The organism is Streptomyces axinellae (genome assembly GCF_039532135.1).
GTDB classification, from domain to species: Bacteria; Actinomycetota; Actinomycetes; order Streptomycetales; family Streptomycetaceae; genus Streptomyces; species Streptomyces axinellae.
Genome location: NZ_BAAARJ010000020.1, coordinates 1 through 56,082, shown reverse-complemented (window position 1 = coordinate 56,082; position 56,082 = coordinate 1). Strand labels below are relative to the sequence as shown.

Below are 56,082 nucleotides of genomic sequence, written 5' to 3'. Positions count from 1 at the left end.
TCACGTCCTGCGGAAGGACGGCTTCCAGGACCTTCAGGCCCTGGGCGACGACCTCGGGGCCGATACCGTCGCCGGGGATCACTGCGAGATTGAGGGTGCGGTCCGTGCTGGAGGCCGTTCCTGAAGACATGCGCAGACCCTACTCCTCGTCCCACGCCCTGACATCACGGGTCCACATGGCGGACAGCCTCCCTGCCCCTTCCGCTGCCGGCCGCACTGTCGTCCGACCGGGCGGACGGAGGGGGAGCCGCGCGGATAACAGCGCGCCCGGGCGGACGACAGCGCGTTCGGGCGCACGGAAGCCCGGTCGGGCGCCGTTCACCGGGTGTACTCCCGCCTGTCCCCCCTGAGTTGTCCGCCACGGGGAATCCGCTCCCCATGACAGCCAACGATCTGCCCCGGGTCGGCATCCCCGCCCGTCTCGCCGCGCGCATGAGCATGCCCGAGCAGCACGCCTATCTGCGCGAGAAGCTCTCCCGGAGGCCGTCACGGCGCGGGGTGCTGCGCGGCGGAGGGCTCATCGTCGCGGGAGCCACCGGGGCGACCGGGCTGATCAGCGCTTCGCAGGCCACGCTCGACGGCGGGCCCGGCGCCGCCACCGGTCCCGGACCGGTGACCTCGCCGGTGCGGGTGGACGGTTCGCGGGTGGCACCGTTCGGCCGCCATCTGGCCTTCGGCGCCGACCCGAAGACCCAGATGCGGGTCTCCTGGCAGGTGCCGTTCGCGGTGAAACGGCCCTACGTACGCGTCGGACTCAAGCCCTGGGACCTGGGAGGCCGCACCGAGGCCGAGATCCGGCCACTGCACACCCCCGCGCTCTCCCGCGAGATCCCCGCCGTCGAGCAGCTGTATCTGCATGCGGGGCTCGACGGGCTGCGCCCCGGCACGACGTACTACTACGGCGTGGGTCACGAGGGCTTCGACCCGGCCTCGGCCGAACGCCTGAGCACCGTCGGATCGTTCACCACCGCGCCGGCCGGCACCGGGGAGCGGTTCGTCTTCACCGCCTTCGGCGACCAGGGCGTGAGCTACCACGCGCTCGCCAACGACCAGCTCCTGCTGGGCCAGAACCCCGCCTTCCACCTCCACGCCGGCGACCTGTGCTACGCCGACGACTCGGGGCACGGCAAGGAGTCGGACGTCTACGACGCGCGCGTGTGGGACCAGTTCCTCGCCCAGACCGAGTCGGTCGCCGCACGCGTGCCCTGGATGGTGACCACGGGCAACCACGACATGGAGGCGTGGTACTCCCCCCACGGCTACGCCGGGCAGTCGGCGCGCTGGTCCCTCCCGGACAACGGGCCCGACCCGGAAAAGGCGCCCGGCGTCTACGCGTTCCGCTACGGGAACGTCGGCGTGGTCGCGCTCGACGCCAACGACGTCTCCCACGAGATCCCCGCCAACCGCGGCTACACCGACGGCGCCCAGACGCGCTGGCTCACGCGCGAGCTGAAGCGGCTGCGGGCCGCCGAGGGGATCGACTTCATCGTCGTCTTCTTCCACCACTGCGCGTACTCCACCAGCACACACGCCTCGGACGGCGGGGTGCGGGAGGAGTGGGTCACGCTGTTCGACGCGCACCGGGTGGACCTCGTGATCAACGGCCACAACCACGTCTACGAGCGGACCGATCCGCTGCGCGGCGGAAGGCCCACGCGGAAGCTGGAGACCGGCGGGGCGACCGAGCCCGGCCGGGACGGCACCGTGTACGTGACCGCCGGGGGCGGAGGGCGGAAGCTGTACGACTTTCCGGTGCCGGACAGCTACGAGGGGCATTCCGACGAGCGCGAGAGCGTGCCCGCCTTCCACTGGGGCGAGGGCCGGACGCGCAGCCGCGACCACGTCGAGTGGTCGAGGGTCCGCTACACCGGCTTCTCGTTCCTGGCGGTCCAGTCCCGGCCGGGGGCGCGGCCGTCACTCGTGGTGACGGCCCTGGCCGAGTCGGGGCGCCGTATCGACCACTTCGTGGTCCGGCCCGCGTAAGCCGGGCCCAGGCCCCGTGCCCGGGCTCCGGCCGTGGCGGTCGAGGTCAGCCCCGGCGGTCGAAAGCGCGCTGGAGCGCCTCGGCGGCGGCGCGGCGCTCTTCTTCGCGGCGGCGGGCCGCAGCACGCGAGCGGCGGAGCCGGGAGGCGGGGGCGTGGGTGTGGGTGGCTGTGGGCGTGGCCATGGGAAGCAACTCCTTCTGCGCGAGCGAGGGGAGATGTGCCTGACAGCCGGAGGCGGAGACAGCCGGTGCGGCAGGGGTCACCTGCGCCTGGCACACGGCGTCACGTCCGCGATGCGCTCGATCGAGCGAGACGTTCGGCTCCTACAAAGATAGGAGCCCGGAGCCGTGATGTCTCGCCAACTAGTTGGCCTTCCTACTATCTGAGACGAGTCCCACACAAACAGCCGGGCCCGGCCCCCTCGGACACCTCCCGGCCGGAGGCCGGAAAGGCGGAGGAAGGGGCCGGGCCCTCATCGCACAGGGGCGCGGCGGGGTCAGCCCATGTGCGGGTACCGGTAGTCCGTCGGGGCGACCTGGGTCTCCTTGATCGCCCGCGGCGAGGACCAGCGGATCAGGTTGAACTTCGAGCCGGCCTTGTCGTTGGTGCCCGAGGCCCGCGCACCGCCGAAGGGCTGCTGGCCGACGATGGAGCCGGTGGGCCGGTCGTTCAGGTAGAAGTTGCCCGCGGCGAAGCGCAGCTTCTCCGAGGCGGCGGCCAGCACGGCGCGGTCCTGGGCCAGCACGGCGCCGGTCAGCGCGTAGGCGGAGGCGGACTCCATCTGGTCCAGCATCGGCTCCCAGTTGGCGTCCTCGTAGACGTGGACGGCGATGACCGGGCCGAAGTACTCGGTCTTGAAGACCTCGTTCTCCGGGTCGGAGCAGGCGATGACCGTCGGCGTGATGAAGTAGCCGACGCTGTCGTCGTAGGTGCCGCCCGCGACGATCTCGCAGCTCGGGTCGGACTTCGCCCGGTCGATGGCGGCCTTGTTCTTGGCGAAGGCGCGGTCGTCGATGACGGCGCCGATGAAGTTCGACAAGTCGGTGACATCACCCATGGCCAGGCCCTCGACCTCGGTGACCAGCTCGTCCTTGAAGCCGCTCTCCCAGATGGAGCGCGGCACGTAGGCGCGGGAGGCGGCCGAGCACTTCTGGCCCTGGTACTCGAAGGCGCCACGGGTGATGGCGGTCTTGAGGATCTTCGGGTCGGCGCTGGAGTGCGCGACGATGAAGTCCTTGCCGCCGGTCTCGCCGACGATGCGCGGGTAGGACTTGTAGCCGGAGATGTTCTCCCCGACGGACTTCCACAGGTGCTGGAAGGTGGCCGTCGAGCCGGTGAAGTGGATGCCGGCCAGGTCCGGGTGCGGGATCGCGACCTCGGAGACCTCCTTGCCGTCGCCCGTCACCAGGTTGATGACGCCCTTGGGCAGGCCCGCCTCCTCCAGCAGCTCCATGAGGAGGATCGCGGAGTGGGTCTGCGTCGGGGACGGCTTCCAGACCACGACGTTGCCCATGAGGGCGGGCGCGGTGGGGAGGTTGCCCGCGATGGCGGTGAAGTTGAACGGGGTGATCGCGTAGACGAAGCCCTCCAGCGGGCGGTGGTCCATGCGGTTCCACACGCCGTGCGGCTGCACCAGCGGCTGCTCGGTGATCAGCTCGCGCGCGAAGTGCACGTTGAAGCGCCAGAAGTCGACCAGCTCACAGGGCGCGTCGATCTCGGCCTGCTGCGCGGTCTTGGACTGGCCCAGCATGGTCGAGGCGGCGATGGTCTCGCGCCAGGGGCCGGACAGCAGCTCGGCGGCCTTGAGGATGATGGCGGCGCGGTCGTCGAAGGACAGCGCACGCCAGGCCGGTGCCGCGGCGAGCGCCGCGTCGATGGCGTCCTGCGCGTCCTGGCGGGTGGCATCGGCGTAGGTACCGAGGACGGCCTTGTGGTTGTGCGGCTGTACGACGTCGTGGCGCGCGCCGCCGCCCATGCGCTTGACGCCGTCGATCGTCATCGGCAGCTCGACGGGGTTGCCTGCCAGCTCCTTGAGCTTGGCCTCCAGGCGCGCACGCTCGGCGCTGCCGGGCGCGTAGGTGTGCACCGGCTCGTTGTACGGGGCGGGGACCTGGGTCACAGCGTCCACGGGTTGCTCCTTGTGTCGTGACGTTCATCTTCCCGGGGCGGCGGTTCCTCATCGGTCCCGCCGCGGGCCCCGGACCCCCGGCCGGGGGCAGCGGTCTGTGCGAGGCCGGTCAGCCGCGGCTGACGAGTGACCTCAAGAAGAAGGCCAGGTTCGCGGGGCGCTCCGCGAGGCGCCGCATGAAGTAGCCGTACCATTCGGTGCCGTACGGGACGTAGACGCGCATCCGGTTGCCTTCGGCCACCAGCCGCTCCTGCTCGGCGGCGCGGATGCCGTAGAGCATCTGGAACTCGTACTCGTCCTGCTTACGACCGTAACGCGTGGCCAGATCCTGGGCGATGGCCACCATGCGGGGGTCGTGCGAGCCGACCATCGGGTATCCCTTGCCCGCCATGAGGATCTTCAGACAGCGCACATACGCCTTGTCGACCTCGCGCTTGTCCTGGAAGGCGACCGCGGCGGGCTCGTTGTAGGCACCCTTGACCAGCCGGACCCGGGAGCCCTCGCCGGCCAGCGCGTGGCAGTCCCCCTCGGTCCTGAACAGGTAGGACTGGACGACGGCGCCGGTGGCGGGGAAGCGCTCGCGCAGCTCGCCGAGTATCGCGAGCGTGGAGTCCACGGTGGTGTGGTCCTCCATGTCGAGGGTCACGGTCGTCCCGGCAGCGGCGGCGGCCTCCACCACGGGCAGCACGTTCGCGTGGGCCAGCTCGTGACCGCCGGGCAGCGCCTGGCCGAAGGCGGACAGCTTCACCGACATCTCGGCCCGGTCCGCCAGCCCGGCGGCGGCCAGTGCCTCGGTCAGCGCGAGGTAGGCATCGCGGTTGCGCAGGGCCTCGGAGCGGTCGGTGATGTCCTCGCCCAGATGGTCAATGGTGACCTCCATACCGCGCGAGGTGAGCGACGTGATGCCCTCCAGCGCCTGATCGAGCTGCTCGCCCGCCACGAACCGGTCCACCATCGGGCGGGTGACCGGCGCGGCGGAGACGAGGCGGCGGATGCTGTCGCTGCGCGCGGCGGCGAGAAGCACGGGTCCCAGCACTGGGCACCTCCACTGATTGTTCTTGTGCCGGGCTCGACGGCGCGGGAGCGCGGGAGCCACCCAGAACGTAAGGTTCCCGTCACCTCGCGGCCATCGACACCTGTCACGCGTCCGTGCCCTGCATCTCAGACAGATGTATGAGAATGGACGGACGGCCCCGCACAGCTGCCCGGGGAGCACTTCCCGCGCAGCGGCCGACAAGCGCGGACAGCGCAGGGCGGCAGGGCAGGGAACGAGCGACGACGGAGGCCCGGGCGGCATGCGCGAGGACTATCAGGCGCTGATCGACGAGGTCTCCCAGCTGGTGGGCACGCCCGCCACGCTGGAGGGCCGCGACTTCGCGCTGATCGCCTTCGGCGCACACGAGAGTGGGGGCGACGAGGACGAGGCAGGCATCCCCCCGCTCGATTCGGTGCGCACCCGCACCATCCTCCAGCGCCGCTCCACGCCCGCCGTCCGCGCCTTCTTCGAGAGCTTCGGCATCACCCGGGCCACCGGCCCCGTCCGCGTCCCGCCGCAGGCCGCCAACGGTGCGTCGCCCCCGGACCAGGGGACCGGGATGGTGCACGGCCGCATCTGCCTGCCGGTGCGCGAGCGGGGCGTGGTCTACGGCTACATCTGGCTGCTGGACGACGGGGCCCTGGAGCTGACCGATCCCCGGCTGACCGCCGCGATGGCGGTGGCCGACCGCGCGGGCGCCCTGTTGGCGGCCCGGACCCGCGACGAGACCCGCACCGGGGAGCTGCTGCGTGCCGCGCTCGCCCCTCTCGGCGACGGCGCGCGGGACGAGGCGCTGGCCGGACTGCGGACCGCGCTGGGCTCCGCCACCGCCTCGGGGCCGCTGGCGCTGGTCGCCGTCACGCCCTGGCCCGAGGACGAGTCCCCCGGCCCCGGTCGCGGCCCGGTGCCCGCCGCGATCCCCCGGCTGGCCGCGCAGTGCGCGCGGGACGGCGCACTGGCGGTGCTCGTACGGCTGCGCGGCCCGCACGGCCTGGAGCCCGCGCGCACGGCGGCCGAGCGACTGCTGCGCTCCCCCGTCTCCGTCTCCCCCTCCGGTGGCGGAGGCGGCGGCACGGACACGGGCGGATCAGGGCCGGGGCCGGGGCCTGCGCAGGGGCCTGGACCCGGGCCGGACGCGCGGTCGGAAGCGGGACCGGACACGGCCGCAGGGCCGACCGCCGGGCTGAGCGCGCCGCGCACCGGGGTCGCCGGGCTGCCCGAGGCGTGGGCCGAGGCCCTGGCGGCGGCGCGTGCCGCACGGGCCGAGTCGCTGCCCGGCGCGCTCGCCGAGTGGGACGCCATCGGCCCCTACCGCATGCTGGCCCGCCTCCGGGGTGCGCCGGGCACGCATGCGGCGGCGGCCCCCGACCCTGTGGTACGGGAGCTGCTGCGGCCGGCACACCGCGAACTGGCCCGCACCGCCGAGGTGTTCCTCGACTGCGCGGGGCAGGCGGGCCGCACGGCGGCGGCCCTCGGCGTCCACCGGCAGACCCTCTACTACCGCCTCTCCCGGGTGGAGCGCCTCACCGGCCTGGACCTCGACGAGGGCGAGGACCGCCTCCTGCTGCACATGGCCCTCAAGGCGGCCCGACTGTGAGGGGCTGACGGACGCTGACGGACGCTGACGGCCGCTGAGGGACGCTGAGGGACAGGGCCGCGCCAGTGGTCCGGAGCCCGGGGCCGGGGCCCGGACGCGACGGGACCGCGCGGAGAGGTCTCCGCGCGGTCCCGTTCCGTCTGTCCCTGGTGTCAGGGGATCGGATCGTCCGGTCCCTGCTTCCGGGCCCGGCCTCAGTCCGTCAGGTTGACGCCCTGGGCGCGGGTGGCGCCGATCTCGCCGGCGATCTCCGCGAGCACCGGGGTGTCGATCGTGCCGTCGACGGTCAGCGCGACGAGCGCCTCGCCGCCCTCCTCCGCACGGGAGACCTGCATCCCGGCGATGTTGATGCCCGCCTCGCCCAGGATGCGTCCGACGGTGCCTACGACGCCGGGGCGGTCGCTGTAGCGCAGGAAGGCCATGTGGTCGGCGAGCGCGAGGTCCACCCCGTGGTCGTTGATGGCCACGATCTTCTGGAGGTGCTTGGGGCCCGCCAGGGTGCCGGAGGCTGAGATCTCCTCGCCGTTGGCCAGGGTGCCGCGCACGGTGACCACGTTGCGGTGCTCGGCCGACTCGCTGGAGGTGGTCAGCCGCACCTCGACGCCGCGCTCCTGCGCGAACAGCGGCGCGTTGACGTAGGAGACGGTCTCGGCCACCACGTCCTCGAACACGCCCTTGAGCGCGGACAGTTCCAGCACCTTGACGTCGTGCTGGGTGACCTCGCCGTAGACCTCGACATCCAGCCGGACGGCGACCTCGCCCGCGAGCGCGGTGAAGATCCGGCCCAGCTTCTCGGCCAGCGGCAACGCGGGGCGCACATCCTCGGCGATCACGCCGCCTTGGACGTTGACCGCGTCCGGGACCAGTTCGCCCGCCAGCGCCAGCCGTACCGACTTGGCGACGGCGATGCCCGCCTTCTCCTGCGCCTCGCCCGTCGAAGCGCCCAGGTGCGGGGTGGCCACGACCTGGTCGAAGGCGAACAGCGGGGAGTCGGTGCACGGCTCGGAGGCGTAGACGTCCAGGCCGGCGCCCGCGACCCGGCCCTCCTTGATCGCGGCGGCCAGCGCCTCCTCGTCCACGATGCCGCCGCGCGCCGCATTGACGATCCGCACGTCCGGCTTGACCTTGCGCAGCGCCTCCTCACCGATGAGCCCGAGGGTCTCGGGGGTCTTGGGGAGGTGGACGGTGATGAAGTCGGAGACCTCCAGCAGCTCGTCCAGCGAGAGCAGCTTCACCCCCATCTGCGCGGCCCGCGCGGGCTGCACGAACGGGTCGTAGGCGACGACCTTCATGCCGAAGGCCGACATGCGCTGGGCGACCAGCACGCCGATGCGGCCGAGACCGACGACGCCGAGGGTCTTCTCGCTCAGCTCGACACCGGTGTACTTGCTGCGCTTCCACTCGCCGTTCTTGAGCGCGGCGTTGGCCTGCGGGATGTTGCGGGCCGTCGCGATCAGCAGTCCGCAGGCCAGTTCGGCGGCGGTGACAATGTTGGACGTCGGCGCGTTGACGACCATCACGCCGGCCTTGGTGGCGGCGGGGACATCGACGTTGTCCAGGCCCACGCCCGCACGGGCCACGACCTTCAGCTTGCCCGCAGCCGCGACGGCCTCGGCGTCGATCTTGGTGGCGGAGCGGACGAGGACGGCATCGACATCGGCGAGAGCGGGGAGAAGTTCGGACCGGTCGGCGCCGTTGCACTGCCGGATCTCGAAATCCGGACCGAGCGCGTCGACGGTGGCGGGCGACAGCTCTTCGGCGATGAGTACTACGGGCTTGCTCACGTGGTCTCCAAGTCCTGGCGGATCATCCCCGCGCGGCAGCGGGGCAGGTGGCCGGCCGAGTCCCGACGGCCGTGCACGGAGGAGGGGGGTGTCATCCCCGCGGGCGCAGGGCAGACGCACGACGCTGTGAGCCTGTGTGCTACGCAGTCTAGCCGCGCGCAGGTCGCGGCAGCAGACGTTCCGGGGGTTCCCCGGGGGCAGCCGCACCGCCGCCGCACCCGGCGGCCACGGGGCGGCGCCCGTGGGGGCCGGATCCCGTCGTCGCCGGGTGCGGGGGCCGGCCGGACCGCGTCCGGGGAGGGCCTGCGGAACCCTCCCGGAGGCCCTCCGGAACCTTCCGGACGAGGGACCTACTTGTCCTCGTCCACCCAGCTCATCAGGGAGCGCAGCTTCTTGCCCGTGGTCTCCAGGAGGTGGTCCTGGTCGGCCTTCTTGTACTCGTTGTACTTGGGCAGGCCCGCGTTGTACTCGGCCATCCAGTTGTTGGCGAAGGTGCCGTCCTGGATCTCGGCGAGCAGCTTCTTCATCTCGGCCTTGGTCTGGTCGTTGACCACGCGCGGGCCGCTGACGTAGTCGCCCCACTCGGCGGTCTCCGAGACCGACCAGCGCATCTTCTCCAGGCCGCCCTCGTACATGAGGTCCACGATCAGCTTCAGCTCGTGGAGGCACTCGAAGTAGGCGATCTCCGGCTGGTAGCCGGCCTCGACCAGGGTCTCGAAACCGGCCTTGACCAGCGCCGAGGTGCCGCCGCAGAGCACGGCCTGCTCGCCGAACAGGTCGGTCTCGGTCTCCTCGGTGAAGGTGGTCTTGATCACACCGGCCCGGGTGCCGCCGATGCCCTTGGCGTAGGAGAGGGCGAGCGCCAGCCCGTTGCCGCTCGGGTCCTGCTCGACGGCCACGATGCACGGGACGCCGCGGCCCTCCTCGTACTGCCGGCGCACGAGGTGGCCCGGGCCCTTGGGGGCGACCATGCACACATCGACCGTGGCCGGGGGCTTGATGAAGTCGTAGCGGATGTTGAGTCCGTGCCCGAAGAACAGCGCGTCGCCGTCCTTCAGGTTCGGGGCGATGGACTCCTCGTAGATCCTGGCCTGGAGCGGGTCCGGGACCAGCACCATGATCACGCTGGCTTCCTTGACGGCCTCGGCCGGCGAGGTCACCCGCAGGCCCTGCTCCTCGGCCTTGGCGCGGGACTTGGAGCCCTCGTGCAGGCCGACCCGGACATCGACGCCCGAGTCGCGCAGGGACAGCGCGTGGGCGTGGCCCTGGCTGCCGTATCCCAGAACCGCGACCTTGCGGCCCTGGATGATGGACAGGTCGGCGTCGTCGTCGTAGAACAGCTCGGCCACTGGGGAATTCTCCTTGTGCGTGAAAGGGGTGACGGGGGACGACGGAAAACGCGGCCCCCCGTTTCTGCTCCGCCGCCGCGGCGAAAGCCGCGGCGGCGAGGGGTACTCAAGCTGTACCAGCAAGTGCGCCGTCAAGCAGAGCGTTCGAGTGCGCGCAGGCTCCGGTCGGTGATGGAGCGGGCGCCGCGCCCTATGGCGATCGTGCCGGACTGCACCAGTTCCTTGATGCCGTACGGCTCCAGCATCTTCAGCATCGCCTCCAGCTTGTCGGCGCCGCCGGTGGCCTCGATGGTGACGGCCTCCGGCGAGACATCGACGGTCTTGGCGCGGAAGAGCTGGACGATCTCCACGATCTGGGAGCGGGTGTCGTTGTCGGCGCGGACCTTCACGAGGACGAGTTCACGCTGGACGGCGGACGCCGGCTCCAGTTCAACGATCTTGAGAACGTTGACCAGCTTGTTGAGCTGCTTGGTGACCTGCTCCAGTGGCAGGTCCTCGACGTTCACCACAATGGTGATCCGCGAGATGTCGGGGTGCTCGGTCACGCCGACGGCGAGCGAGTCGATGTTGAAGCCCCGGCGGGAGAAGAGCGAGGCGATCCGGGCGAGGATGCCGGGGGTGTTCTCGACCAGGACGGAGAGGGTGTGCTTGGTGGACATCTGCTCGTGCCTTCCGTTCCGGATCAGTCGTCGCCGTCGCCGAAGTCGGGGCGCACGCCGCGCGCCGCCATGACCTCGTCGTTGGAGGTGCCTGCCGCGACCATCGGCCAGACCATGGCGTCCTCGCTGACGATGAAGTCGACGACGACGGGGCGGTCGTTGATGGAGTTGGCCTTCTCGATCACCGCGTCGAGCTGTGCGGGGTCCTCGCAGCGGATGCCGACGCAGCCCATGGCCTCGGCCAGCTTGACGAAGTCGGGGAGGCGGGTGCCCCGGTTGGGCTCGCCCTCCTCGCCGTTGTGCAGCACCGTGTTCGAGTAGCGCTGGTTGTAGAAGAGGGTCTGCCACTGGCGGACCATGCCCAGGGCGCCGTTGTTGATGATGGCGACCTTGACGGGCGCCCCGTTGAGGGCCGCGGTGACCAACTCCTGGTTGGTCATCTGGAAGCAGCCGTCCCCGTCGATGGCCCACACGGTGCGATCCGGCATGCCGATCTTGGCGCCGAGCGCGGCGGGCACGGCGTAGCCCATGGTGCCCAGGCCGCCGGAGTTGAGCCAGGTGGCGGGCTGCTCGTAGTCCACGAAATGCGCGGCCCACATCTGGTGCTGGCCCACGCCGGCCGCGAAGATCGTGCCCTCGGGGGCCAGTTGGCCGATGCGCTCGATGACCTGCTGCGGGGCGAGGGAGCCGTCCTCGGGCAGGTCGTAGCCCAGCGGGTAGGCGTCACGCCAGCGGTTCAGCTGGACCCACCAGTCGGCGTAGCGGTCGCCGGAGCCGGCGCCGGGCCTCTCGGCCGCCTCGGACTGGAGGGCGACCACCAGGTCGGCCAGCACCTCGCGGGCGTCCCCGACGATCGGCACGTCGGCGACGCGGTTCTTGCCGATCTCGGCGGGGTCGATGTCGGCGTGGACGACCTTGGCGTGCGGCGCGAAGGAGTCCAGCTTGCCGGTGACGCGGTCATCGAAGCGGGCGCCCAGGGCGACGATCAGGTCGGCCTTCTGGAGCGCGGTGACGGCGGCGACGGTGCCGTGCATGCCGGGCATGCCCAGGTGCTGGGGGTGGCTGTCGGGGAAGGCGCCGATGCCCATGAGGGTGGTGGTCACCGGGGCGCCGGTCAGCTCGGCGAGCACCTTCAGCTCCGCGGTGGCGCCGGAGCGGTGCACGCCGCCGCCGACGTAGAGCACCGGGCGCCGGGATTCGGCGATCAGCTTGGCCGCCTCGCGGATCTGCTTGCCGTGCGGCTTGGTGACCGGGCGGTAGCCGGGCAGGTCGGTGGCGGGCGGCCACTGGAAGGTGGTCCGGCCCTGGAGCGCGTCCTTGGCGATATCGACGACGACGGGCCCCGGGCGCCCCGTGGAGGCGATGTGGAATGCCTCCGCGATCGTCTTGGGGATGTCGTCGGGGTCCCTGACCAGGAAGTTGTGCTTGGTGACCGGCATGGAGATGCCGCAGATGTCGGCTTCCTGGAAGGCGTCCGTGCCGATCGCGCCGGAGGCCACCTGTCCGGTGATGGCGACCACCGGCACCGAGTCCATGTGCGCGTCGGCGAGGGGGGTGACCAGGTTGGTGGCGCCGGGGCCCGAGGTGGCCATGCAGACGCCGACCTTGCCGGTGGCCTGCGCGTAGCCGGTGGCCGCGTGGCCCGCGCCCTGCTCGTGGCGGACCAGGACGTGGCGGACCTTGGCGGAGTCCATCATCGGGTCGTAGGCGGGCAGGATGGCGCCGCCGGGGAGACCGAATACCGTGTCGGCGCCGACTTCCTCAAGGGAGCGGATGAGGGACTGGGCGCCCGTGATGCTGGGGGCGGCCTGGGCCGGCACGGAAGTCTGCTGCTGTCCGCCGTTTCGGGCCCGCGGCTGCGGCTTGGGGGCCCCGGTGGCCTGCTCGGTCATCGGCTTATCTCTTCTCGAAGAGTGAGGGGTGACGCTCGTTTTGGGCTGTTTTGGGGAGGTGCTGCCGGTGTGTGCTCAGGTGCTGGTGCAACAAAAAACCCCTCGTGCCGGGAGGCAAGCGAGGGGAGCGCGCCGCTGTGGTCGCGGGGTGGTGGGAACCCCGGTCAGCCGACGCGCTTTCCAAGTACGAGAATTCGGGTGCGCATGTTGACGACCCTCTCCCCGTAGGCCCCAGGTGTCAAGCGGGTGGGACAGGCGTCTCAGTATTCGAGCGCCGCGGGGGACGGGTCACAGCCTCGGACCCAGCCGTACCCCCCTGCCGTACGGGCAGCACGCCCGCGACCGCGACAGCCCGGCCCCCGGGGGCCCCGGGCCCCGCAGGCCCACCCGGACGCGTCCCCGGATGGCTGCCGGGGTGCTCCTCACCGTGTCCCGAGGCACCCCCGCTGCGGCTGGACTCGGGCACCGCGTAGACGCCGTGCGCCAGTGCCCGGCGCAGCCGGTGCTCGTCCAGCGGACCGGAGAAGACGGCGCCCTGTCCGTGGGTGCAGCCCATCTCGCGCAGCAGTGTGGCCTGCTCGGGCAGATCCACCCCTTCCGCGACGGTGGTCAGCCCCAGGTCCCCGGCGATCCTGAGCAGCCCGGCGGTGATCTTGCGCTGCCGCGACGACTCCACGATGCCGTCCGTCAGCCCCCGGTCCAGACGCAGTATGTCCACCGGCAGCCGGCGCAGCGCGGAGATCGAGGCGCCGCCCGAGGCCCCGCTGCCGAAGCCGTCCAGCGCGATGAGCACGCCCAGCCGCCGCAGCGCGGTCAGCCGCCGCTCCAGCTCGTCCAACGGGATCCGGGGGTCGCTGTCGGACAGCTCCAGAATCAGCGCACCCGGCGCCCCGGGAAGCCCGGCGGACCCGGCGGGCACCCCGAGCGCCGCGGCGCCGCCGGTCGGGCCCGGTGCGGCTGCCAGCCCGTGCCTGGCCAGCAGCGCGCCCACGCTGCGCGGCTCCATCCCCGGCTCGGTCAGCCGCCGCGCGGACAGCCGTACCGTCACGGGTGCCCCGTATCCGGCGCGCTGGCGGGCCGCGGCCTGCTGTACGGCCTCCTCCAGCAGCCAGCGGCTCACCTCGGCGGCACGCTCGCCGCCGGTGCCGCGCGCCTCACGCGCCGAGGCGCCCTCGGTGCGCAGGAACTCCGCGGGGGTGAACAAGATGCCCTGGGCCGAGCGCCAGCGGGCCTCGGCGGCCACCGCGGTGATCTTGCCGCTGGCCAGCTCCACGATCGGCTGGTGCAGCAGCGCGAACTCACCGTCGTGCAGCGCGCTGCGCAGCCGGGCCGCCAGCTCGGCACGCTTGACGACCTCGGCCTGCATCTGCGGCGCGTACAGCTCGACGCGCGCCTTGCCCGCCTGCTTGGCGCGGTACATGGCCAGGTCGGCGTTGCGCATCAGGGCGCTGGGGGTGATCCCGGGCTCGGCGAAGGCGATGCCGATGGAGGCAGCGACCCGCACCTCCGTGCCCTCGACCCGGTAGGGGTCGGAGAGAGTGAGCCGGAGCCGGTCGGCGATGTCGTGGATGCGCAGCTCGCGCTCGGCGTCGGGCGCCTGGCCCGGCTCTCCGTCGCCCCGGATGAGCACGGCGAACTCGTCGCCGCCCAGCCGGGCCGCCGTGTCGCCCGAGCGCACGGACTCGTGCAGCCGCCGGGCGGCCTGTACCAGCAGTTCGTCCCCGGCCTGGTGGCCGACGGTGTCGTTGACGGCCTTGAAGCCGTCCAGGTCGATGAAGAGCACCGCGGTGCCGCAGTCCCCGCCGCGCCGCCCGCCGATGGCCTGGCGCACCCGCTCGGTGAACAGGGCCCTGTTGGGCAGGTCGGTGAGCGCGTCGTGGGAGGCGTTGTGCTGCAACTGCGCCTGGAGCCGCACCCGTTCGGTCACATCGCGGCTGTTGAAGATGAGGCCGCCCTGGTAGCGGTTGACCGTGGACTCCACGTTCAGCCAGTGGCCGTCACCGTGCCGGAAGCGGCACTCGATCCTCGTGCAGGACTCGTGCTCGGAGGAGGAGGCAAGGAAGCGGCGCAGCTCGTGCAGCACCTGACCGAGGTCCTCCGGGTGTACCAGCGAGGCCAGTTCGGAGCCGACGAGCTGGTCGGCCTCGCGGCCGTATACCCCGGCCGCCGCGGGTGAGACGTAGCGCAGTATGCCGGTGGAGGCGGCGATCATGATGACGTCGCTGGAGCCCTGCACCAGGGAGCGGAAGTGGTTCTCCTTCTGCGCCAGTTCCTGGGTGAGGGTGATGTTGTCCAGCAGCATGATGCCCTGGCGCAGGACGAGCGCGAGGACGACGGTGCAGCCGGTGAACAGCACGACCCGGTCGATCTCGCGGCCGTCCAGGGAGTTGTAGAGGATGCCCAGGGTGCACACGGCGGCGGCCAGGTACGGCGCCAGCGCCGCCAGCGAGCCCGCGAGGGGTCGGCTGGGGTGGGTGGCGCGCGCCTCGGCCTCCCGCGCGGTGGCCAGCGGCTCCGGCTCGGTCTGCTGCTGCCCGCTGTGCGGGGTGTGCCGGGCGACCCAGGGCGCGTAGGCGAGCAGCAGGGAGCCTGCGAACCAGCCCGCGTCCAGCAGCTGCCCGGAGGCGTAGTGCTCGCGCAGCATCGGTGAGGTGAACAGCGCGTCGCACAGCACGGTGAGCGCGAGCGCCCCGATGGCGGTGTTGATGGCGCTGCGGTGTGCCGAGGCCCGCCGGAAGTGCAGCACGAGCACCATGCTGACCAGCACGATGTCCAGCAGCGGGTAGGCCAGGTTGAGTGCCGCCCGGGCCACCGAGTCCCCCTGCCAGTAGTCGGTGTGGGCGAGCGCGAGGGACCAGGACAAGGTGAGCAGCGAGCCGCCGATCAGCCAGGCGTCGAGGCCGAGGCAGGCCCAGCCGGCCCGGGTGACGGGGCGCTTGGCCAGCACCAGCAGGCCGACGATGGCCGGGGGTGCGAACAGCAGGAAGCAGAAGTCGGCCATCGAGGGCCGGGGCATCAGCTCCCCGAGCACCGGTTCGTACCAGCCCCATACGCCGTTGCCGAGCCCGGCCATCAGTGAGGAGATGCCGAACAGGAGCCAGGCCGGCCAGCTGTCGTCGCGCTGCCCCGCCCCTCCTCGCCCGCCGTCCGTACGGCTCTGGCCCGCCCGGCCCGCGTGGCCCACCGGGCCGTTGGCCGTCCGGTCCGCCGCGCTCATCGCGCCGTCACGGTCCTTCGGGTCCTTCCTCGCCTTCTCCGCCGCCCCGTCCTCTGCGGACCCCCCGCACCGCTGACGCGCGCTCGCACGCAGGGTGCGCGCATACCACAGGCAGGAGCCACCGGCGAGGAACGCGCCCGCGCTGAGCCCGAAGTCGCCCATGAACAAGGAGAGGGTCCGCGATCCCCAGCCGAGGGCCGCGCCGAGCGCGTAGGCGGCGCAGACGGCCGCGAGTGCCAGCTGTGGTACGAGGCCCGTCCGTCCCGCGGCGCCGGAGCCTCCTCCGCGCGGCTCCGGCGTCACGGTGCGGCTCCGGCCGGAGCCCACGGAACCCATGGGGTTCGCGGTCGCGGTGGTCATCCAGTACCGGCCCCGCCCCGGGGCCGCTTCGTGGGTGGTCATGGCGTCACCACCCGCGGGGACGGCGGCTTCTTGACGGTGCCCGGCCGCCCGGTCCAGCGGTCCGCCGCGGACGCGGAACGCGGGGGCCGCGTACGGCGGTTGAGATGTTGGCTTGCGCAGCCCCTGTGCCGTGCGCGGCAGTTCGTCCGTTGATCGTGCATTCGCCCGTCGCCCCCCTCGTGTCCGGGTTTCGCCCCCCGATCGGGACGATACACCAGGTTCGTTACTCAGGGACATAGTGCCAATACAGACGGTAACTACAAGAGGGAGTTCCGGTACAGGGTGCAGTCGTACGCCTCCGTAGCGTGGCTTCTGACGGCCGCGGAGGGTTTACGGGGGCTACGCCACGGCCACCGTGTTCTCCAACTCCTCACCGGCCTCCCAGCGCCTCAACTGCTCACCGAGCAGCCTCCTGGCACGCGGGTAGAAAGCGGAGGTGATCCCTCCGAGGTGCGGGGTGATCAGCACGCCGGGGGCCCGCCACAGCGGGTGGTCCCGGGGCAGGGGTTCGGGGTCCGTCACATCGAGTGCCGCGCGCAGCCGCCCCGGAACGCCGTCCTCCGCACCGGGGACGGATGCCGGAGTGCCGACTTCCGCCAGCAGCGCCTTGGTGTCCACCACTCCCCCGCGCGCGACGTTGACCAGCAGCGCTCCGTCCTTCATCCGGGCCAGGAACCGCGCGTCGGCGAGCCCGCGGGTCTCCTCGGTGAGCGGGGTCGTGAGGATCACCACGTCGGCGAGCGGCAGGAGTTGGGCGAGATCGCCGAGGGGATGCACGGGCCCCAGCGGCGCGGCCCTGCCCGAGCGTGCGACCCGGTGCACCGCGGCCACCTCGAAGGGCAGCAGCCGCTTCTCCACGGCCTCGCCGATGGCGCCGTAGCCGACGATCAGTACGGTGCGGTCCGCGAGGGCCGGCCTGAAGTCCGGCCGCCACTCCCCGTGATCTTGCGCACGGACGGATTCGGGGAGGTGGCGCAGGGATGCGAGGGTGAGTGCCAGGGCGAGTTCGGCAGTGCTCGCGTCGTGTACTCCGCGGGCGTTGCACACCCGGGTTCCGGTGGGGAGGCGTGGGATGGCGGACTGGATGTGATCGATGCCCGCGGTCAGGGTCTGCACGACCCGCACCTGCGTCATCCGGCCGAGGGGCCGTACGGCGACCTCCGCACCCCTGTAATAGGGGACGACGTAGAAAGCGCAGTCGGCCGGGTCCGCGGGGTAGTCCTCCCCGCCGTCCCAGTAGCGGTACGTCAAGGAGTCCGGAAGTCCCTCGACGGAGTCGGGTGGAAGCGGAAGCCAGATCTCGCTCGCAGAAGCCATGGGGAGAGACTAGGCGGAGCGCCCTCCCGGCCGGGAGGGCAGGGGAATGCCCGTTCGGGGGCGTGACCCGTGTGACGAGAAGATATGTGTGGGACGCCGGAGGCAACCGCTAGTTTGGGGGGCCGCCCGGGAGGGAGCAAGGAGCCAGGTGGAGCACAGGACGATCGGTGCGGCAGCCCTCGGCGTGGGCGCCGTGGGCCTCGGCTGCATGCCGATGAACTGGGCCTACTCCACCTCGCAGCAGCGCGGAGAGGTCTCGCTGCGCACCGTGCACACCGCCTTGGACCGGGGCATGTCCCTGCTGGACACGGCCGACATGTACGGCCCGTTCACCAACGAACTGCTGCTCGGGCGCGTGCTCAAGGAGCGCCGCGCCGACGCCTTCGTCTCCACCAAGTGCGGGCTGCTGGTGGGCGAGCAGCACATCGTGGCCAACGGCCGCCCCAGCTATGTGAAGCGCGCCTGCGACGCCTCGCTGCGCCGCCTCCAGACCGACGTGATCGACCTCTACCAGCTCCACCGCGCCGATCCGGAAGTTCCGGTGGAGGAAACCTGGGGTGCGATGGCGGAGTTGGTGACCGCGGGAAAGGTGCGGGCGCTGGGCTTCTGCGCCGTGGGAGCCCGCGCGGACAGGCGCACCGGGACCCGTATCCACGAGGCGACCATACGGCAGCTCGAACGCGTGCAGCAGGTCTTCCCCGTGAGCGGGGTGCAGGCCGAGCTGTCCGTCTGGTCACGGGAGGCGCTGGAGACCCTGCTGCCGTGGTGTGACGCGCGCGGCGTGGGTTTCCTCGCCGCGATGCCGCTGGGCAACGGCTATCTGACCGGGGAGCTGACCGCCGGGCGGGGCTTCGAGCCGGACGATCTGCGCGCGCGGCACCCCCGGTTCACCGCCGAGATGATGGCCGCCAACCAGCCCATCGTCGCCGGGCTGCGCCGGGTGGCCCGCCGCCACGGAAACGCGACACCCGCCCAGGTCGCCCTCGCCTGGCTGCTGGCCCAGGGGCGCCATGTGATCCCCGTACCGGGTACGAAGCAGCCGCACTGGGCCCTGGAGAACGCGGGCGCCCCCGACCTCGCGCTGAGCGCCGATGACCTGGCGGAGATCGCCGCCTTGCCCGCGGCGCGCGGCTCCTGGGACTGACCCGCGCGGACGGCCCGGTGTGGTCCCCTATGTGCACGCGGCCCCTCCCCCGGAGACGCCCTTCCGGGACGAGCCGAGGGCGACGCCGAGTGCCGTGACCGGCGATGTTTGCCCGTCGAGGAGCGTCGTCGTGGGGGCACCGTCCGCGCGAGCGGAGCCGAGCGTGCGAGCGCAAGGCGGCCGGAAGTCCTGGATCGGGGTCTCCCCTGCTCTGGGGGTCCCTCCCGGCCGAAGGCCGGGGGAGGAGTTGAGAGCTTAGGGAAGGAGCTACCAGGACTTCCGGCCAACGCCGCGAGCGCGCGTGCCGGGCGGCGCGGCAGGGCAAAGCTTGCCGGGAGGGGCACCAGGAGCGAGGGAGAGCGGAACGTGCGACGAACGACGGGTATGAGCGTGGGCCTGGCCTGCGCGCTGCTGCTTGCCGCCGGATGCTCCGGCGGGGGCGAGGACGAAGGCGGCGGCCGGAAGCCGGACGGAGGCGAACGCTCCGCGGACGGACGCGCGGAGTCCAGCGCCTCGGCGGCGCCCGCCAAGGGCTCGGTCAAGGTGGTCAAGACCCTCACCACCGGCCTCAAGTCCCCCTGGGGCGTGGCCGCGCTCCCGGGCGGGGACCTGCTGGTGGCCCTGCGGGACAGCGGACAGATCGTGCGGGTGGACGACACGAGCGGGAAGAAGACGAAGGTGGGCACCGTGCCCGGCGTCACGGCGGCCGGCGAGGGCGGGCTGCTGGGCCTGGCCGTACCCTCCGACAGCCCCGGCATGGTGTACGCCTATCTCACCACTGCCTCGGACAACCGCATCGTGCGCATGCTCTACGACGAGAAGAAGGCGCCCGGCAACCAGCTCGGCGCCCCGGACACGCTCCTCAAGGGCATCCCCAAGGGCACCATCCACAACGGCGGCCGGATCGCGTTCGGCCCGGACAAGATGCTCTACGCCGGCACCGGCGAGTCCGGGAAGGGGGACCTCTCCCAGGACAAGAAGTCGCTCGGCGGCAAGATCCTGCGCATGACACCCGACGGCGACCCGCCCGGCCAGGGCAACCCCGCGGCCGACTCGGTCGTCTATTCCTACGGCCACCGCAACGTCCAGGGCCTGGCCTGGGACCGGGACAAGCGGCTGTGGGCCTCCGAGTTCGGCCAGGACACCTGGGACGAGCTGAATCTGATCGAGCCGGGCAGGGACTACGGCTGGCCCGACATCGAGGGCAAAGCCGACAAGAAGGGCTTCCAGGACCCCGTCGAGCAGTGGAAGCCCGCCGACTCCTCGCCCAGCGGAGTGGCTGTCGTCAAGGGCTCGGTCTGGATGGCCGGGCTGCGCGGCGAGCGGCTGTGGCGCATCCCGCTCAAGGGCGCGGAACCCGCGGCCAGGCCCCAGGCGTTCTTGAAGGGGAAGTACGGCCGCCTCCGTACGGTCGTACCCGACCCCAGCGGCGGCGGGGACGGGCTGTGGCTCGTCACCAGTGAGACGGACGGGCGGGGATCGCCGAAGAAGGGGGATGACCGCATCCTCCGGCTCAAGGTGAGCTGATGATCCGCCGGCGCGGATGAGCCGGCGAGCTGAGGTGGCCAGATGTTCAACCTGATAGAGGAACTGTTCTCGCCGGGCCGCAAGCACAGCGAGGACGAGCGGCAGCGGCTGGCGCACACCCGCTTCGACGCCGGGGCCGACGGGGCCGACGGAGACCCGGGCAAGGGCCCGATAGACCTGGCCTCCGGACGGGTCACCGTTCGTCCGCCCCAGCAGCGGGAGAGCTGACCAGCCGCAGCCGGGCGTCCAAGGCCGCGCCCTCGCCACGGGCCGGGACACCCGGCTTGGCCGGGGCCGTCATACGGCCGGCCGCTTCAGCCCTCCGGACGCAGGAGGCCGCGCTCGTACGCCTTCCGGAGGCGCTGGGGCACCAGATAGGTGCTTCCTTCGACGGTGACGGGGACGAGGGTCGGGGCGCTCGCCCGCCACTGGGCGCGGCGGTGGCGGGTGTTGCTGCGGGACATCTTGCGCTTGGGGACGGCCATGACGGTCCTTTCGCCGGAGCGGGGAGACAGTGGGTGCGGGTGGGTGCGGGTGGGTGCGGTGGAGATCAGCGGCTGGAATAAGGGAGCAGGGCCATCTCGCGGGCGTTCTTGACCGCTGTGGCGATCTGGCGCTGCTGCCGCCGGCCGACCCGGGTGACGCGGCGGCTGCGGATCTTGCCGCGGTCGGAGACGAACTTCCGCAACATGTCGGTGTCTTTGTAGTCGATGTAGGTGATGCCGGCCGCATCGAGCGGATTGGGCCGGTTCTCGCGTGCGGGCGCTGACTTGGCGGGACGGGGCATGGAGGCTTCCTCGGTGCAGGGCGGACGGGTCAGGCGACAGGGTCGAGCAGCCGGTCGAAGCCGGTGGGCCGCGGCCAGGTGTCGGGCCCGGACGCCAGCTCGTCCTCGGTGAGCAGGCAGGAGTCGAGCAGTGCGAGCAGCCCCTCCCGGTCCAGGCCGGGGGATGTGAAGACGAGGTGCTGGCAGCGGTCGCCGTGTCCGGGATGCCAGTCCAGCGCTGCGGCGGTGCGGCGCTCGGCGGGCATCATCTCCCAGGCGGCGTCCGGCAGGGCCGCCATCCACGGCCCGGTGTCCTCCACGCACAGAGCGCCCCCGGCGGCGTCCCAGGCGAGCAGGCTGTCGGGCCGGTCCGCCAGCCAGAACCTCCCCCGGCTCCGGGCCGCGGCGCAGCACAGGTCCTCCAGCGCCTCGTAGAGCCGGCCGGCGTGGAAGGGACGGCGGCGCTGCCAGACGAGCGTGCTGACGCCCTCCTCCTCACAGTCGTGGGGGAGCCGGGCGCAGGCCGGGTGCACCGCTGCCGCCGCCGCGGCCACGTCGAACCCGGCGAGGGCGGCCGTGCCCAACCCCCCGGACCCGATGCGCGCCTGCCTCGCGGTGGGGTGCAACTGCCGCAGCAGCGCCAGGTCGTCGAGCCCGGTGGCGGGGCTGTCGGCCACGGCGAGGACGGGGGCGTATTCCAGCTGCCGTGCGAAGGTGTCGCCGACGGTGCGCTGGTCCGTCGCGGCTGCGGCGAGCCCCGTCTCCGCGAGGTCGTCGCCGTTGGCCAGGCAGGGCAGGACCAGGGCGGGGTCCACGGCGGTCAGCACGTTGGTGAGCTGGAAGGCGCCGCCGCCGTGGGCGGCGATGACCTCGGCCATGCCCCGGGGTTCCACCGAATCCCACAGCTCCACTATGGCCAGGCGGGTGAGACCGCTGTCGGCCAGCCGTTCCAGTTCGGGCACGAGGTCCTCGCGCAGGGCGCAGCAGGCGCAGTTGTTGACCAGGGGGGTTTCGCTCCGGCTGGTCTCGCCCGTGGAGTCGCGGACACTGCGGCGCACGGTGCCCGCCGGGCCCGCCGACAGGTCGTGGTGCAGGGCGATGCTGCCGGGCATCTCGCGCAGCAGTTGTCGGACCGTCTCGCGCCGGGCGTCGCTGTGCAGCCCGCCGACGATCACCACGGGCATCGGTTCGGCGGGGGTCATCGTCGGCCTCCGTCGCGTCCGTAGCGGCGCTCGAAGCGTTCGACGCGGCCGGCGGTGTCCAGCACGCGGGCGGTGCCGGTGTAGAAGGGGTGGCTCGCCGAGGAGATCTCGACGTCGACCACCGGGTAGGTGTGGCCGTCCTCCCACTCGACGGTCTCGTCGGCGGTCATCGTCGAGCGGGTGAGGATGGCGAAGTCACCGGCCTTGTCGCGGAAGACGACCGGGCGGTAGGCGGGATGGATTCCAGGCTTCATGAGTGTGCTTCCCGGGTGCTGGTGGGCGGAGAGGGCGGGGACCGGACGGGGGGGCCGGTGTGCTCAGCGCTCCTCGCGGAACTCGGCGTGCCGCCCGGCCACGGGGTCGTACTTGCGCAGAACCAGCCGGTCCGGGTCGTTGCGGCGGTTCTTCCGGGTCACGTACGTGTAGCCGGTCGCGGCGGTGGAGCGGAGCTTGATGATCGGGCGTATCTCGTTGCGGGCCATGACAGGTAGCATACGACAATGATTTCCATTACCGATAGGCCACTGGTGAGCCACTGGCGAGAAAGGCAGGGCCCCGCATGTCCGCCCACTGTCAACTGACCGGCACCCGGCCGGTCTTCGGCAAGAACATCTCCCACTCGCACCGGCGCACCTCGCGCCGCTTCGACCCCAACATCCAGAACAAGCGCTACTGGCTGCCCGGTGAGGGGCGCCACATCCGACTGCGGCTGAGCGCGCGTGCCGTCAAGACCGTGGACACCATCGGCATCGAGGCCGCCGTCGCCCGGATCCGGGCCCGCGGGGAGCGTGTGTGATGGCGAAGAAGAGCAAGATCGCAAAGAACGGCAAGCGGAAGCAGATCGTGGCCCGCTACGCGCAACGGCGCGCCGAGCTGAAGGCCGTCCTGGCGTCCCCGCGGGCCACGGACGACGAGAAGACCGCCGCGCGGGCGGAACTTGGCCGCCAGCCCCGGGACGCGAGCGCGACCCGGGTGCGCAACCGCGACAGTGTGGACGGCCGCCCGCGTGGTCATCTGCGCAAGTTCGGCCTCTCCCGGGTGAGCATGCGCGCCGAGGCCCATGCCGGCCACCTGCCGGGGGTGACGAAGTCGTCCTGGTGACAAGGCTGTTGGGCGGGGGGCGACACCTCGGTGGCGTCCCCCGCCCAACAGCGCTGCGTGCCGCTGGTGTGCCGCCGGTCGCCGGGCCGGAGAGGGACGAGGCGGGAGGTGCGGACGGGGCGGCGCGGGTGCCGCCGCCGGGGCGCGGGCGGGTGTGCCTGTCGGCTCGGCCGCCGCGGGCGTCCCCCGGAAGCGGATGGCCGGGGCGGCCGGGGACCCGCGCATCATCCGGGGGCGAGACGGACACCGGTCACGCTCGCCCGCCGACGCTCGCGGGCAGCGCACGAGACGGAAACTCAAGGACCCCCCGCGCCACCGCATGACCGTGGGCCCTCCCGGCGAGCGCCTGACTCACCGGCTCGCCAGCTCACCGGCTCGCAGGCTCCCCAGGGGAAAACGCCTCGGCGCCCGCCTCGGCCTTGCCACGAGGCGGGCCTCGGCTGCCCGACGGGTCGCGGCGGCCCCCGGGCTCGGCCCGGGGATCCGGACGCGGGCACGGGGCCTTGCGAGTCCTGCGCGCCGGATCCCGTACGCGCCGTGCCCCTTACGCCCCCGGGCCGGTGAGGGTGCGCTGCCCTGCCGGATTACTGACCGGCGCCGGCTCCGGCGCCCGCGCCGCCGGTGGCGGGGACCTGGGGCTGTGCGGCGAACAGGTCGAAGTACATGCCCCCGGCGACGATCAGACCGACGACCCCGAGGACGAGGCCGCCCAGGCCGACCGCCTTCATCCACGGACGGGCGCCCGCACGGCCGTTGAGCACCGCGAGCAGGATTCCGCCGACGATGACGGCGAGCACCGCGAAGATCCCGTTGACCACGGCAGCGGCGTGCCAGGGCGCGCCGTACAGCGCGTTGACCTGCTCGGTGGCCGAGCCCCCCGAGCCCTGCGCGCCGCTGGAGATCTGGCCGATCAGCTGCTTGCGCTCGCGGAGCATCTCACCGAAGGAGGTACCGGTGAGCGAGGCGAGGCCGAAGCCCGCGCTGACCACGGCCGCCGCGCCAGCGCCCCAGCCACGGCCGGCGGCCCGTTCGCGCTCGGCAGCGTCAAGTGCGGCCTCTCGCTCGGCGTCCGCGTCGTCGAGGTCGTCGTCGGCCCCGTCGGCGGAGTAGTTGGAGTGGTCGGACTTCTCGCCGCGCGGGCCGACGGCGTCCTCGGGCTCATCGGACGCGTCGGCGCTGTCCGTCTTCGCGCCCTTGCGCAGCGTCCCGGTGGTGCCCCGGTCCTCGGCCGCGGACGCCGGGGCGGAGGTCTCCTCCGGTGCGCTCTCGTCCGCCGCGGAGGTCTTGTCAGTCGTGGTCTTCGTGCTTTCGGTAGCCATGAGCGGTCACCGTAGGTGCCGATTCTGAGAGACCAATGAGAGATTCTGTGCGCTGCGGGGACAGAGTGATATCCGGGGCCATCGAGGTCGCGGAGACCAAGGGGGCAGAGGGGGCGGAGGGGGCCGCTGGTCCCTCGATGCCGATGCGCGGAAGCCGCCGCTCCAGCCAGCCGGGCAGCCACCAGTTGGCGCCGCCGAGCAGATGCATGAGCGCGGGCACCAGCAGGGTACGCAGTACGAACGCGTCCAGCGCGACGGCGGCGGCCAGCGCGATGCCGAACATCGAAATGATTCGGTCCCCGCTGAAGACGAAGGCGCCGAAGACGGCGATCATGATGACGGCGGCGGAGTTGATCACCCGGCTGGTCTCCGACAGTCCGACCCGGACCGCACGCCGGTTGTCGCCGGTCAGCCGCCACTCCTCGTACATCCGGCTGACGAGGAAGACCTGGTAGTCCATCGAGAGCCCGAACAGGACCGACACCATGATCACGGGCAGGAAGGGCTCGATCGGCCCCGCGCCGCCCAGGCCGAGCACCTCGCTGCCCCAGCCCCACTGGAAGACGGCGACGACGACGCCGAACGCGGCGGCGACCGCGGCGACGTTCATCGCCGCCGCCTTGAGCGGGATGCCGATGCTGCGGAAGGCGAGCAGGAGCAGCGCACAGCCCAGGCCGATGACGACGCCGACGAAGAGGGGGAGCTTGCCGATGATGACGTCCGCGAAGTCGTCGTAGCCCGCCGTGACGCCGCCGACCCGCACCTGGAGCGTGGAGCCCGCCTCGGCGGCGGGCAGCACCCGCTCGCGCAGCGTGTCCACCAGGTCGGAGGTGGCCTGGGACTGGGGCGAGGTGCCGGGCACGACGGTGATCACGCCGGTGGTCCCGCTGCCGTTGAACTCCGGCCCGCTGACCTGGGCGACCCCGGGAGTGCCGCGCAGCGCGTCGGGCAGCTGGTCGAAGGCGAGCTTGTCCCCGGCGCCGTCCAGTTCGCCCACCAGGGTCAGCGGCCCGTTGCTGCCGGGCCCGAAGCCGTCGGCCAGCAGGTCGTACGCCTTGCGGGTGGTGGTCGTCGCGGGGTTGTTGCCCTGGTCGGAGGTGCCCAGGTGGAGGCCGAGGGTGGGCAGTGCGAGGACGGCCATGAGCAGGGCGGCCACCGCACCCAGCATCTTGGGCCGGCGCTCGACGAAGGCCGCCCAGCGCATCGCGAACCCGGTGGGCCGGTCCGGACGCGGCCCGCTCTCCGTCAGCCGCCTGCGCTCGCGCCGCCCCAGCGCCCGCATCCCGAGCATGCCGAGCAGCGCGGGCAGCAGCGTGACGGAGGCGGCGACGCTGAGGACGACGGTGAGAGAGGCCGCGAGGGCGACCCCGTTGAGGAAGCTGAGCCGCAGGATGAGCATGCCCAGCAGCGCGATGCACACGGTGGCCCCCGCGAAGATCACCGCCCGCCCGGAGGTGGTCACCGCGCGCAGCGCCGCCTCGCGCACGGACAGCCCGGCGCGCAGCCCTCTGCGGTGGCGGGTCACGATGAACAGCGCGTAGTCGATGCCGACGCCCAGGCCGATGAGCGTGCCCAGCATGGGGGCGAAGTCGGCGACGGTCATGAACCGGCTGAGCACTCCGATGCCCGCCGCTGCCGTGCCGACGGACACGACGGCCGTGATCAGCGGCAGGAGCGTGGCCCCCAGCGAGCCGAACGCCAGGAAGAGCACGACGGCCGCGGCGGCCAGCCCGATGATCTCGGCAAGCTGCGCGGTGGGGGCCTCGGTGACGGCTATGCCCGAGCCGCCCGCCTCGACCTGGAGCCCGTGCCCCGCCGCCTTCTTGGCGGTGTCCACGACGCGCTGGACCTGCTGCGCGTCCATCTCCTCCACCGGCCGGCTGAAGGTGAGGCTCGCGTACGCGGTGCGCCCGTCCTGGCTGATCCGCCCGCCGCTGCCGGCTCCGCCGTGGCCGTCGGAACCGTTGTCGGCGTCGTAGGGGGAGTGCACGGAGCCGACGCCCGGCAGCTTCTCGACCTCGTGCAGGGTGCGGGTCATCCGCTCCTGGACGGCCGAGGCGCGCACGCTGCCCTTGTCGGTGTGCCACACCAGGGTGTCGTCGTCACCACTCCGGTCGGGGAAGGCCGACTCCAGCCGCTGGGCCGCCGTGCCCGACTCGGTGCCGGGCGCCTCGTAGTCGTTGGAGTAGGAGCTGCCGGTGAGGGCGTATGCCGTCACCGCGCCGCAGAGCGCGGCCAGCCAGAGCAGCAGAACGAGTACGCGGCGCTTCAGACACCAGCGGGCAAGGGCTGTCACGGGCGGTCGCCTGCTTCCCGGGGTCGTGCGCTAGCTCTGCCGGGAGCGGGCCGTGCTGTGCGCGTGACGGGCTTGTGGGGGCGTGGGGTGTGCAGATGTGGGGGTCGGGGTGCGGATGTGGGGCGGCCGGGACACGGTGGCGGCAGAAGCGGCGCCACGTATTCCGGTTCTGAGCAGAGTGCCATTCCGAAGAGATCCTTTGCGGTTTTTGTGGCATTGACCACAGAGGCCGCAAAAGGGTCCGGCCCGGCGCCCGCGCACCTACTGCGGCTGGGTCGCGATCCGGATCAGGTTGCCGCAGGTGTCGTCGAGGACGGCGCTGGTGACGGGCCCCCCTCCAACGGCTCCCGCGTGAAGCGGACACCGAGGCCGCGCAGCCGCTCGTACTCCGCGTGCACATCCTCGACGGCGAACTGGGCGAGCGGGATGCCGTCCTGGACGAGCGTGTCGCGATAGGTCTTGGCAGCCGGATGGGCGGCGGGCTCCAGGAGCAGTTCGGTGCCGCCGGGGTCCTCGGGGGAGACGACGGTCAGCCAGCGGTCGGCCCCGACCACCGGGACGTCGTGCTTCTCCACGAAGCCGAGGACCTCGGTGTAGAAGTGCGGGGCCTTGGCCTGGTCGTCGACGAAGACGCTGGTCAGACGCTGGTCAGATGGATCTTCATGGGGCGCTCTCCTCCGGTGCGGAGGGGTCGGGCACGGGCCACCGCTCGGCGATCTGCCGCAGCGGGGCGGTGTTCAGATCGTGGAACTTGCAGCGGCCCTCCCGCCGCGTTTCGACGAGCCCGGCGGCCTCCAGCACGGCGAGGTGCTGGGAGACCGCCTGGCGCGAGATGCCGAGCCGGTGCTTCGCGCTCAGCCGCGCGCAGATCTCGAACAGCGTCTGCCCGGAGCGCTCGGTCAGCTCGTCGAGGATGGTGCGGCGGGTGGGATCGGCCAGGGCTTTGAACGGGTCGTCGGCCATGGCCGCACTATAGGCAAGTGCGCACTTGCCTATAGTGCGACCGTACTCCCCCGACGCCCCGCACCCGGGCAGCCGCACCCACCTGTTCCGCCTGTCCCACCATCCGTACACCTAGAATTCCCTTTTTATTCGCCTGTGGGCAACCACACATTTTCCCTGCCATCGAATTTACTACTGCATCTGAAAAATTACGCCGAAGTGGCAATAAACAAGGGCAGGAAATGCCAGAAACACCCGGGCGATCGCAGGCGGACGAGCGGAACAACAGGCGCCTCACTCGCAATAATGGCCCGCTTGGTACGTCGGTACTTCCCAAGCGGGCGAAGGATCACGAACTGGACGATCAGGGCGACATCCGGGTCAACCCTTTCCTGGTGCCGCTTGAGGAGATCCCCCGTGAGGTGATCCTCGACGGAAAACCTGGCGCGGTCTGGCATTTCTCGGCCGTCCTGCGCGGAGAACCGGACAACCCGGATGTGCTGCGCTGGCGCGTCATGCTGGGCAGCGAAGAACTCCTCACGGTCATGAGCCGGATGGACTTCCTCAAGGTGCTGGGCGGGCTGCGCAAGGGCGCGCTCGAAGAGCAGAAGGCGAACCCCGAGGAGGAGATCGCCTATCCGACCCAGGAGGGCCTGGCGAAGAACATCAGCGGACTGGGCCACACGACCATCGCGGTGGATTTCAAAATTCATGGAGCGACGAAGGCAGGAAAGGCAGCACTGAGCGGAGAATTCCGATACGATCCAGCCTGCAACGCCGGCTGGATAAACGACAAGTCGGGCCGCTACATGAGTAAAAGAGTGAGAACCAAGAAAACGGACAGAGATCCCGAGAAGATCGCGGAATGGGGACAGGCAGTTGCAAAGGAATTCAGCGATCACCTAGGAATCCCGGTCCCTTTCAACCAGCTGAAAACCTCGTCGAACCCCGTCGCGACACCCGCAGCGGCCCTTCAGCCCACCGCCGCCCGGCCCAGCTCCTCCGCCGTCACCGCACGCCCGGCCAAACGCCCGCGCGACCCCGCCACGGACACGGCCAGGAACGCAACCGAGGAAGCGGTCGCGAACACGGCGAACACCGCGAACACCGCGAAGAGGAAGCACCGGTGATCTGAAGGCGCCGCATCGGCCGGCTGTCCCGGCCGCCCGGCCTCCCCGCTGTCCGGCCGTCCCCCGCCGTGGGCTGTGGCGGCCCGGGCGGTGGTCCACACGTCCAACACCTTTGCCCCAGCCCCTCGTTCTCAGGTCGCGCGACCAGCGCAGCCCCCTCCGACCTGGGAGAACCATGCACAAGCGCACCCGCAGGCGCGTCCTGTCCACGGCCGTTCTCACCCTGGCGCTCTCCGGCGGCGCGCTCACCACGGGTGCCGCCTCGGCGGTGGCACCGCCGGAGGCCACCGTCCGGCAGCAGGCGGACCAGATCATGAACCTCGGCTACGAGGAGTTCGCGCGAACCCCGCACATCACTCCGTTCAACTGGACGACCGACGGCTGCTCCGTCCCCGGCCCCTTCGCCCCCTACCGCGAGGTCTTCCACCTCGCCTGCACCCAGCACGACTTCGGGTACCGCAACTACGGCGGCAACCACGAGCTGAAGCTCAGCCCCACCCGCGAGACCAAGAACTGGATCGACGGCCGCTTCCGCACCGAGCTGATCCGCACCTGCGAGAACACCTACCCGACCCCGCTCAGGCGCCAGGGCTGCCTCACTGCGGCCGACGCGTACTACCTGGGGGTTCACACGACGCCGGCGGCGGACAAGGCGTTCTTCTGAGCCGACGGTCAGTCGGCGACGGCGGGCTCGGGCGGAGCCGCGGAGGCGTCACGGACACCCAGGCGCAGGTGCTCGACGTGGTACAGGGCCTGGTCGAGGAGTTCGGCGACGTGGTTGTCGTGGAGCGCGTAGATGATCGAGCGCCCGTGACGCTCTCCGGTGACCAACCCGAGATTGCGCAGCAGGCGCAGTTGGTGGGAGCAGGCGGAGGCTTCCATGCCGACGGCCTCGGCGAGGTCGCTCACCGAGCAGGGCCCTTCGTGGAGCCGCGCCAGGATGTGCAGTCGCGAGGGGGTGGCGAGGGCCTGGAGGGTCGCGGCGACGTCGGCGGTGCCCACGGCGTCCAGGCGCTCGCGCGTGGTGGCGTTGCTGGCGCTGCCGGTTCCGTGGCCCATGCGGGCATTGTACTCAAGACACCTGAAGACCTATTCACATGTTCCTGTATGGTGGAGACCTTGCCCCAGCCCGCCCGCGAAGGGTCTCCCTGCCATGTCCTCACTCCTCGACCAGCGGCCCGCGCCGCCCGCAGCCGGGCCTCCGGCGGTGCCTGCGCCCCCGCGGCGGCGCACCCGGACGCTGGCGCTGCCGGAGGCCCGATGGGCACTGGCCTCGCTGGTCCTGTTCCTGACCGCCCTCCCGCTGGACCTCTTCGGAGCCCCGGCATGGTCGTGGGTCCCGCTGTATGCCGCCGTCTACCTCACCGGCGGGTGGGAGCCGGGGTGGGAGGGCCTGAAGGCCCTCAAGGACAAGACCTTGGACGTGGATCTCCTGATGGTCGTCGCCGCGCTGGGCGCCGCCGCCATCGGCCAGGTCCTCGACGGGGCCCTGCTGATCGTCATCTTCGCCACCTCCGGCGCGCTGGAGGCCGTCGCGACCGCCCGGACCGCCGACTCCGTGCGTGGCCTGCTCGACCTGGCCCCCACGACGGCGACCCGGCTCCTGCCCGGCGGCGGGGAGGAGCCGGTTCCCGCCGAGTCGCTCGCCATCGGCGACGTCATCCGGGTGCGGCCCGGCGAGCGGATCGGCGCGGACGGCCAGGTGCTCGACGGGGCGTCCGACATCGACCAGGCCACCATCACCGGCGAGCCCCTTCCCGTCGCCAAGCAAGCCGGGGACGAGGTGTTCGCCGGCACCGTCAACGGCACCGGCGCCCTGCGCGTACGCGTCGAGCGGGACCCGTCGGACTCGGTGATCGCGCGGATCGTGAAGATGGTCGAGGAGGCGTCGGAGACCAAGGCTCCGACCCAGCTCTTCATCGAGAAGATCGAGCAGCGCTACTCGATCGGCATGGTCATCGCCACGCTCGGCGTCTTCGCCGTACCACTCGCCTTCGGCGGCGAACTACGGCCCGCTCTGCTCCGCGCGATGACGTTCATGATCGTCGCCTCGCCGTGCGCGGTGGTGCTGTCCACCATGCCGCCGCTGCTGTCCGCGATCGCCAACGCGGGCCGCCACGGCGTCCTCGCGAAATCCGCGGTCGTGATGGAGCGCCTGGGCCGGATCGACGCCGTCGCCCTGGACAAGACCGGCACCCTCACCGAGGGCACGCCGCGCGTCACCGACATCTGCCCCGCCCCCGGCTCCGGCCTGGACGAGAACGCCCTGCTGGCGCTGGCGGCAGCCGCCGAGCATCCCAGCGAGCACCCCCTGGCCCGCGCCGTCGTCGATGCCGCCCGCGAGCGCGGCCTCGCCCTCGTCGAACCGGCCGGCTTCGCCTCCGCGCCCGGCGCCGGGGTCACCGCCACCGTCGAGGGCCGGGTCGTCCAGGTCGGCTCCCCCGCCCGCCTGGCCTCCGCCGCCGGATCGGAGGCCGCCGGTACGGTGCGGGCCCTCGAAGAGCGGGGCCGCACCGCGGTACTGGTCCTGCGCGACGGGGCGCCGGCCGGAGCGCTGGGCGTCTCCGACCGACTCCGCCCCGACGCGAGGGCCACCGTGGCCGCCCTCGCCGGACTCACCGGCCGCCCACCGGTCCTCCTGACGGGAGACAACGAGCGCGCCGCCCGTCACCTGGCCGCCGAGGCCGGCATCACCGACGTCCGCGCCGGACTCCTCCCGCAGGACAAGGCCGCCGCCGTCCAGCGGTGGGAAGCCGAAGGACGCCGGGTGCTCGTGGTCGGCGACGGAGTCAACGACGCTCCCGCGCTGGCCGCGGCCCACGCCGGCATCGCGATGGGCAAGGCCGGCTCCGACCTCGCGCTGGAGACCGCCGACGCCGTCGTCGTCCGCGGCGGACTCGCCCCCATCCCCGCCGTCGTGGACCTGTCCCGCAAGGCCCGCCGGCTCGTGATCCAGAACCTGGTCATCGCCGGGACCTTCATCACCGCACTGGTCGCCTGGGACCTGATCGGCACCCTCCCGCTGCCGCTCGGCGTCGCCGGCCATGAGGGCTCCACCGTCGTCGTCGGCCTCAACGGCCTGCGCCTGCTGCGCGATGCCGTCTGGACGGACTCCTCCGGGCAGGACACCGCGTGAACGGGCGTACCGGACGCGACCGGACGCCCGCCCCCTCCGAAGCGGCGGGCGGCGACTCGCCGAGGAGGGCACGTACGCGCTTCTCGCTCTCGTCGCGGGCCGGGTCCATGGCGTCGATGGCGGGGAGGTCGGGGAGGTCGGGGAGGAATACTTGCCTCCTTTGACACCTTGTTGGTGATCATGCGCATCTTCCGTACCTACGCCCGCACGTGCGCCGACGACCTGGATGCGGTGCTGGCACCGCTCACTGCGGTTTCCGGCGAGCCGGTCAGCACCCGCTTCACGATGCCGAACGGCTTGGAGCTGGCCACCGTCGGCCGCGTTCTGGTGGTGGCGGGCGATGAGCGGGTGCTGGAGCCTTACCGGGCGACAGTGGCCACGCTCATCGTCGATGACCTCGACGAGTGCCGCGCGCTGCTCCACCGGACCGGAGCGCGGATCGTGCGCGGTCCGCAGGCCGTTCCCACTGGCAGGAACCTGACTGCGAAGCTGCCAGGTGGCGTCCAGATCGAATACGTGGAATGGGACGAGGCCCAGTGGGAACGTGCCGGAGGCCGGCCAGCGTAGGTGACCGTCCTCCCTGAGTCCGGTGCCGGCCAGTCATCCGCCGACGAGAGCGGGGGCCGGTGCTGGATCCGCCAGGCCCCTTGTCGATGGGCGCACACCAGAGGGGCGGGGTCGGTGAAGGCAGTGTCGGCCTGGCAGCGGCGGCGGAGCAGGCACATGTACTTTCGACCGGATTGCGGCCCTGACCAGCGATAAGCACGGCGGACGCCACCGGCTCAGCACCGGGCCGCGCGCCACACCGTCAGCTTCTCCGTCGCCGGGACGCGCAGGGCGGGGCCCTCGTCCAAGGTGAGAACGAGGGCGAGCGCGCCCGTTGCGAAGCGCTCGCCGCGTACGCGGCGCACCGTGCGCCATGCGCCGTGGGCCCGGACGCGGTGACCCGCGCACACGGTGACGGCCGAGACCATTGCTTCACCTTCACCTGCGGAGCCGCGCAGTTCGGCCCAGACGGTCTTGCCCACGCCGCCCGGGCGGCGTTCCGTCCCCCACCGGTAGGCGATCGCCTCCACGAGCAGCAGCCCGTACCCGCCCTCGTCGCCGGGCGCCGGCACCCTGGGCGCGGGACGCCCCTCGCCCGCGTCGCAGACCTCCAGCCGTACGGTCATCTCGTCCGGCCGCCCTACCCGTACGGCGACCTGCCGGTCGCTCGGCGCGGGTGCCCGCACGGCGTTCGTCACCAGCTCCGACACCACCAGCTCCGCGTCCTCCCGCACCCCCGCGTGCACCTCCCACGCGGTGAGCGCCGCCCGTACGAGGTCCCGCGCCCGGGGCACGCTCGCCTTGCTGCGGGGCAGGCGACAGCTCGCCTCGTACGGCTCCCGGGACTGGTCCTGCTGAGGCATGGCGGACTCCTTGAGGGGGTGGGCGCGAGCTGAACTCGTCGCTTTGCGGGCGCAGTTGACTGCCGTCGGCCTCAGCGTGTCCCGTCAGCGATGTTCGTGCAACGTTGAATGGAGCTTGCAATTGTTAGTTCACTCTTTCGTGCGGCTTGAAGGGTTGATACCTGACGCTTCTGGTAGGCAGTCCTCCATGCCACCCGTAAAGTCATCCACCGTGCTCGGTCGCCAACTCGGCGATGAGTTGAGGCGTTTCCGCGAGGCGGCGGCCGTCACCATGGCCGAAGCCGCCGAGGTGCTGGACTGCACCAAGGGCAAGATCAGCCGCATGGAGAACGGGCATGTCCCCGTTCGCGGGCCGGACCTCTCAGCCCTGATGAACGCCTACGGGATCGAGGACCGCGAGACGCACGAGCGCCTTGTCGCCTTGGCACGGAGGGCGAACAGGCGCCGCCGAGACGGCTGGTGGCACCGGTACAGCACCGTGTTGGACGCCACGTACCGCGATCAGATCGAACTGGAATCGATCTGCGACAGCGTTCGGACGTATGAAGTGCAGCTTGTTCCGGGGCTCTTGCAGACCGCGGAATACGGCCGCGCGGTGACCGTCGCGTCACGGGCCTGGAAGACACCGGAAGAGATCGAACAGTTCGTCCGCGTCCGCCTCGCCAGGCAGGAGAGACTCATCGGCGACGCGCCCATGGAGCTGTGGGCCGTCCTTGCGGAAGGCGTCCTCCGCCAGCAGGTCGGAGGAGCTGCCGTCATGCACGCCCAGTTGGAACACATGGCAGAAATGGCGCAGCTCCCCAACGTCACCGTCCAGGTATTGCCGTTCTCGCGCGGCGCGCACTCGGGTATGTTCGGCCCGTACCTACTGCTGAGCTTTCCACAGGTGACATCGCTGGATCTCGTCCTGACGGAGACCCCGACCGGGAACCTCTGGATGGAGCGGGAGGCAGAAGTCGCCTACTACCGCACACTCTTCGATGACGCACGAATGACCGCGTTGCCACCGACAGAGTCGCTCGCGCTGATCCGTCGCATCGCCAGGGAGTACAGATCATGAAGCACACACAGCGGGCTGCCTCGCTCCCCCTGGAAATAGAGTGGCGCACGAGCAGTTACAGCGGCGGTCAAGGCAACTGCCTGGAAGCCGCCATGAACCTCCCGCACAGCGTCCCCGTGCGGGATACCAAACACCGGGGCGCCGGCCCCGTCCTGCGCATCCCGCACCGCAGTTGGACGGCGTTCCTGGCGAGCCTCGGATAGTGGGGGCGGGGAGCGGCGGCGCGGGGCGACCCGATGGCCGGCCGCGTCGAGTGGGTGCCGCGGGTCGGCCGGCCCGGCGGCCAGCGGCCCGCGCCGCCGCCGGACCCGGCGGGACCACCTGTCCGCGTGGACCCGCCGGGGAGCCACGGGAAGCACGCCGGGCACACGCGGCGTGCGGAGCGCGCCGCGTACGTGAATTCTGCGCCCGATGTGTGCTTGTCCGGCACTCGCCACCCTTCGCACGGGTACCTCCCGGGTCGCGCTCCCCGACCCGGCACTCCCGGCGCGGCTGACACGGGCAACCGTTAGCCTGTGGGAACTGCCCGGCGCATGTTCGGGACGGAACGGCAGGCCGCGAGGCCGCAGCACGCACCACACGGGATGGGGGACGGTCGTTACGTATGCCCAGGGAATTGCAGCGCGGCCACAAGGCCAAGATCAGTGATCTGACGGCGGGCACCGATCTGTACGTGGGCGTACAGGTCAGCGGGCCCGGGCTCTCCTTCGACATCAGCTGCTTCGGGCTGGACGAGCGGGAACTCCTCTCCGACGACCGCTACTTCATCTTCTTCAATCAGCCCACATCCCCCGAGGAGTCCCTCCAGCTCCTCGGCGCGCAGGCCGGGGACACCGAGTCCTTCCGGGTGACCCTGGAGCGGATCCCGGCGCAGGTCAGCCGGCTGTCCTTCACCGCGTCGCTCGACGGCGCGGGCCAGATGTCGCAGGCGGGGCCCGGCTACATCCGCATCGTCGCGGGCGGCGAGGAGGTCGCGCGCTACGCCTTCGACGGCTCGGAGTTCACCACCGAGCGGGCCGTGATGCTGGGGGACTTCTACCGCAAGGACGGCGTCTGGCGGTTCGCCGCGATCGGCCAGGGCTTCGACGGCGGCCTCGACGCGCTGCTGAAGAACTTCGGGGGCGAGGTCGCCGAGGAGGAGCCGCAGGCCGCCCCGCAGGGGGCGCCCGGTTTCGCCCCGCCAGGTGGCGGGGCACCTCAGCAGCCCGCCCCGGGCTTCGCCCCGCCGCCGGGTCCCGCGGCACAGCAGTCATCCCCGGCACCCCAGGCCCCGCAGGCGCCCCAAGCACCCCAGGCCCCGCAGCCGTCCGCGCCGCAGCCGCAGCCCGCTTCCGGGCGACCGCAGCCGCAGCCGCAGGTGCCGGATGTGCACGGGGCGCCGACCGTGGCCGTACCCACCGCGCCCTTCGGCGGCGAGCCGCGGCCACCTCAGCCGCCGCCACCACCGCAGGCCCAGCAGTACGCGCCGCCCACCGACAACCCGTACGCACCCCAACCCCCGCAGCCGCCGCAGCCCACTCAGCCGCAGTTCCCGGGCCAGCAGGCGCCATCCGCCCAACAGGGGCCACCCGCCCAGCAGTTGAGCAACCCCTTCGCGCCGCAGCAGGGCGGATTCGGCGCCCAGGCCCCGCAGGCTCCCCAGGCGCCGCACATTCCGCAGGGCCCCGCCGCCGGAGTGGGCGCGGCGTTGGGCAAGTTCCACGAGGTGCCGACCGGGCAGCGCTGGACACTCCAGAACCCGTCGCTCGTCCGCGCCGACCTCGGCATCGACGGTCAGTCCGTCCTGGCCAAGCAGGGCAGCATGGTGCTCTACCAGGGGAAGGTCGACTTCTCCTACAAGGGCGCCGGTTTCACCGGGCGCGTGGTCGGCAACGCCACGGGCCAGGAGATGCAGCTGATGCGGTGCAGCGGGCGCGGCCAGGTCTTCTTCGCGGAGAACGCGGCCCACGTCCACCCCGTCGAGCTACAGGGCGACGCGATCTGCGTGTCCGCCGAGAACGTGCTGGCCTTCGACGAGTCGCTCCAGCACGAGGTGCGCCGCATCGAGGGGCACGGCATCCCGGGCGGTGCGCTGTTCACCATGCAGTTCACCGGTACGGGCACCGTCATCGTCAAGACGCAGGGCACGCCTGTCGTGCTGCCGGTGACGCCCACGACCTTCGCGGACGCGCAGGCCGTCGTCGCCTGGTCGGCCGCCGCCCAGGTCATCGTCTCCAGCCAGGTCCGGCTGCACCGCAACGCCTACCCGGGACACAGCGGCGAGACCGTGAACCTCCAGTTCCGGGGCGCACCCGGGAACTTCATCGTCGTCCAGCCGTACGAGGTCTAGGGGAGCCCCGAAGTGAATCAGCCAGCAGCACTCGCGGGCTTCGCGCCCGCCCCCGTGGCCGCCCGTATGCAAAACCACGGGCAGCACATGGTCAAGGTGGCCATGCAATCCGGCCAGGACCTGTTCGCCAGGCCCGGCTCGATGGTCGCCTACGAGGGCTTCGTGCAGTACGAGGCCAACCCGCCGGCCGTGCGGCAGATGGCCTCGCAGTGGCTCTCGGGCGAGCAGAACCCGCTGATGCTCTGCCGGGGCGACGGGCTGCTCTACCTCGCCGACTACGGCGCCGACGTCGTCTGCGTGAACCTCAACGAGGAGTCGCTGTCCGTCAACGGCACCAACCTCCTCGCCTTCGACGCACACCTCCAGTGGGGCGTCGAGCGGGTCAAGGGCATGGCCAAGTTCGCCGGGCAGGGGCTGTTCAACGTCGGCGTGCGCGGCACCGGCTGGGTGGCGCTCACCTCGCGCGGCGCACCCGTCGTGGTGGACTGCGGACGCGGCGAGGACGAGACCTACGTCGATCCCGACGCGCTGGTGGCCTGGTCCAGCGGGCTGAAGATGAAGAGCAAGCGCAGCATGAAGGCCGGCGCGCTCATCGGCCGGGGCAGCGGCGAGGCATACCAGATCGCCTTCTCCGGCCAGGGCTTCGTGGTCGTACAGCCGAGCGAGGACAGCACGGACCGTATCCGGGTCCGGGGCTGAGGGGGGAAGGAGAACCGCCGTGCAGAGTTCACTCTTCGCACACGCCGAGGTGCAGAGCCAGGACCGCTACGCCGTGCAGAACCCGCAGCTCCTGCGGGTCCAGCTGACCGGTCACGACGATGTGCTGGCCCGCAAGGGCGCCATGGTCGCCTACCAGGGCCTGCTGGAGTTCGACGCCGAGTACCAGGCGCGCGGCGAGCGGCGCGGCCCGGCCCGCGAGCACCTGCCCCTGATGCGCTGCTCGGGCCAGGGCTCGGTCTTCCTCGCCAACCTCGCGCAGTACGTGCACGTGGTGGACGTCGAGCGGGACGGGCTGACCGTCGATGCCTCCTACGTCCTGGCGATGGACTCCACGCTGCACCACGAAGTCATCTCCGTGGACAGCCAGTTCGGCATCTCCGGCACCGGGGCCTACAACCTCAACATCACGGGGCAGGGCAAGGTCGCCCTGATGACCTCGGGCCAGCCGCTGCTGCTGAACGTCACGCCGGACACCTATGTCAACGCCGACGCGGACGCCGTCGTCGCCTGGTCCAGCGGACTGCGCGTCCAGATGCAGGCCCAGACCTCCTCCCAGGGCGTATGGCGCCGCCGAGGCAACACCGGCGAGGGCTGGGAGCTGTCTTTCCTGGGCCAGGGCTACGCCCTCGTCCAACCCAGCGAGCAGCTTCCCCCGCAGGGCGCCGAGATCGGCGGCGGCCTGCGCGCCCAGTACGGCATGGGCCAGCAGGGCGCCCACGGCCAGAACCAGGGCAACATCTTCAGCAACCGCTGACCCCTCGGCCGGCTGCCGCCTGCTTCACAGGCCCGCTCCGGCAGACCACGAAGGGGGCGCCCCCGCCTCGGCGGGAGCGCCCCCTTCGGTGTTCCCGGACCGATGCCGGGACGGGCGGCGCGGGCGATCAGCCCTCGACGCCCAGCCTCTCCAGGATCAGCTCCTTCACGCGAGCGGCGTCGGCCTGGCCTCGGGTGGCCTTCATGACCGCGCCGACGAGAGCGCCCGCCGCTGCGACCTTGCCGCCGCGGATCTTCTCGGCCACACCGGGGTTGCCCTCGATGGCCTCGTCCACGGCCTTGCCGAGCGCGCCCTCGTCCGAGACGATCTTGAGGCCGCGCTTGTCCACGACCTCGTCCGGGGTGCCCTCGCCCGCGAGGACGCCTTCGATGGCCTGCCGGGCCAGCTTGTCGTTGAGCGAGCCCTCGGCGACCAGCGCCGAGACCCGGGCGACCTGCTCGGGGGTGATGGGCAACGAGCGCAGCTCCACCCCGTCCTCGTTGGCGCGGCGGGCCAGCTCGCCCATCCACCACTTGCGGGCCTGGTCGGCGGGGGCGCCCGCCTCGACGGTGGCGACGATCAGTTCGACGGCGCCCGCGTTGAGCACGGACTGCATCTCGTGCTCGCTGATGCCCCACTCCTCGCGCAGCCGGTTGCGGCGCACGCGCGGCAGCTCGGGCAGGGTGGCGCGCAGCTCCTCGACCCACTCGCGCGAGGGCGCGACGGGCACCAGGTCGGGCTCGGGGAAGTAGCGGTAGTCCTCCGCCTCCTCCTTGATCCGGCCGGAGGTGGTGGAGCCCTCGTCCTCGTGGAAGTGCCGGGTCTCCTGCACGATCGTGCCGCCGGCGTCGAGCACGGCCGCGTGCCGCTGGATCTCGAACCGGGCGGCGCGCTCGACGCTGCGCAGCGAGTTGACGTTCTTGGTCTCGCTGCGGGTGCCGAACTTCGCCACCCCCTTGGGGCGCAGCGAGAGGTTGACGTCGCAGCGCATCTGGCCCTGCTCCATCCGGGCCTCGGAGACGCCCAGCGCCCTGATCAGCTCGCGCAGTTCGGCGACGTACGCCTTGGCGACCTCCGGTGCCCGCTCGCCCGCGCCCTCGATGGGCTTGGTGACGATCTCGATGAGCGGGATGCCGGCCCGGTTGTAGTCCAGCAGGGAGTGCGAGGCGCCGTGGATACGGCCCGTCGCGCCGCCCACGTGCGTGGACTTGCCGGTGTCCTCCTCCATGTGGGCGCGTTCGATCTCCACGCGGAAGACCTCGCCGTCCTCCAGCTGGACGTCCAGATAGCCGTTGAAGGCGATCGGCTCGTCGTACTGGGAGGTCTGGAAGTTCTTCGGCATGTCCGGATAGAAGTAGTTCTTCCGGGCGAAGCGGCACCATTCGGCGATGTCGCAGTGCAGCGCGAGACCGATGCGGATCGCCGACTCCACGCCGGTCTTGTTGACGACGGGCAGTGCGCCGGGCAGGCCGAGGCAGGTCGGGCAGACCTGGCTGTTGGCCTCGCCGCCCAGCTCGGTCGAACAGCCGCAGAACATCTTGGTCCTGGTGCCGAGTTCGACGTGGACCTCAAGGCCCATGACGGGGTCGTACGTGGCGAGTGCCTCGTCGTACGACACCAGTTCGGTGACGGTCACGGAAAACTAACCTTTCTCTGCCGCGTCAGTCGCCCGCGAGGACGTCGTCGGAGGACATCCGGCGCAGCTCACGGACCAGCAGCGCGACGCCCGTGGCGATGGCGGCGGCGGAGACGACCGCGTCCACCAGCTGGAGCTTGTCGCCCTCCAGCTTCGCCTTCTTCGCCTGCTTGGCGACGCTCACGGCGCCGAAGAGCGTGGTGCCGATGGACAGGTACGTACCGGGCTTCGACTTCTTGAAGTCCTTGGCCTTGCTCAGCTTTCCACTCACAGCGACGGTGCCTCCTCTAGCAGCGGGTGTCCCCAACGTGCCTGGTAGGCGGCTTCTACGGCCGCACCGACACGGTAGAGCCGGTCATCGGCCATGGCGGGGGCGATGATCTGGAGCCCGACCGGGAGCCCGTCCTCCGGCGCGAGCCCGCACGGCAGGGACATGGCAGCGTTGCCGGCCAGGTTGGACGGGATGGTGCACAGGTCGGCGAGGTACATCGCCATGGGGTCGTCGGCGCGCTCACCGATCGGGAAGGCCGTGGTGGGCGTGGTCGGCGAGATCACCACATCCACCTGCTCGAACGCCTTCTCGAAGTCACGGGTGATCAGCGTACGCACCTTCTGCGCCGAGCCGTAATACGCGTCGTAATACCCCGAGCTGAGCGCGTAGGTACCGAGCATGACCCGGCGCTTGACCTCGTCACCGAAGCCCGCCTCACGGGTGAGCGCGGTGACCTCCTCGGCGGAGTGCGTGCCGTCGTCACCGACACGCAGGCCGTAGCGCATGGCGTCGAAGCGGGCCAGGTTCGAGGAGCACTCGGACGGGGCGATCAGGTAGTAGGCCGCCAGCGCCTTGGTGAACGACGGGCAGGACAGCTCCACGATCTCGGCGCCCAGCTCGCGCAGCAGCTCGACCGACTCGTCGAAGCGCTGCATCACCCCGGCCTGGTAGCCCTCGCCGCGGAACTCCTGGACGACGCCGACACGCAGCCCGCGCACCTGGCCGTCCCGCGCGGCGGCGACGACATCCGGCACCGGCTGGGCGATGGACGTCGAATCCAGCGCGTCGTGCCCGGCGATCACGCTGTGCAGCAGCGCGGCGTCCAGCACCGTGCGGGCGCAGGGCCCGCCCTGGTCCAGCGACGAGGAGAAGGCGACCATGCCGTAGCGCGAGACGCCGCCGTAGGTCGGCTTCACCCCGACCGTGCCCGTCACGGCCGCCGGCTGGCGGATCGAGCCGCCGGTGTCGGTGCCGATCGCCAGCGGCGCCTCGTAGGCGGCCAGCGAGGCGGCCGAGCCGCCGCCCGAACCGCCCGGGATACGGGTCAGGTCCCAGGGGTTGCCCGTCGGCCCGAAGGCGCTGTTCTCGGTGGAGGACCCCATGGCGAACTCGTCCATGTTGGTCTTGCCGAGGATGACGACCCCGGCCTCCTTGAGGCGCTTGGTCACCGTGGCGTCATAGGGCGGAATCCAGCCCTCCAGGATCTTCGACCCGACGGTCGTCGGCACGCCCTCGGTGGTGAAGATGTCCTTCAGCGCCAGCGGCACCCCGGCCAGCGGCCCCGGCTTCTCGCCGCGCTCCCGCCGGGCATCGACCTCGCGCGCCTGGGCGAGCGCGCCCTCGCGGTCCACGTGCAAGAACGCGTGCACCTTCTCGTCCACGGCCTCGATACGCGCCAGATGCGCCTCGGTGACCTCGACCGCGGTCACCTCGCCGCTCGCGATCTTGTCGGCGAGCTGAGCCGCCGACAGCTTGATCAGTTCAGTGGCCATCGCGCTCATGCCTCCTCCCCCAGGATCTGCGGCACCTTGAATCGCTGCTGCTCCTGCGCGGGGGCGCCGGAGAGCGCCTGCTGCGGGGTCAGCGACGGACGGACCTCGTCCTGTCGCATGACGTTGGTGAGCGGGAGCGGGTGGGAGGTCGGCGGTACGTCCTCTTCGGCGACATCGGAGACGGCGGCTACCGCGCCGATGATGTCGTCGAGCTGTCCGGCGAAGTGATCTAGCTCTTCGTCTTTCAGCTCCAGGCGCGCCAGCTTGGCGAGGTGGGCGACCTCCTCGCGCGAGATGCCAGGCATGCAGCGGTCCTCTTGGGTGAGTGTTGGATTGTCCGCCCCAATCCTATGGGGCTCCCGCCCCCACCCGCGAAGCGCTTCTCTCTTGTGACCCGGCAAGACCCCCTCCCCATCGGTTCGCACTCGTGCGCGGCGCCGTTGTCGGGTGCTTCGCCCCCAAACCCCCTTGGCCTCCCCGGCCGGTGGTACCCCCATGGGCGGCTCCCCCTACGGGGGCTCCGCCCCCTAGAAACCCCGGTCTCCGCACCCTTGCTCGCCCCCATGTTCCCTGAACGCCACATCTGAACCATTGGACGCCCGCTCATCGAGCAAGAGGGCTCAAAGGATCGGAAACCTACAGGTGCGGGATGAGTACGGGGGTACCGCCCGGCCGGAGGCCGGGGGTCTCAAGGCAAGTGCGCCGAAGGGGCAGACGGCGCCGAGGGGGCAGGCGGCGCGGCCGGGAGAGCTCGGGCCGCGGGGGCCTCGCGGGCCCGCAGCCAAGCCGTGGTCTCCCCCGGAGGCATCGCCGCGGCGACAAGCCACCCCTGCACCGCGTCGCACCCGAGATCCCGCAACCGCTCCCACGTCTCGTCGTCCTCCACCCCCTCGGCGACCACCATGAGTCCCAGCGAGTGGGCCAGATCCACCGTGCAGCGCACGATCTCCGCGTCCTCGGTGTCCACGGCCAGGCGGGCCACGAAGGAGCGGTCGATCTTCAGTTCGCTCACGGGCAGCCGCCGCAGGTGGACCAGGGAGGAGTAGCCGGTTCCGAAGTCGTCGAGGGACATCTTGACGCCGTGTCCGGTGAGTCCGGCCAGGGTGTCGGCCGCCTGCTGGGGGTCTTCGAGCAGCACGTGCTCGGTGATCTCCAGCTGGAGCGCGCCCGGCGGTACGCCGTGCCGGGCCAGTCGCGCGGCGACGGAGCCGGCGAAGCCGGGTGAATGGACGTCGCGGGGCGAGACGTTGACGGCGACCGGCACCATCAGCCCGCACGAGCGCCAGATGGCGACCTGCGCCAGCGCGGTCTCCAGCACGTATTCGGTCAGCCGGGGCATCAGCCCGGAGGTCTCTGCGATGGCGATGAACTCGTCCGGGGGGACGCGCCCGCGCTCGGGGTGCACCCAGCGCACCAGCGCCTCCAGGCCGGAGACGGTGCCGTCGAAGCCGACCTTGGGCTGGTAGTGCAGCTCGACCTCGCAGGCGTCCAGGGCGCGGCGGAGGTCGGCGAGGAGTCCGAGGCGGTCGGGGGTGTTGCCGTCCCGGGTGGCTTCGTAGACCTCGACGGCGGTGCGGTCCCGCTTGGCCTCGTACATCGCCACATCGGCGCGCCGCAGCAGGCCCTCGGCCTCGGTGGCGTGGTCGGGGAAGACGGCGACCCCGGCGCTGGCCTCCAGTACGAGGGTCAGTCCGTCCAGGTCGAGGGGGGAGCCGAGGGCGGAGACGAGGCCGCGGGCGACCCGCTGGGCGCTGGTGATGGAGTCGGCGACCGGGAGGAGTACGGCGAACTCGTCCCCGCCGAGCCTGGCCGCCTCGGCGCCGCGCGGGAGGGCGTCGCGCAGCCGCTGGGCGATCTGCAGCAGGAGACGGTCACCGGCGAGGTGGCCGAGGGTGTCGTTGACGGAGCGGAACCGGTCCAGGTCGATGAGGACCAGCGCGGAGCGGGCTCCGGTGCGCTCGGCCTCGTCGAGCGCGGCCCAGGCGCGTTCCAGCAGCCACAGCCGGTTGGGCAATCCGGTGAGCGGGTCGCGCAGTTGTTCCTCGGCGCGGGCGCGGGCGATGCGGAGCGTGGAGTCGAGGGCTATCAGCGGTATCGCGAAGAGCGGGAGCAGCAGCGGCTTGTGGACGGCGACGACGACGATGAGCGGGGCGATCCCCAGCAGGGAGACGCCGACGAGGCTCTGGCGCACGAGCGCGGTGCGCAGCGCCGAGGGCAGGCCCCCGGCATGCGGGGCCGAGGTGTACCACTGGAGGGTGCGGGTGACCAGCAGGTAGACCCCGGCGACGAGCACGACCTGGGGCGCGGCCGAGATCTCCCATTCGGCGGGCTTCCAGGGGTCCTCCACGGAGGGGCGCACTCCGCACAGGGCGAGGGAGAGCGAGGCTGCGCCGATGCCGAGGATGTCGATGGCGCCGTGGACGAACGCCTGCCGCCAGCGGCGGCGGCGCGCCGCGCCGACCAGGACGACGACGGCGAGGCTGACCAGCAGCGCGGGCACCCAGCCGCACAGCAGCAAGATGGCGAGGGTCAGTGCGGGGCCGGAGCCGGTGCCGCCCCACCAGCGGTCGCGGCCCATGGTGACGAGGTGGGCGACGACGCATCCCGTCAGCACGGCGAACGACCAGCCGGCGGTGCCGCCGGGGAAGAGCGCGTGACCGGCGGCGAGGACCCGAAGGAGGCCGCCGGCCAGGGCGAGGAGGGCGAGGGCGAGGACCAGTGCGGGCAGCGGCGCCGGGCGCAGGGCCAGCAGCCGCTGGAGCCGGGGGGCTTCCTCGCCGCCGGTGGCGCCGCCGGAGCCGTTCTTGCCGGGCGGGCCCGGGACGCCTGGCGTCCCGGGGGTGCCAGGGCCGCCGGGCGGACCGACGGCCTGCCCCGCGCCGGTGCCCGCACCTGCTCCCGCACCGCGTGCCGTCCGGGCCCCCCGGCGCGTGCCGTCCGAGGGCAGCCGGGCGAACGGGGGCCTGGCTCCCCCGGAGAATTCCAGCATCCTGGTCCCTCTCGCAGCCGTCCGCGCCTGCCTCGCCGCCGCAGGCGTACGTTTCAACAGTAGGCCGCCGACCGGTGGTAGGGGCAGCGATCGGCCGCTGTTGCCTGATTACGCCTACGACGAATCGTGCCCATCTTCCCCGCGCCATACGGGTGTTGCGGGCGAACGGCTGGTTTCCCGCGGGCGGTGAGGCGGGGGCCGGGGTCGCCGGGTGGTGCTCCTGCGCGAACGGAAGTGCCCCGCGATTGCTGGGGCTTGTCACGGACGCGCCCGGGGAGGTCAGCCGTCTGTTTTTTCTGGTTTCTCCGGCTCCGCTGTCGGCAGCGCCGCCTCCCGGGCGGCGTCGGGGCCCTGGGCCAGCAGGACCGCGAGACCGTCGTCGTCCAGAATCGGCACCTTCAGCTGGACAGCCTTGTCATATTTCGAGCCAGGATTCTCCCCTACGACGACAAACCCGGTCTTCTTCGAAACCGATCCGGTCACCTTGGCGCCCTGGTCCTGCAACGCGGCCTTCGCCCCGTCCCGGGTGTAGGTCGCCAGGGTGCCGGTGACCACGACGGTGAGCCCCTCCAGAGGGCGCGGCGTCTCCTCGCCTGCCGCCTCCTCCTCCATCCGCACCCCGGCCGCCCGCCAGCGCTCGACGATCTCGCGGTGCCAGTCCTCGGCGAACCACGCCTTCAGCGAGGCAGCGATCGTCGGCCCGACGCCCTCGGTAGCCGCCAGCTCCGCTTCCTCGGCCGCCGCGATCCGGTCCAGCGAACGGAACTCGCGCGCGAGCGCCTCGGCGGCGACCGGGCCCACATGGCGGATGGACAGGCCCGTGATGATCCTGGCCAGCGGCCGGTCCTTGGCCGCCTGAATGTTCTCCAGCATGGCCAGGGTGTTCTTGCGGGGCTCGCCCTGCTTGTTGGCGAAGAGGGTGACGGTCTTGTCCTCGCCGGTCTCCGGGTCACGCTTGGGCAACCCGGTGTCCTGGTCGACGACATAGGCCACGATGGGCAGCAGATCCTCGACGGTGAGGTCGAAGAGGCCGGCCTCGTCGCGCAGCGGCGGCTCGGCGGGCTCCAGCGGCTGGGTGAGCGCGCTGGCCACCACGTAGCCGAAGTGCTCGATGTCCAGCGACTTGCGGCCGGCCAGGTAGAAGAGCCGCTCGCGCAACTGGGCGGGGCAGGAGCGGGCGTTGGGACACCGCAGGTCGATGTCCCCTTCCTTCATGGGCTGGAGGGCCGAGCCGCACTCGGGGCAGGCGGCGGGCATCACGAACTCCCGCTCGGTGCCGTCGCGCAGGTCGGCGACGGGGCCGAGGATCTCGGGGATGACGTCGCCCGCCTTGCGCAGGACGACCGTGTCACCGATGAGGACGCCCTTGGACTTGACGACCTCCTGGTTGTGCAGCGTGGCGAACTCCACCTCGGAGCCGGCGACCGTGACGGGCTCGACGACCGCGTAGGGCGTCACCCGGCCGGTGCGCCCGACGCCGACGCGGATGTCGGCCAGCTTGGTGTTGACCTCCTCGGGCGCGTACTTCCACGCGATGGCCCAGCGCGGAGCCCGGGAGGTGGAGCCCAGCCGGCCCTGGAGGCGGATCTCGTCCAACTTCACCACGACGCCGTCGATCTCGTGCTCGACGGAGTGGCGGTGCTCGCCGTAGTAGCCGATGAACTTCCGCACGCCCTCCAGCCCGTCCACCACCTTCGCGTGCGAGGAGGTCGGCAGGCCCCACTCGCGCAGCAGGTCGTAGGCGTGCGAGAGGCGGCTGAAGTCCTCCTTCGCGAAGCCCTCCAGGGCGCCGATGCCGTGCACGACCATGTGCAGCGGCCGGGTGGCGGTGACGCGCGGGTCCTTCTGGCGCAGCGAGCCGGCCGCCGCGTTGCGCGGGTTGGCGAAGGGCTTCTCACCGGCCTCCACCAGGCGGGCGTTCAGCTCCTCGAAGCGCTCCATGGGGAAGAAGACCTCGCCGCGCACCTCGACCAGCTCCGGGAGGCGTTCCCCGGTGAGGCGCTCGGGGATGTCGGCGATCGTACGGACGTTGGGGGTGATGTCCTCGCCGGTGCGGCCGTCGCCACGGGTGGCGGCGCGGGTGAGTCTGCCGTGCTCGTAGGTGAGGTTGACCGCGAGGCCGTCCACCTTCAGCTCGCACAGGAAGTGGTAGGGCACGCCCTCCAGTTCGCGGGCCACACGCTCGGCCCACTCCCCCAGCTCCTCGTCGTCGAAGGCGTTGTCCAGCGAGAGCATGCGCTCGCGGTGCGCGACCTCGGTGAACTCCGTCTCGTAGTGTCCCGAGACCTTCTGGGTCGGCGAGTCGGGGCCGCGCAGGGAGGGGTGCTCCTCCTCCAGCGCCTCCAGCGCGCGCAGCAGCCTGTCGAACTCGGCGTCGCTGACGACCGGGGCGTCCTTCACGTAGTACCGGAAGCGGTGCTCCTCGATCTGCTCCGCGAGGCGTGCGTGCTCCTCCCGCGCCTGAGCCGGAACCGTCACGTCCTGTTCGCCAGCCACCGTTGGGGTCCTCCCGTCACTGAGGGTTGTCAGCGAGTGATCGTGCCGCCTGGACGCAGTGGGCGAGCGCCCGACGCGCGTACGCGGGCGAGGCGCCCGCGAGCCCGCACGTGGGGGTGACCACGACGGACTCGGCCAGCAGACCCGGAGAAAGCCCGAGCCTGCGCCACAGCGACCTGACACCCCCGACGCTACCGGCCGGGTCTGACAATGCCCCTCCCTCGGACTCGGTGGACGGCACGACACCCGCGAAGAGCGTGACGCCGCCCTCGACGGCCTCACCGATCACCTCGTCGTCACGTTCGGTGAGCAGCGCGGCGTCCAGCGAGATCCCGTCGGCGCCCGCGCGGCGCAGCAGAGCCACCGGGACCCCGGGGGCGCAGGAGTGCACCACGACCGGTCCGTCGTGCACCGCGAACACCTCGCGCAGCGTGCCCTCGACCACCGCGCGGTCCACGGCCGGATGCGCGCGGTAGCCGCTGGCGGTGCGCACGCTGCCCTGGAGTACGGCGGTCAGCGACGGCTCGTCCAACTGGAGGACGAGCGTGGCGCCCGGCACCCGGCGCCGCAGCCCGGCCAGGTGTTCGCGCAGGCCCTCGGCGAGGGAGGCGGCCAGGTCGCGGCAGGCTCCCGGGTCGCCGAGCATCGCCTCGCCGTTGCGGCGCTCCAGCCCCGCGGCGAGCGTCCAGGGGCCGACGGCGGAGACCTTCAGGCAGGCGCCCCCGCCTTCTCCCCCGCCCCCGCCCACGCCCGCCATCTCCTGGGTGAACTCCTCGATGGCGTCCAGGTCCTCGCCCAGCCAGGCGCGGGCGCGCCGGGTGTCGCGGCCGGGCCGGTCGCTGATCCGCCAGCCGCTGGGCTCCAGGTGCACATACAGCTCGGCCAGCATCCCGGCGGTCCGGCCGAGCATGTCGGCGCCGGGGCCCCGCGCGGGCAGCTCGGGGAGGTAGGGCAGGTGTCCGGGTGTCTCCAGGGAGCCCGTGACGGTCTTGGCCGCCTCCCGCGCGTCGGTGCCGGGCATCGAGCCGAGGCCGGTGGCCGCCGCCGGGCCCCAGGGGGTCTGCTTACGCTTCTCGCTCACCCGGGAAGGGTACGGCCGCCCCGCGCGGGGCCCGGCCCCCGGCCCCGGGGCCGGGGGCTCAGCCGCCGGGGCGTACGGACAAGTCGGTGACCTCGGCGCCGCGCGGCAGGTCGAGGGCCGTCAGCACGGTGGTGGCGATGGCCTCGGCGGGGATCCACCGGCCGGCGTCGTACTCCTTGCCCTCCTGCCGGTGGACCTTCTCCTGCATGGGCGTGGCGGTGCGTCCGGGATAGACGGAGGTGACGCGGACCCCGTGGTCCGCCTCCTCGCCGCGCAGCGCGTCGGCGAGGGCCTTGAGTCCGTGCTTGCTCGCCGCGTAGGCGCCCCACTCGGGGTTGGCACGCAGCCCGGCGCCCGAGTTGACGAAGACGACGTGACCGCGCGCGGTGCGCAGCTGGGGCAGGAACAGCCGGGTCAGCTCGGCGGGTGCCACCAGGTTGGCGGCCAGCGTCTCGTTCCACAGCTTGGGGCCGAAGTCGCCGATGGGGCCCAGTTCGACGACTCCGGCGATGTGCAGCAGCGAATCGACGCTGTCGGGGAGGGTCTGGTGGCCGAACGCCCAGGAGAGGCGCTCGGGCTCCGCGAGGTCGCCCACCAGGGTGTGGGCGCCCTCGAACTCCTCGGCCAGCTCCTTGGCGCGCCCCGCGTCGCGCGCCAGCAGACAGACCGTGTCGCCCCGCTCCAGCAGCCGCCGGGCCACCTCGGCGCCGATACCGGAGCCGCCGCCTGTGATCACATGTGTTGCCATGCCTCCATGGTCGCCCACGGGGCAGTAGGCGCGCAGCGGGGGCGCGGCCGACGCGCGCGGCGGGGACGGTCCGCGCCATACGGGGTGCGGGCCGCGTGGCGGAGTGGCCGGCCCCGCGCGGGGCCGGGGCTACGCGGCGAACACGGAGTCCATCTTCTCGTACTCCTCCAGACAGCGGCCCGTGCCCAGGGCGACGCAGCCCAGCGGCTCGTCGGCCACCACCACGGGCATCCCCGTCTCCTCCACCAGGCGCTCGTCGAGGCCGTGCAGCAGTGCGCCGCCGCCGGTCAGGACGATGCCGCGCTCCATGATGTCGCCGTACAGCTCGGGCGGGCAGTCGTCGAAGGCGGTGCGCACGGCGGCGACGATGGCCCGTACCGGGCGCTCCATCGCCTCGCGGATCTCCTCCGGCGGCAGGAAGAAGGACTTGGGCATGCCGGTGTTCTTGTCCCGACCGCGTACCTGGACAGGTTCGCCGGTGCCGAGGGAGATCTTGATGTCCTCCGCGGTCCGCTCCCCCACGGCGATGGCGAACTCCCGCTCCACGTAGGCCGCGATGGCCGCGTCCAGCGCGTCGCCCGCGACCCGCGCCGAGTGCGAGACGACCATGCCGCCCAGGGAGATGACGGCGATCTCGGTGCTGCCGCCGCCGATATCGACGACCATCGAGCCGCGCGCCTCGTGCACCGGGAGCCCGGCGCCGATCGCCGCTGCCATGGGTTCCTCGATCAGCCGCACCGAGCGGGCGCCGGCGCGGTCGGCGGTCTGGAGCACGGCGCGGCGCTCGACGCCGGTCACTCCGCTGGGCACGCACACCACCACGCGCGGAGACCTGCCGCCCCGACGGCCGCCGCGCGCGGCGCGGATGAAGTGGCGCAGCATGCCCTCGGTCGCCTCGAAGTCGGTGATCACGCCGCCCTTGAGAGGGCGGGTGGCGGTGATGGAGCCGGGGGTGCGGCCCACGGCCTGGCGCGCTTCGGCCCCGACCGCCAGGACCTTGCCGGTCCTTGAATCGATGGCCACGACCGAGGGTTCGTCCAGCACCACGCCGCGCCCGCGCGCGTACACCAGGGTGTTGGCCGTGCCCAGATCTATGCCGATGTCGCGGCTGCGGACCGCGGTGGACGGAGTGCGCTTCGCCATGTGTTCTCGCCAAGTTCGGTGCGGGGTGTACTAGTCGTACGGAAATGTCGTGCTGGCATCCGCAGCATACCCAACTGTCCGCTTTGCTGCGGCGGCCCCGGGTCTGAGATCCCCCGAAAATCTAGGAACGAAAAGGCGCTGGTCGGAGCTGGTTTTTACATCAATCTAACGTACAGATGCGCGAGTTGGTGGCATAGATCTCTCGGGCCTGGATAGCTATGCACCGGAGACCACGCGCGGTTCACCGAGCCCGGAAGCCTGGTGCGTCCCTCGGCGACCGCGCCATGGGCCACCGTCTCTTCTACTGGAGGTTTCGTCATTTCCGCGCGACCGGCTCAGGAATTCGGAGACAACCCCGTCGAGGTCCGGGAAACCGGACACTACACAGAGGAGTACGTCCCCAGCTTCGTCGAGAAGTGGGACTCCCTCATAGATTGGGAAAAACGAGCGGAAAGCGAGGGAAATTTCTTCATCGACCTGCTGCGGAAGCGGGGAGTGAAAAGCGTCCTGGACGTAGCGACGGGAACCGGGTTTCACTCGGTACGGCTCCTGGAAGCCGGCTTCGAGGCCGTGAGCGCGGACGGAAGCGCCGATATGCTCGCGATGGCGTTCGAGAACGGGATGAAGAACGGCGACCACATCCTGCGGGTCGTCCAAGCCGACTGGCGGTGGCTCAACCGGGACGTCCACGGAGAGTACGACGCCATCGTGTGCCTCGGGAACTCGTTCACCCACCTCTTCTCGGAACGCGACAGGCGCAAGGCGCTCGCCGAGTTCTACGCCATGCTGAAGCATGACGGAATCCTCATCCTGGATCAGCGCAACTACGACGCGATTCTGGACGAGGGATTCTCCAGCAAGCACACGTACTACTACTGCGGCGAAGATGTCGCGGTGGAGCCCGAATACGTCGATGAGGGACTGTGCCGCATGCGGTACCGCTTCCCCGACAGTTCGGAATACCACCTCAACATGTTCCCGCTCCGCAAGGACTACACGCGGCGCCTCATGTCCGAAGTGGGTTTCCAGCGCATCGAGACCTACGGCGACTTCCAGCACACCTATCGGGCGGAACAGCCCGACTTCTTCGTCCATGTCGCGGAGAAGGAATACCGAATGGAGGATCAGGAGGAAGGCTCCTACGGAAGTGCCGTGAATACGGCGCGGAGTTACTACAACTCCCCCGACGCGGATGCCTTCTATTCCTCCGTCTGGGGCGGCGAGGACATCCACGTCGGAATCTACGAGGGCCCGCAGGAGCCCATTGCAGACGCGAGCCGCCGTACCGTCGAGCGGATGGCCTCCGGGCTCGGCCTCACCAAGGAGTCCACGGTCCTCGACCTCGGTTCCGGCTTCGGCGGCTCCGCGCGCTATCTCGCCGAGACGTTCGGCTGCCGCGTCCAGGCGCTCAACCTCAGCGAGGTGGAGAACCAGCGCCACCGGGAGCTGAACTCCGTGCGGGGTCTCACCGACCGCATCGAGGTGGTGGACGGCTCGTTCGAGAGCATTCCGTTCCCCGACTCCAGCGTCGATGTCGTGTGGTCGCAGGACGCCTTCTTGCACAGCGGCGACCGCATCCGCGTGCTGGAGGAGGTCCGGCGCGTGCTCAAACCGGGCGGGCAGTTGGTCTTCACCGACCCGATGGCCGCCGACGGCACCGAAGTGAAGGCGATCCAGCCCATCTTGGACCGCATCCACCTCGACGACATGGGCTCCCCCGGCTTCTACACCCGCGAACTGGCCCGCCTCGGCTTCGATCCCACGCCCCGCGAGGGAGCGGACAGCGGCTTCGAGGACCTGCGCACCCAACTGGTGACCCACTACGGGCGCGTCCTGGAGGAGACCGAGCGCCAGGAGACCGAGGGCCTTGCCGCGAAGGTGAGTTCCGAGTATCTCGGCCAGATGAAGAAGGGGCTCACCCACTGGGTGGAGGGCGGCGAACAGCGCCGGCTCACCTGGGGCATCTTCCGCTTCACCCTCGCCGGGGGCTGAGCGAGAGCGCCTCACGCCGGCGCCACGGCGCGGCACCACAGCGCGGGGCGACGCCGTGAGACACCCTCGCGGGGCTCCGTCGTGAGGCGTCCTCGTGAAGCGCCCTCGTGGGCCGCGGCCCGTTCCGCCGGACACCGGACACCGGACACCGGACCGGCGGAACGGGCCGCACCGCTCGGCGGTCCCGGGGCCGTGGTCCCCCGCGCGCGGCGAGGGCGAGGCGCCGCACACCACCATGTGTCCGCGCCGCGCGTTCGCCCTTATTAGGCTGTCGGCCATGGCTTCCGCATCCTCCCCCGCCGCCGCCCGTACTCCCATGAACATCTGCGTCTTCTGTTCGGCCGCCGATCTGCACGGCGTGTACACCGACGCGGCCCGCGAATTCGCGGGGCTCATCGGCAAGCGGGGTCACAGCCTCGTGTGGGGCGGCTCCGACTCCGGGCTGATGAAGGTCGTCGCGGACGGCGTGCAGGAAGCGGGAGGCCGCCTGATCGGCATCTCCGTGGAGTTCCTGCGCAACGTCGCGCGACCGAACGCCGACGAGATGATCGTCACCGCCGATCTCGCCGAACGCAAGGCGGAGTTGCTGGCGCGCGCCGACGCCGTGGTCGTCATGGTGGGCGGCACGGGCACGCTGGACGAGGCCACGGAGATCCTGGAGCTGCGCAAGCACGGCATGCACACCAAGCCCGTGGTGATCTTGAACACGGCCGGCTTCTACGACGGACTCCAGCAGCAGATGGCCCGCATGGAAGCCGAAGGCTTCCTGCCCATCCCCCTCGACCAGCTGGTCACCTTCGCCGACGACGGCCTCCAAGCACTGGAACTGCTCGGCGCCTGAGCGGGGCCGGGGGCCGCTGACGAGCCCCCGGCCGCGCGGCGGATCTCAGGCCGCCGGGACCGCCCGCTCCGTGGTCGCGATCGTCGCCGAGCCGACCACGCGCGGCCCCTCGTACAGGACGATCGCCTGGCCGGGGGCCACACCCCGCTCCGGCCGAGAGAAGCGCACGCGCAGCTCGCCGTCGGCCAGCTCGGCCTCCACCTCGGTCTCCGCGCCGTGCGCCCGCAGCTGGGCGGTGTAGGTGCGGGGGCCGTCGGCGGGCGGGGCGCCGCACCAGCGGGGGCGTACCGCGGTGAGCGAGCCGACGTCCAAAGAGGCGGCGGGGCCGACGGTGACGGTGTTGTCCACCGGCGAGATGTCCAGGACGTAGCGCGGCTTGCCGTCGGGCGCGGGGTGGCCCAGGCGCAGGCCCTTGCGCTGGCCGATGGTGAAGCCGTAGGCACCCTCGTGGGTGCCCAGCCGGGCGCCGGACTCATCGACGATGTCTCCCTCGGCCCGGCCCAGCCGGTTGGCCAGGAAGCCCTGGGTGTCGCCGTCGGCGATGAAGCAGATGTCGTGGCTGTCGGGCTTCTTGGCGACGGAGAGTCCGCGCCGCTCGGCCTCGGCCCGGATCTCGTCCTTGGTGGTGAGGGTGTCGCCGAGGGGGAACATGGCGTGGGCGAGCTGCCGCTCGTCCAGGACGCCGAGCACATAGCTCTGGTCCTTGGCCGCGTCACTCGCCCGGTGCAGTTCCCGGCCGCCGTCCTCGCGGGTGACGACCGTGGCGTAGTGGCCGGTGCAGACGGCGTCGAAGCCCAGCGCGAGCGCCTTGTCCAGCAGTGCGGCGAACTTGATCTTCTCGTTGCAGCGCAGGCAGGGATTGGGCGTGCGGCCGGCCTCGTACTCGGCGACGAAATCCTCCACGACGTCCTCGCGGAAGCGTTCGGCCAGGTCCCAGACGTAGAAGGGGATACCGATGACGTCGGCGGCGCGGCGCGCGTCGTTCGAGTCCTCGATGGTGCAGCAGCCGCGCGCGCCGGTACGGAACGACTTAGGGTTGGCGGACAGGGCCAGATGTACGCCTGTGACCTCGTGTCCGGCCTCGGCGGCGCGGGCGGCGGCCACAGCGGAGTCCACGCCGCCGGACATGGCGGCCAGGACGCGCAACGGGCGCGCGGAGGCTGTCCCCCGCGAGGATGCAGTAGTCATAGCGCCCTCCAGGGTAGACGGAACGACCCGGTGACCCGAACGCGTTAGGAAGCGCATGGGACAGGCGGCGAACGAGCAACGGCAGGACGAGGCGCGCGAAGAGCGGGAGGAGGCGCGCGGGCAGCCGGGCGGACACGGGCCGGAGGGCGGGCAGGGGACGGAGGGGGCGGGCCCGGCGGGCGGCGGCGGGGAGCACGGCGACGGCCGGGGCACGGGCGGCGGCAGCGGTGGTCGTGGCGGTGGCGGCGATGACGGCGATGACGGTGATGCGGCGTACCGACGGCAGGTGACCCGGCGGCGGCTGCTGCTCACGGGCGTCGGCGTCGTCGGGCTCGGGGTCGCGGGAGTCGCCGCGCAGCAGGAGATCAAACGCTGGTGGTGGCGGATGCCGGGCAACGAGAAGCCCCGCACAGAGGGCGCGGTCGATGACACCCGGGCCCGCTGGGTGGCCGCTTCCGAGGCGAACTGGCGCCGCGCCAACCGGCCCGCCGACTACGGCATCGACCGGGTCGTCGTCCACGTCGTCCAGGGCAGCGCGGCCATCGCCGTGAAGGTCTTCAGGGATCCGGCACACCGCGCCGCAGCGCACTACATCGTGAGCCGGAACGGCCAGCTCACCCAGATGATCCGCGAGCTGGACATCGGCTACCACGCGGGCAACCGCCAGTACAACGAGCGCAGCGTCGGCATCGAGCACGAGGGCTGGATACACCGCCCCCAGGACTTCACGGACGCGATGTACCGCGCCTCGGCCCGGCTGACCGCCGGTATCTGCCACCGCTACGGCATCCCCGCGGACCGCGCGCACATCATCGGCCACGACGAGGTGCCCGGCGCCGACCACAAGGACCCGGGGCCCCACTGGGACTGGAACACGTACATGCGGCTGGTGCGCGCCCAGATGAAGGTCATCGACACATCGCCGGGCGGCGGCACCGCCGACAGCGTCCGGCCCCCGGGCGGCACCGGACCCCTGCTGCGGGGGCCGGGCCCTGCCTCTTAAGACCGGCGTCGGGCCCGGACACCTCGTGGCCGAAGCCGGAGCGGTGCCTCGTGGCCGCAACTGGGCGGCGCCTCGGCGGCCGGCACCGGGTGGCCGCCTCGGCGGCCCCGCCGCACGGCGAGGCCGCCTACGCCGGCCGGGGGGGGGTGAGCCCGCCGAGCAGTGCCGTGAGCGTGAACTCGAAGCGCTCGTGCCTCTTGCCGGAGGTCAGTTCCCGGACATGCGCGACCGTGTTCGGGAAGTGGTCGATGGGCAGCATCCGGTACCGCTCGACGAGATCGTCGCGGTCCAGCTCCCTCTGATCGACGCCGCTGTCGGAGTGGTTCCGCAAGGACACTGCGAAGCAGTACGCGGAGACGTAGAGGAACGCGGCGTCGATCGCCCATGCGGCGGACTGCGGTTCCACCCCTGCGGCCAGCAGGATCGTCAGCATGCCTTCGCTCAGTCGCAGCGCGTCCAGGCTGTTCGGGGCGGCGGCCGGCGCGGCCCGTGAGAGCCCGGGGCAGCGCAGGTACTCGTCGCGCAGCGCCCGGCAGATTTCAAGCATCTGTCCGGTCCGGTGCGCGGGGTCCGGCTCGGGCACCGGCACCCTGGCGCACACCTCGCTGATCAGCGGCTCGTCCAGTTCGGCTTTGTTGCGCACGTGCGCGTACAGGGACGCCGGTCCGGTCCGCAACGCGGCGGCCACCCGGCGCGGGGAGGCCCGGCGGGGCGGCCGGTCGGGCTGTGGGAAAGGGACGGGTGGCCGTTACAGGGTCCGGACAATCTTTTCCCCCGATCCCGTGAACATTCGTGGCTCCGGGCCCATCTCACCTTCCGTAAGACGCACTCGCCACGACTCGATACGAGCGGGCGCGACGGGATACGGGGAGCGCCGGACGGGAGCCCGGCGCCGGAAAAGAGGAACCATGTCCGCCAAGCTCAACCGCGCCGTACGCTGCACCGCCGCCGTGCTGGCCGTCATCGCGGTCGGCGCCGGAGCCACCGCCTGCGACTCCGG

Annotated in this window: 50 protein-coding genes and 1 pseudogene (1 of these 51 only partly in view); 19 read left to right on the top strand and 32 right to left on the bottom strand. The window is 71.7% G+C overall.

Annotated features, from left to right (window positions below):
- Positions 1-130, bottom strand: the 5' end (the start) of a protein-coding gene (locus tag ABD339_RS26580; RefSeq protein WP_344569391.1) for a 3-isopropylmalate dehydrogenase. It extends 935 nt beyond the left edge of the window; the window shows 130 of its 1,065 coding nt (coding positions 1-130); the start codon lies at positions 128-130; the stop codon falls past the left edge of the window.
- 248 nt (positions 131-378) lie between these two features.
- On the opposite strand from ABD339_RS26580, the gene ABD339_RS26575 reads away from it, so the two are divergent.
- Positions 379-1,983 carry a purple acid phosphatase family protein gene (locus ABD339_RS26575; protein WP_344569389.1) on the top strand — a complete coding sequence of 535 codons (1,605 nt, stop codon included), beginning with the start codon at positions 379-381 and terminating at the stop codon, positions 1,981-1,983.
- A gap of 46 nt (positions 1,984-2,029) precedes the next feature.
- Here ABD339_RS26575 and ABD339_RS26570 read toward each other — a convergent pair whose 3' ends face one another.
- From ABD339_RS26570 to ABD339_RS26560, 3 genes are all read right to left on the bottom strand, one after another.
- A complete protein-coding gene (locus ABD339_RS26570; protein ID WP_344569388.1) occupies positions 2,030-2,167 on the bottom strand; it encodes a hypothetical protein in 138 nt (45 codons plus the stop codon).
- 314 nt (positions 2,168-2,481) lie between these two features.
- Entirely contained in the window at positions 2,482-4,113 is a 1,632-nt protein-coding gene (pruA, locus tag ABD339_RS26565; RefSeq protein ID WP_344569386.1) for an L-glutamate gamma-semialdehyde dehydrogenase, read from the bottom strand.
- A gap of 109 nt (positions 4,114-4,222) precedes the next feature.
- Positions 4,223-5,149 (bottom strand): proline dehydrogenase family protein, encoded by a 927-nt coding sequence (locus tag ABD339_RS26560; RefSeq protein ID WP_344569384.1) that lies wholly within the window; start codon positions 5,147-5,149, stop codon positions 4,223-4,225.
- Between the two features lie 259 nt (positions 5,150-5,408).
- Between ABD339_RS26560 and ABD339_RS26555 the strand changes: the two genes are divergently transcribed.
- Positions 5,409-6,746 carry a PucR family transcriptional regulator gene (locus ABD339_RS26555; protein WP_344569382.1) on the top strand — a complete coding sequence of 446 codons (1,338 nt, stop codon included), beginning with the start codon at positions 5,409-5,411 and terminating at the stop codon, positions 6,744-6,746.
- Between the two features lie 194 nt (positions 6,747-6,940).
- On the opposite strand, the gene serA is transcribed toward ABD339_RS26555, so the two are convergent.
- From serA to ABD339_RS26525, 6 genes are all read right to left on the bottom strand, one after another.
- Entirely contained in the window at positions 6,941-8,530 is a 1,590-nt protein-coding gene (gene serA / locus ABD339_RS26550; RefSeq protein WP_344569380.1) for a phosphoglycerate dehydrogenase, read from the bottom strand.
- 350 nt (positions 8,531-8,880) lie between these two features.
- Entirely contained in the window at positions 8,881-9,879 is a 999-nt protein-coding gene (ilvC, locus tag ABD339_RS26545; protein ID WP_344569378.1) for a ketol-acid reductoisomerase, read from the bottom strand.
- A gap of 131 nt (positions 9,880-10,010) precedes the next feature.
- Positions 10,011-10,538, bottom strand: a complete 528-nt coding sequence (gene ilvN, locus ABD339_RS26540; RefSeq protein WP_344569376.1) for an acetolactate synthase small subunit — start codon at positions 10,536-10,538, stop codon at positions 10,011-10,013.
- A 23-nt stretch (positions 10,539-10,561) separates the two neighbouring features.
- Positions 10,562-12,430: an acetolactate synthase large subunit gene (locus tag ABD339_RS26535; RefSeq protein WP_344569374.1), complete on the bottom strand. Its 1,869-nt coding sequence runs from the start codon at positions 12,428-12,430 to the stop codon at positions 10,562-10,564.
- A gap of 238 nt (positions 12,431-12,668) precedes the next feature.
- Positions 12,669-16,049 (bottom strand): putative bifunctional diguanylate cyclase/phosphodiesterase, encoded by a 3,381-nt coding sequence (locus ABD339_RS26530; protein ID WP_344569372.1) that lies wholly within the window; start codon positions 16,047-16,049, stop codon positions 12,669-12,671.
- A 339-nt stretch (positions 16,050-16,388) separates the two neighbouring features.
- Complete coding sequence (locus ABD339_RS26525; RefSeq protein ID WP_344569370.1) at positions 16,389-17,366, bottom strand: 2-hydroxyacid dehydrogenase; 978 nt, start codon at positions 17,364-17,366, stop codon at positions 16,389-16,391.
- A gap of 148 nt (positions 17,367-17,514) precedes the next feature.
- Here ABD339_RS26525 and ABD339_RS26520 point away from each other — a divergent pair, with 148 nt between their 5' ends.
- The 3 genes from ABD339_RS26520 to ABD339_RS26510 all read left to right on the top strand — a co-directional run bounded on the left by ABD339_RS26520 (position 17,515) and on the right by ABD339_RS26510 (position 20,265).
- A complete protein-coding gene (locus ABD339_RS26520) occupies positions 17,515-18,510 on the top strand; it encodes an aldo/keto reductase (protein WP_344569368.1) in 996 nt (331 codons plus the stop codon).
- A gap of 384 nt (positions 18,511-18,894) precedes the next feature.
- On the top strand, positions 18,895-20,037 hold the full coding sequence (locus ABD339_RS26515; RefSeq protein WP_344569552.1) for a PQQ-dependent sugar dehydrogenase: 1,143 nt from the start codon (positions 18,895-18,897) through the stop codon (positions 20,035-20,037).
- Positions 20,038-20,079: 42 nt separating this feature from the next.
- Positions 20,080-20,265 (top strand): DUF6191 domain-containing protein, encoded by a 186-nt coding sequence (locus tag ABD339_RS26510; RefSeq protein ID WP_344569366.1) that lies wholly within the window; start codon positions 20,080-20,082, stop codon positions 20,263-20,265.
- Positions 20,266-20,351: 86 nt separating this feature from the next.
- Here the strand turns inward: ABD339_RS26510 and rpmF are convergent, their stop codons facing one another.
- The 5 genes from rpmF to rpmG all read right to left on the bottom strand — a co-directional run bounded on the left by rpmF (position 20,352) and on the right by rpmG (position 22,487).
- Positions 20,352-20,522, bottom strand: a complete 171-nt coding sequence (rpmF, locus tag ABD339_RS26505; protein ID WP_344569364.1) for a 50S ribosomal protein L32 — start codon at positions 20,520-20,522, stop codon at positions 20,352-20,354.
- Between the two features lie 65 nt (positions 20,523-20,587).
- A complete protein-coding gene (gene rpsR / locus ABD339_RS26500; protein WP_344569362.1) occupies positions 20,588-20,824 on the bottom strand; it encodes a 30S ribosomal protein S18 in 237 nt (78 codons plus the stop codon).
- Between the two features lie 29 nt (positions 20,825-20,853).
- A complete protein-coding gene (locus ABD339_RS26495; RefSeq protein ID WP_344569360.1) occupies positions 20,854-22,005 on the bottom strand; it encodes a GTP-binding protein in 1,152 nt (383 codons plus the stop codon).
- Entirely contained in the window at positions 22,002-22,259 is a 258-nt protein-coding gene (locus ABD339_RS26490) for a type B 50S ribosomal protein L31 (protein ID WP_344569359.1), read from the bottom strand. Before ABD339_RS26490 ends, ABD339_RS26495 begins: the two co-directional genes overlap by 4 nt.
- Positions 22,260-22,322: 63 nt before the next feature.
- Positions 22,323-22,487, bottom strand: coding sequence for a 50S ribosomal protein L33 (gene rpmG, locus ABD339_RS26485; RefSeq protein WP_344569358.1), 165 nt, complete (start codon positions 22,485-22,487; stop codon positions 22,323-22,325).
- Positions 22,488-22,564: 77 nt separating this feature from the next.
- Here rpmG and rpmB point away from each other — a divergent pair, with 77 nt between their 5' ends.
- Positions 22,565-22,801, top strand: coding sequence for a 50S ribosomal protein L28 (gene rpmB / locus ABD339_RS26480; protein ID WP_344569356.1), 237 nt, complete (start codon positions 22,565-22,567; stop codon positions 22,799-22,801).
- Positions 22,801-23,106: a 30S ribosomal protein S14 gene (gene rpsN / locus ABD339_RS26475; protein ID WP_344569354.1), complete on the top strand. Its 306-nt coding sequence runs from the start codon at positions 22,801-22,803 to the stop codon at positions 23,104-23,106. Before rpmB ends, rpsN begins: the two co-directional genes overlap by 1 nt.
- Before the next feature lie 584 nt (positions 23,107-23,690).
- Here the strand turns inward: rpsN and ABD339_RS26470 are convergent.
- The 4 genes and pseudogenes from ABD339_RS26470 to ABD339_RS26455 all read right to left on the bottom strand — a co-directional run bounded on the left by ABD339_RS26470 (position 23,691) and on the right by ABD339_RS26455 (position 27,684).
- On the bottom strand, positions 23,691-24,425 hold the full coding sequence (locus ABD339_RS26470; protein WP_344569352.1) for a hypothetical protein: 735 nt from the start codon (positions 24,423-24,425) through the stop codon (positions 23,691-23,693).
- Positions 24,394-26,721 (bottom strand): MMPL family transporter, encoded by a 2,328-nt coding sequence (locus ABD339_RS26465; protein ID WP_344569350.1) that lies wholly within the window; start codon positions 26,719-26,721, stop codon positions 24,394-24,396. The genes ABD339_RS26470 and ABD339_RS26465 overlap by 32 nt, the downstream gene beginning before the upstream one ends.
- Positions 26,722-26,982: 261 nt before the next feature.
- Positions 26,983-27,362 (bottom strand): annotated as a pseudogene (locus ABD339_RS26460) (VOC family protein).
- Positions 27,363-27,381: 19 nt separating this feature from the next.
- Positions 27,382-27,684 carry an ArsR/SmtB family transcription factor gene (locus ABD339_RS26455; RefSeq protein WP_344569348.1) on the bottom strand — a complete coding sequence of 101 codons (303 nt, stop codon included), beginning with the start codon at positions 27,682-27,684 and terminating at the stop codon, positions 27,382-27,384.
- A 221-nt stretch (positions 27,685-27,905) separates the two neighbouring features.
- Between ABD339_RS26455 and ABD339_RS26450 the strand changes: the two genes are divergently transcribed.
- On the top strand, positions 27,906-28,793 hold the full coding sequence (locus ABD339_RS26450; RefSeq protein ID WP_344569346.1) for a hypothetical protein: 888 nt from the start codon (positions 27,906-27,908) through the stop codon (positions 28,791-28,793).
- A gap of 175 nt (positions 28,794-28,968) precedes the next feature.
- On the top strand, positions 28,969-29,457 hold the full coding sequence (locus ABD339_RS26445) for a phospholipase A2 (protein WP_344569344.1): 489 nt from the start codon (positions 28,969-28,971) through the stop codon (positions 29,455-29,457).
- A gap of 8 nt (positions 29,458-29,465) precedes the next feature.
- On the opposite strand, the gene ABD339_RS26440 is transcribed toward ABD339_RS26445, so the two are convergent.
- Positions 29,466-29,852, bottom strand: a complete 387-nt coding sequence (locus tag ABD339_RS26440; RefSeq protein ID WP_344569342.1) for an ArsR/SmtB family transcription factor — start codon at positions 29,850-29,852, stop codon at positions 29,466-29,468.
- 94 nt (positions 29,853-29,946) lie between these two features.
- Between ABD339_RS26440 and ABD339_RS26435 the strand changes: the two genes are divergently transcribed.
- Positions 29,947-31,929 carry a heavy metal translocating P-type ATPase gene (locus ABD339_RS26435; RefSeq protein WP_344569338.1) on the top strand — a complete coding sequence of 661 codons (1,983 nt, stop codon included), beginning with the start codon at positions 29,947-29,949 and terminating at the stop codon, positions 31,927-31,929.
- A gap of 180 nt (positions 31,930-32,109) precedes the next feature.
- Positions 32,110-32,496, top strand: a complete 387-nt coding sequence (locus tag ABD339_RS26430) for a hypothetical protein (protein ID WP_344569550.1) — start codon at positions 32,110-32,112, stop codon at positions 32,494-32,496.
- Between the two features lie 215 nt (positions 32,497-32,711).
- On the opposite strand, the gene ABD339_RS26425 is transcribed toward ABD339_RS26430, so the two are convergent.
- Complete coding sequence (locus ABD339_RS26425; RefSeq protein ID WP_344569336.1) at positions 32,712-33,338, bottom strand: ATP-binding protein; 627 nt, start codon at positions 33,336-33,338, stop codon at positions 32,712-32,714.
- Between the two features lie 187 nt (positions 33,339-33,525).
- Between ABD339_RS26425 and ABD339_RS26420 the strand changes: the two genes are divergently transcribed.
- From ABD339_RS26420 to ABD339_RS26400, 5 genes are all read left to right on the top strand, one after another.
- The gene (locus tag ABD339_RS26420) at positions 33,526-34,398 is read left to right on the top strand and encodes a helix-turn-helix domain-containing protein (RefSeq protein ID WP_344569334.1); all 873 of its coding nucleotides are present in this window, start codon (positions 33,526-33,528) and stop codon (positions 34,396-34,398) included.
- A complete protein-coding gene (locus tag ABD339_RS26415; protein ID WP_344569333.1) occupies positions 34,395-34,601 on the top strand; it encodes a DUF397 domain-containing protein in 207 nt (68 codons plus the stop codon). The genes ABD339_RS26420 and ABD339_RS26415 overlap by 4 nt, the downstream gene beginning before the upstream one ends.
- Positions 34,602-35,002: 401 nt before the next feature.
- Complete coding sequence (locus tag ABD339_RS26410; RefSeq protein WP_344569332.1) at positions 35,003-36,727, top strand: TerD family protein; 1,725 nt, start codon at positions 35,003-35,005, stop codon at positions 36,725-36,727.
- A 12-nt stretch (positions 36,728-36,739) separates the two neighbouring features.
- Positions 36,740-37,426: an AIM24 family protein gene (locus tag ABD339_RS26405; protein ID WP_344569330.1), complete on the top strand. Its 687-nt coding sequence runs from the start codon at positions 36,740-36,742 to the stop codon at positions 37,424-37,426.
- 19 nt (positions 37,427-37,445) lie between these two features.
- A complete protein-coding gene (locus ABD339_RS26400; RefSeq protein WP_344569328.1) occupies positions 37,446-38,201 on the top strand; it encodes an AIM24 family protein in 756 nt (251 codons plus the stop codon).
- Positions 38,202-38,328: 127 nt separating this feature from the next.
- On the opposite strand, the gene gatB is transcribed toward ABD339_RS26400, so the two are convergent.
- The 9 genes from gatB to mreB all read right to left on the bottom strand — a co-directional run bounded on the left by gatB (position 38,329) and on the right by mreB (position 50,058).
- On the bottom strand, positions 38,329-39,837 hold the full coding sequence (gene gatB, locus ABD339_RS26395; RefSeq protein WP_344569326.1) for an Asp-tRNA(Asn)/Glu-tRNA(Gln) amidotransferase subunit GatB: 1,509 nt from the start codon (positions 39,835-39,837) through the stop codon (positions 38,329-38,331).
- A 25-nt stretch (positions 39,838-39,862) separates the two neighbouring features.
- Complete coding sequence (locus ABD339_RS26390) at positions 39,863-40,108, bottom strand: hypothetical protein (RefSeq protein ID WP_344569324.1); 246 nt, start codon at positions 40,106-40,108, stop codon at positions 39,863-39,865.
- Positions 40,105-41,601: an Asp-tRNA(Asn)/Glu-tRNA(Gln) amidotransferase subunit GatA gene (gene gatA, locus ABD339_RS26385; protein ID WP_425576100.1), complete on the bottom strand. Its 1,497-nt coding sequence runs from the start codon at positions 41,599-41,601 to the stop codon at positions 40,105-40,107. The genes ABD339_RS26390 and gatA overlap by 4 nt, the downstream gene beginning before the upstream one ends.
- A 5-nt stretch (positions 41,602-41,606) precedes the next feature.
- Positions 41,607-41,906 carry an Asp-tRNA(Asn)/Glu-tRNA(Gln) amidotransferase subunit GatC gene (gatC, locus tag ABD339_RS26380; RefSeq protein WP_344569320.1) on the bottom strand — a complete coding sequence of 100 codons (300 nt, stop codon included), beginning with the start codon at positions 41,904-41,906 and terminating at the stop codon, positions 41,607-41,609.
- A gap of 383 nt (positions 41,907-42,289) precedes the next feature.
- Complete coding sequence (locus tag ABD339_RS26375; protein WP_344569318.1) at positions 42,290-44,590, bottom strand: putative bifunctional diguanylate cyclase/phosphodiesterase; 2,301 nt, start codon at positions 44,588-44,590, stop codon at positions 42,290-42,292.
- A 279-nt stretch (positions 44,591-44,869) separates the two neighbouring features.
- Positions 44,870-47,086: an NAD-dependent DNA ligase LigA gene (gene ligA / locus ABD339_RS26370; protein ID WP_344569317.1), complete on the bottom strand. Its 2,217-nt coding sequence runs from the start codon at positions 47,084-47,086 to the stop codon at positions 44,870-44,872.
- 16 nt (positions 47,087-47,102) lie between these two features.
- The gene (locus tag ABD339_RS26365; protein WP_425576106.1) at positions 47,103-48,107 is read right to left on the bottom strand and encodes a methionine synthase; all 1,005 of its coding nucleotides are present in this window, start codon (positions 48,105-48,107) and stop codon (positions 47,103-47,105) included.
- A 118-nt stretch (positions 48,108-48,225) separates the two neighbouring features.
- Positions 48,226-48,915 carry an SDR family oxidoreductase gene (locus tag ABD339_RS26360; protein WP_344569314.1) on the bottom strand — a complete coding sequence of 230 codons (690 nt, stop codon included), beginning with the start codon at positions 48,913-48,915 and terminating at the stop codon, positions 48,226-48,228.
- A gap of 129 nt (positions 48,916-49,044) precedes the next feature.
- Positions 49,045-50,058: a rod shape-determining protein gene (mreB, locus tag ABD339_RS26355; RefSeq protein WP_344569312.1), complete on the bottom strand. Its 1,014-nt coding sequence runs from the start codon at positions 50,056-50,058 to the stop codon at positions 49,045-49,047.
- Positions 50,059-50,319: 261 nt separating this feature from the next.
- Between mreB and ABD339_RS26350 the strand changes: the two genes are divergently transcribed.
- Both ABD339_RS26350 and ABD339_RS26345 read left to right on the top strand, forming a co-directional pair.
- Positions 50,320-52,050, top strand: a complete 1,731-nt coding sequence (locus ABD339_RS26350) for a glycine/sarcosine N-methyltransferase (RefSeq protein WP_486388548.1) — start codon at positions 50,320-50,322, stop codon at positions 52,048-52,050.
- A gap of 316 nt (positions 52,051-52,366) precedes the next feature.
- Entirely contained in the window at positions 52,367-52,891 is a 525-nt protein-coding gene (locus tag ABD339_RS26345; RefSeq protein ID WP_344569546.1) for an LOG family protein, read from the top strand.
- A 45-nt stretch (positions 52,892-52,936) separates the two neighbouring features.
- On the opposite strand, the gene mnmA is transcribed toward ABD339_RS26345, so the two are convergent.
- Positions 52,937-54,079, bottom strand: a complete 1,143-nt coding sequence (gene mnmA, locus ABD339_RS26340) for a tRNA 2-thiouridine(34) synthase MnmA (protein ID WP_344569310.1) — start codon at positions 54,077-54,079, stop codon at positions 52,937-52,939.
- A 55-nt stretch (positions 54,080-54,134) separates the two neighbouring features.
- Here mnmA and ABD339_RS26335 point away from each other — a divergent pair, with 55 nt between their 5' ends.
- Positions 54,135-55,082 (top strand): N-acetylmuramoyl-L-alanine amidase, encoded by a 948-nt coding sequence (locus ABD339_RS26335; protein ID WP_344569308.1) that lies wholly within the window; start codon positions 54,135-54,137, stop codon positions 55,080-55,082.
- Between the two features lie 127 nt (positions 55,083-55,209).
- Here the strand turns inward: ABD339_RS26335 and ABD339_RS26330 are convergent, their stop codons facing one another.
- Entirely contained in the window at positions 55,210-55,758 is a 549-nt protein-coding gene (locus ABD339_RS26330) for a TetR/AcrR family transcriptional regulator C-terminal domain-containing protein (RefSeq protein ID WP_344569306.1), read from the bottom strand.
- Positions 55,759-56,082: the final 324 nt, after the last annotated feature.

What these genes read in the sequence shown, in the direction of transcription:
- ABD339_RS26575 (WP_344569389.1), top strand. Translation starts at nt 379, where the DNA reads ATGACAGCCAACGATCTGCCCCGGGTCGGCATCCCCGCCCGTCTCGCC.
- ABD339_RS26570 (WP_344569388.1), bottom strand. Translation starts at nt 2,167, where the DNA reads ATGGCCACGCCCACAGCCACCCACACCCACGCCCCCGCCTCCCGGCTC.
- ABD339_RS26555 (WP_344569382.1), top strand. Translation starts at nt 5,409, where the DNA reads ATGCGCGAGGACTATCAGGCGCTGATCGACGAGGTCTCCCAGCTGGTG.
- ilvN (WP_344569376.1), bottom strand. Translation starts at nt 10,538, where the DNA reads ATGTCCACCAAGCACACCCTCTCCGTCCTGGTCGAGAACACCCCCGGC.
- ABD339_RS26535 (WP_344569374.1), bottom strand. Translation starts at nt 12,430, where the DNA reads ATGACCGAGCAGGCCACCGGGGCCCCCAAGCCGCAGCCGCGGGCCCGA.
- ABD339_RS26530 (WP_344569372.1), bottom strand. Translation starts at nt 16,049, where the DNA reads ATGACCACCCACGAAGCGGCCCCGGGGCGGGGCCGGTACTGGATGACC.
- ABD339_RS26525 (WP_344569370.1), bottom strand. Translation starts at nt 17,366, where the DNA reads ATGGCTTCTGCGAGCGAGATCTGGCTTCCGCTTCCACCCGACTCCGTC.
- ABD339_RS26515 (WP_344569552.1), top strand. Translation starts at nt 18,895, where the DNA reads ATGAGCGTGGGCCTGGCCTGCGCGCTGCTGCTTGCCGCCGGATGCTCC.
- ABD339_RS26510 (WP_344569366.1), top strand. Translation starts at nt 20,080, where the DNA reads ATGTTCAACCTGATAGAGGAACTGTTCTCGCCGGGCCGCAAGCACAGC.
- rpmF (WP_344569364.1), bottom strand. Translation starts at nt 20,522, where the DNA reads ATGGCCGTCCCCAAGCGCAAGATGTCCCGCAGCAACACCCGCCACCGC.
- rpsR (WP_344569362.1), bottom strand. Translation starts at nt 20,824, where the DNA reads ATGCCCCGTCCCGCCAAGTCAGCGCCCGCACGCGAGAACCGGCCCAAT.
- ABD339_RS26495 (WP_344569360.1), bottom strand. Translation starts at nt 22,005, where the DNA reads ATGACCCCCGCCGAACCGATGCCCGTGGTGATCGTCGGCGGGCTGCAC.
- ABD339_RS26490 (WP_344569359.1), bottom strand. Translation starts at nt 22,259, where the DNA reads ATGAAGCCTGGAATCCATCCCGCCTACCGCCCGGTCGTCTTCCGCGAC.
- rpmG (WP_344569358.1), bottom strand. Translation starts at nt 22,487, where the DNA reads ATGGCCCGCAACGAGATACGCCCGATCATCAAGCTCCGCTCCACCGCC.
- rpmB (WP_344569356.1), top strand. Translation starts at nt 22,565, where the DNA reads ATGTCCGCCCACTGTCAACTGACCGGCACCCGGCCGGTCTTCGGCAAG.
- rpsN (WP_344569354.1), top strand. Translation starts at nt 22,801, where the DNA reads ATGGCGAAGAAGAGCAAGATCGCAAAGAACGGCAAGCGGAAGCAGATC.
- ABD339_RS26470 (WP_344569352.1), bottom strand. Translation starts at nt 24,425, where the DNA reads ATGGCTACCGAAAGCACGAAGACCACGACTGACAAGACCTCCGCGGCG.
- ABD339_RS26455 (WP_344569348.1), bottom strand. Translation starts at nt 27,684, where the DNA reads ATGGCCGACGACCCGTTCAAAGCCCTGGCCGATCCCACCCGCCGCACC.
- ABD339_RS26450 (WP_344569346.1), top strand. Translation starts at nt 27,906, where the DNA reads ATGCCAGAAACACCCGGGCGATCGCAGGCGGACGAGCGGAACAACAGG.
- ABD339_RS26445 (WP_344569344.1), top strand. Translation starts at nt 28,969, where the DNA reads ATGCACAAGCGCACCCGCAGGCGCGTCCTGTCCACGGCCGTTCTCACC.
- ABD339_RS26440 (WP_344569342.1), bottom strand. Translation starts at nt 29,852, where the DNA reads ATGGGCCACGGAACCGGCAGCGCCAGCAACGCCACCACGCGCGAGCGC.
- ABD339_RS26435 (WP_344569338.1), top strand. Translation starts at nt 29,947, where the DNA reads ATGTCCTCACTCCTCGACCAGCGGCCCGCGCCGCCCGCAGCCGGGCCT.
- ABD339_RS26430 (WP_344569550.1), top strand. Translation starts at nt 32,110, where the DNA reads ATGCGCATCTTCCGTACCTACGCCCGCACGTGCGCCGACGACCTGGAT.
- ABD339_RS26425 (WP_344569336.1), bottom strand. Translation starts at nt 33,338, where the DNA reads ATGCCTCAGCAGGACCAGTCCCGGGAGCCGTACGAGGCGAGCTGTCGC.
- ABD339_RS26420 (WP_344569334.1), top strand. Translation starts at nt 33,526, where the DNA reads ATGCCACCCGTAAAGTCATCCACCGTGCTCGGTCGCCAACTCGGCGAT.
- ABD339_RS26415 (WP_344569333.1), top strand. Translation starts at nt 34,395, where the DNA reads ATGAAGCACACACAGCGGGCTGCCTCGCTCCCCCTGGAAATAGAGTGG.
- ABD339_RS26410 (WP_344569332.1), top strand. Translation starts at nt 35,003, where the DNA reads ATGCCCAGGGAATTGCAGCGCGGCCACAAGGCCAAGATCAGTGATCTG.
- gatA (WP_425576100.1), bottom strand. Translation starts at nt 41,601, where the DNA reads ATGGCCACTGAACTGATCAAGCTGTCGGCGGCTCAGCTCGCCGACAAG.
- gatC (WP_344569320.1), bottom strand. Translation starts at nt 41,906, where the DNA reads ATGCCTGGCATCTCGCGCGAGGAGGTCGCCCACCTCGCCAAGCTGGCG.
- ABD339_RS26375 (WP_344569318.1), bottom strand. Translation starts at nt 44,590, where the DNA reads ATGCTGGAATTCTCCGGGGGAGCCAGGCCCCCGTTCGCCCGGCTGCCC.
- ABD339_RS26365 (WP_425576106.1), bottom strand. Translation starts at nt 48,107, where the DNA reads ATGCCCGGCACCGACGCGCGGGAGGCGGCCAAGACCGTCACGGGCTCC.
- ABD339_RS26360 (WP_344569314.1), bottom strand. Translation starts at nt 48,915, where the DNA reads ATGGCAACACATGTGATCACAGGCGGCGGCTCCGGTATCGGCGCCGAG.
- mreB (WP_344569312.1), bottom strand. Translation starts at nt 50,058, where the DNA reads ATGGCGAAGCGCACTCCGTCCACCGCGGTCCGCAGCCGCGACATCGGC.
- ABD339_RS26345 (WP_344569546.1), top strand. Translation starts at nt 52,367, where the DNA reads ATGAACATCTGCGTCTTCTGTTCGGCCGCCGATCTGCACGGCGTGTAC.
- mnmA (WP_344569310.1), bottom strand. Translation starts at nt 54,079, where the DNA reads ATGACTACTGCATCCTCGCGGGGGACAGCCTCCGCGCGCCCGTTGCGC.
- ABD339_RS26335 (WP_344569308.1), top strand. Translation starts at nt 54,135, where the DNA reads ATGGGACAGGCGGCGAACGAGCAACGGCAGGACGAGGCGCGCGAAGAG.